Annotated in this window: 50 protein-coding genes and 3 tRNA genes (2 of these 53 only partly in view); 24 read left to right on the top strand and 29 right to left on the bottom strand. The window is 39.1% G+C overall.

Annotated features, from left to right (window positions below; genetic code table 11):
* The 4 genes in view from HJP15_RS09425 to HJP15_RS09410 are tightly spaced (at most 9 nt apart) and all read right to left on the bottom strand, a layout consistent with a single transcriptional unit that may run on beyond the window.
* Nucleotides 1-15, bottom strand: partial view of a nuclear transport factor 2 family protein gene (locus HJP15_RS09425; protein WP_170173596.1) — the 5' portion only. Its footprint begins 843 nt before the window's first position; the window shows 15 of its 858 coding nt (coding positions 1-15); it begins with the start codon at nucleotides 13-15; its stop codon lies off the left edge, out of view.
* On the bottom strand, nucleotides 12-1,112 hold the full coding sequence (locus tag HJP15_RS09420; RefSeq protein WP_170173595.1) for a nuclear transport factor 2 family protein: 1,101 nt from the start codon (nucleotides 1,110-1,112) through the stop codon (nucleotides 12-14). The genes HJP15_RS09425 and HJP15_RS09420 overlap by 4 nt, the downstream gene beginning before the upstream one ends.
* Before the next feature lie 9 nt (nucleotides 1,113-1,121).
* Complete coding sequence (locus HJP15_RS09415; RefSeq protein WP_169326328.1) at nucleotides 1,122-2,087, bottom strand: ester cyclase; 966 nt, start codon at nucleotides 2,085-2,087, stop codon at nucleotides 1,122-1,124.
* Nucleotides 2,088-2,096: 9 nt separating this feature from the next.
* Nucleotides 2,097-3,707: a sodium:solute symporter family transporter gene (locus HJP15_RS09410; protein WP_169326329.1), complete on the bottom strand. Its 1,611-nt coding sequence runs from the start codon at nucleotides 3,705-3,707 to the stop codon at nucleotides 2,097-2,099.
* 237 nt (nucleotides 3,708-3,944) lie between these two features.
* Here HJP15_RS09410 and HJP15_RS09405 point away from each other — a divergent pair, with 237 nt between their 5' ends.
* The gene (locus HJP15_RS09405) at nucleotides 3,945-4,958 is read left to right on the top strand and encodes a nuclear transport factor 2 family protein (protein ID WP_170173594.1); all 1,014 of its coding nucleotides are present in this window, start codon (nucleotides 3,945-3,947) and stop codon (nucleotides 4,956-4,958) included.
* A gap of 270 nt (nucleotides 4,959-5,228) precedes the next feature.
* Here HJP15_RS09405 and HJP15_RS09400 read toward each other — a convergent pair whose 3' ends face one another.
* From HJP15_RS09400 to hisD, 5 genes are read right to left on the bottom strand one after another with little or no spacing between them, the layout of a single operon-like run.
* Nucleotides 5,229-6,251, bottom strand: coding sequence for an ester cyclase (locus tag HJP15_RS09400; RefSeq protein ID WP_169326331.1), 1,023 nt, complete (start codon nucleotides 6,249-6,251; stop codon nucleotides 5,229-5,231).
* The gene (locus HJP15_RS09395) at nucleotides 6,248-7,018 is read right to left on the bottom strand and encodes an HpcH/HpaI aldolase family protein (protein ID WP_170173593.1); all 771 of its coding nucleotides are present in this window, start codon (nucleotides 7,016-7,018) and stop codon (nucleotides 6,248-6,250) included. The genes HJP15_RS09400 and HJP15_RS09395 overlap by 4 nt, the downstream gene beginning before the upstream one ends.
* On the bottom strand, nucleotides 7,015-7,716 hold the full coding sequence (locus HJP15_RS09390) for an alpha/beta fold hydrolase (protein ID WP_169326333.1): 702 nt from the start codon (nucleotides 7,714-7,716) through the stop codon (nucleotides 7,015-7,017). The genes HJP15_RS09395 and HJP15_RS09390 overlap by 4 nt, the downstream gene beginning before the upstream one ends.
* 14 nt (nucleotides 7,717-7,730) lie before the next feature.
* On the bottom strand, nucleotides 7,731-8,738 hold the full coding sequence (locus tag HJP15_RS09385) for a LacI family DNA-binding transcriptional regulator (RefSeq protein ID WP_169326334.1): 1,008 nt from the start codon (nucleotides 8,736-8,738) through the stop codon (nucleotides 7,731-7,733).
* A gap of 4 nt (nucleotides 8,739-8,742) precedes the next feature.
* Nucleotides 8,743-10,017, bottom strand: a complete 1,275-nt coding sequence (hisD, locus tag HJP15_RS09380; protein WP_169326335.1) for a histidinol dehydrogenase — start codon at nucleotides 10,015-10,017, stop codon at nucleotides 8,743-8,745.
* Between the two features lie 128 nt (nucleotides 10,018-10,145).
* Between hisD and HJP15_RS09375 the strand changes: the two genes are divergently transcribed.
* Nucleotides 10,146-10,886 (top strand): SDR family NAD(P)-dependent oxidoreductase, encoded by a 741-nt coding sequence (locus HJP15_RS09375; protein ID WP_170173592.1) that lies wholly within the window; start codon nucleotides 10,146-10,148, stop codon nucleotides 10,884-10,886.
* A 17-nt stretch (nucleotides 10,887-10,903) separates the two neighbouring features.
* Nucleotides 10,904-11,902 (top strand): cupin domain-containing protein, encoded by a 999-nt coding sequence (locus HJP15_RS09370; protein ID WP_170173591.1) that lies wholly within the window; start codon nucleotides 10,904-10,906, stop codon nucleotides 11,900-11,902.
* 498 nt (nucleotides 11,903-12,400) lie between these two features.
* Here HJP15_RS09370 and HJP15_RS09365 read toward each other — a convergent pair.
* The 5 genes from HJP15_RS09365 to HJP15_RS09345 form a co-directional block, all read right to left on the bottom strand.
* Nucleotides 12,401-12,477: transfer RNA gene (locus tag HJP15_RS09365), tRNA-Val, on the bottom strand.
* Nucleotides 12,468-12,743: a hypothetical protein gene (locus tag HJP15_RS09360; protein WP_170173590.1), complete on the bottom strand. Its 276-nt coding sequence runs from the start codon at nucleotides 12,741-12,743 to the stop codon at nucleotides 12,468-12,470. The genes HJP15_RS09365 and HJP15_RS09360 overlap by 10 nt, the downstream gene beginning before the upstream one ends.
* Nucleotides 12,717-12,793 (bottom strand) — tRNA-Val (locus HJP15_RS09355). The genes HJP15_RS09360 and HJP15_RS09355 overlap by 27 nt, the downstream gene beginning before the upstream one ends.
* 111 nt (nucleotides 12,794-12,904) lie before the next feature.
* Nucleotides 12,905-13,975 carry a DUF3080 family protein gene (locus HJP15_RS09350; protein WP_064435467.1) on the bottom strand — a complete coding sequence of 357 codons (1,071 nt, stop codon included), beginning with the start codon at nucleotides 13,973-13,975 and terminating at the stop codon, nucleotides 12,905-12,907.
* Nucleotides 13,953-15,308: an MATE family efflux transporter gene (locus HJP15_RS09345; RefSeq protein WP_170173589.1), complete on the bottom strand. Its 1,356-nt coding sequence runs from the start codon at nucleotides 15,306-15,308 to the stop codon at nucleotides 13,953-13,955. Before HJP15_RS09345 ends, HJP15_RS09350 begins: the two co-directional genes overlap by 23 nt.
* 163 nt (nucleotides 15,309-15,471) lie before the next feature.
* Here HJP15_RS09345 and HJP15_RS09340 point away from each other — a divergent pair, with 163 nt between their 5' ends.
* Nucleotides 15,472-16,098 carry a riboflavin synthase subunit alpha gene (locus HJP15_RS09340; RefSeq protein WP_169326339.1) on the top strand — a complete coding sequence of 209 codons (627 nt, stop codon included), beginning with the start codon at nucleotides 15,472-15,474 and terminating at the stop codon, nucleotides 16,096-16,098.
* Here HJP15_RS09340 and HJP15_RS09335 read toward each other — a convergent pair.
* The gene (locus HJP15_RS09335; RefSeq protein WP_054203596.1) at nucleotides 16,095-16,298 is read right to left on the bottom strand and encodes a CPXCG motif-containing cysteine-rich protein; all 204 of its coding nucleotides are present in this window, start codon (nucleotides 16,296-16,298) and stop codon (nucleotides 16,095-16,097) included. The genes HJP15_RS09340 and HJP15_RS09335 overlap by 4 nt on opposite strands.
* A gap of 187 nt (nucleotides 16,299-16,485) precedes the next feature.
* Complete coding sequence (locus HJP15_RS09330; RefSeq protein ID WP_054453429.1) at nucleotides 16,486-17,346, bottom strand: fructosamine kinase family protein; 861 nt, start codon at nucleotides 17,344-17,346, stop codon at nucleotides 16,486-16,488.
* A 130-nt stretch (nucleotides 17,347-17,476) separates the two neighbouring features.
* Here HJP15_RS09330 and HJP15_RS09325 point away from each other — a divergent pair, with 130 nt between their 5' ends.
* Complete coding sequence (locus HJP15_RS09325) at nucleotides 17,477-18,172, top strand: DUF445 domain-containing protein (protein ID WP_054453431.1); 696 nt, start codon at nucleotides 17,477-17,479, stop codon at nucleotides 18,170-18,172.
* Between the two features lie 77 nt (nucleotides 18,173-18,249).
* Here HJP15_RS09325 and HJP15_RS09320 read toward each other — a convergent pair whose 3' ends face one another.
* Nucleotides 18,250-18,615 (bottom strand): DUF3718 domain-containing protein, encoded by a 366-nt coding sequence (locus HJP15_RS09320; protein ID WP_170173588.1) that lies wholly within the window; start codon nucleotides 18,613-18,615, stop codon nucleotides 18,250-18,252.
* Between the two features lie 355 nt (nucleotides 18,616-18,970).
* Between HJP15_RS09320 and HJP15_RS09315 the strand changes: the two genes are divergently transcribed.
* The 3 genes from HJP15_RS09315 to HJP15_RS09305 all read left to right on the top strand — a co-directional run bounded on the left by HJP15_RS09315 (nucleotide 18,971) and on the right by HJP15_RS09305 (nucleotide 22,511).
* Nucleotides 18,971-19,756, top strand: a complete 786-nt coding sequence (locus tag HJP15_RS09315; protein ID WP_170173587.1) for a hypothetical protein — start codon at nucleotides 18,971-18,973, stop codon at nucleotides 19,754-19,756.
* 118 nt (nucleotides 19,757-19,874) lie between these two features.
* On the top strand, nucleotides 19,875-21,257 hold the full coding sequence (locus HJP15_RS09310; RefSeq protein WP_170173602.1) for an amidohydrolase: 1,383 nt from the start codon (nucleotides 19,875-19,877) through the stop codon (nucleotides 21,255-21,257).
* Nucleotides 21,258-21,269: 12 nt separating this feature from the next.
* Nucleotides 21,270-22,511: an amidohydrolase family protein gene (locus HJP15_RS09305; RefSeq protein WP_170173586.1), complete on the top strand. Its 1,242-nt coding sequence runs from the start codon at nucleotides 21,270-21,272 to the stop codon at nucleotides 22,509-22,511.
* A gap of 354 nt (nucleotides 22,512-22,865) precedes the next feature.
* Here HJP15_RS09305 and HJP15_RS09300 read toward each other — a convergent pair whose 3' ends face one another.
* Both HJP15_RS09300 and betT read right to left on the bottom strand, forming a co-directional pair.
* Nucleotides 22,866-23,282 (bottom strand): MgtC/SapB family protein, encoded by a 417-nt coding sequence (locus HJP15_RS09300; RefSeq protein WP_054203602.1) that lies wholly within the window; start codon nucleotides 23,280-23,282, stop codon nucleotides 22,866-22,868.
* A 323-nt stretch (nucleotides 23,283-23,605) separates the two neighbouring features.
* Nucleotides 23,606-25,588 carry a choline BCCT transporter BetT gene (betT, locus tag HJP15_RS09295; protein WP_082355617.1) on the bottom strand — a complete coding sequence of 661 codons (1,983 nt, stop codon included), beginning with the start codon at nucleotides 25,586-25,588 and terminating at the stop codon, nucleotides 23,606-23,608.
* A 163-nt stretch (nucleotides 25,589-25,751) separates the two neighbouring features.
* Here betT and HJP15_RS09290 point away from each other — a divergent pair, with 163 nt between their 5' ends.
* The gene (locus tag HJP15_RS09290; protein WP_054203604.1) at nucleotides 25,752-26,141 is read left to right on the top strand and encodes a hypothetical protein; all 390 of its coding nucleotides are present in this window, start codon (nucleotides 25,752-25,754) and stop codon (nucleotides 26,139-26,141) included.
* On the opposite strand, the gene fghA is transcribed toward HJP15_RS09290, so the two are convergent.
* Both fghA and HJP15_RS09280 read right to left on the bottom strand, forming a co-directional pair.
* Nucleotides 26,095-26,937, bottom strand: a complete 843-nt coding sequence (fghA, locus tag HJP15_RS09285) for an S-formylglutathione hydrolase (RefSeq protein WP_170173585.1) — start codon at nucleotides 26,935-26,937, stop codon at nucleotides 26,095-26,097. The two genes, HJP15_RS09290 and fghA, sit on opposite strands and share 47 nt — an antisense overlap.
* A gap of 50 nt (nucleotides 26,938-26,987) precedes the next feature.
* On the bottom strand, nucleotides 26,988-28,109 hold the full coding sequence (locus tag HJP15_RS09280) for an S-(hydroxymethyl)glutathione dehydrogenase/class III alcohol dehydrogenase (RefSeq protein ID WP_054203606.1): 1,122 nt from the start codon (nucleotides 28,107-28,109) through the stop codon (nucleotides 26,988-26,990).
* Nucleotides 28,110-28,215: 106 nt separating this feature from the next.
* Here HJP15_RS09280 and HJP15_RS09275 point away from each other — a divergent pair, with 106 nt between their 5' ends.
* Complete coding sequence (locus HJP15_RS09275) at nucleotides 28,216-29,091, top strand: LysR family transcriptional regulator (protein WP_170173584.1); 876 nt, start codon at nucleotides 28,216-28,218, stop codon at nucleotides 29,089-29,091.
* Here HJP15_RS09275 and HJP15_RS09270 read toward each other — a convergent pair.
* Nucleotides 29,088-30,779 (bottom strand): SulP family inorganic anion transporter, encoded by a 1,692-nt coding sequence (locus tag HJP15_RS09270; protein WP_054203607.1) that lies wholly within the window; start codon nucleotides 30,777-30,779, stop codon nucleotides 29,088-29,090. The two genes, HJP15_RS09275 and HJP15_RS09270, sit on opposite strands and share 4 nt — an antisense overlap.
* 147 nt (nucleotides 30,780-30,926) lie before the next feature.
* Here HJP15_RS09270 and HJP15_RS09265 point away from each other — a divergent pair, with 147 nt between their 5' ends.
* From HJP15_RS09265 to HJP15_RS09240, 6 genes are all read left to right on the top strand, one after another.
* Nucleotides 30,927-32,144 (top strand): lipoprotein-releasing ABC transporter permease subunit, encoded by a 1,218-nt coding sequence (locus tag HJP15_RS09265; RefSeq protein WP_170173583.1) that lies wholly within the window; start codon nucleotides 30,927-30,929, stop codon nucleotides 32,142-32,144.
* Complete coding sequence (gene lolD / locus HJP15_RS09260) at nucleotides 32,137-32,835, top strand: lipoprotein-releasing ABC transporter ATP-binding protein LolD (RefSeq protein WP_054203609.1); 699 nt, start codon at nucleotides 32,137-32,139, stop codon at nucleotides 32,833-32,835. Before HJP15_RS09265 ends, lolD begins: the two co-directional genes overlap by 8 nt.
* Nucleotides 32,825-34,069 carry a lipoprotein-releasing ABC transporter permease subunit gene (locus tag HJP15_RS09255; RefSeq protein WP_169327378.1) on the top strand — a complete coding sequence of 415 codons (1,245 nt, stop codon included), beginning with the start codon at nucleotides 32,825-32,827 and terminating at the stop codon, nucleotides 34,067-34,069. The genes lolD and HJP15_RS09255 overlap by 11 nt, the downstream gene beginning before the upstream one ends.
* 142 nt (nucleotides 34,070-34,211) lie before the next feature.
* A complete protein-coding gene (locus HJP15_RS09250; protein ID WP_054203611.1) occupies nucleotides 34,212-34,685 on the top strand; it encodes a YehS family protein in 474 nt (157 codons plus the stop codon).
* A 266-nt stretch (nucleotides 34,686-34,951) separates the two neighbouring features.
* Nucleotides 34,952-37,336 carry an ATP-binding protein gene (locus HJP15_RS09245; RefSeq protein ID WP_170173582.1) on the top strand — a complete coding sequence of 795 codons (2,385 nt, stop codon included), beginning with the start codon at nucleotides 34,952-34,954 and terminating at the stop codon, nucleotides 37,334-37,336.
* A 317-nt stretch (nucleotides 37,337-37,653) separates the two neighbouring features.
* Nucleotides 37,654-38,184, top strand: a complete 531-nt coding sequence (locus HJP15_RS09240) for a hypothetical protein (protein ID WP_170173581.1) — start codon at nucleotides 37,654-37,656, stop codon at nucleotides 38,182-38,184.
* 610 nt (nucleotides 38,185-38,794) lie between these two features.
* Here HJP15_RS09240 and HJP15_RS09235 read toward each other — a convergent pair.
* A complete protein-coding gene (locus tag HJP15_RS09235) occupies nucleotides 38,795-41,614 on the bottom strand; it encodes a bifunctional aconitate hydratase 2/2-methylisocitrate dehydratase (RefSeq protein WP_169326350.1) in 2,820 nt (939 codons plus the stop codon).
* A gap of 635 nt (nucleotides 41,615-42,249) precedes the next feature.
* Between HJP15_RS09235 and HJP15_RS09230 the strand changes: the two genes are divergently transcribed.
* The 5 genes from HJP15_RS09230 (at nucleotide 42,250) to bamJ (ending at nucleotide 44,730) form a co-directional block, all read left to right on the top strand.
* The gene (locus HJP15_RS09230; RefSeq protein WP_054203615.1) at nucleotides 42,250-42,798 is read left to right on the top strand and encodes an NAD(P)H nitroreductase; all 549 of its coding nucleotides are present in this window, start codon (nucleotides 42,250-42,252) and stop codon (nucleotides 42,796-42,798) included.
* A 200-nt stretch (nucleotides 42,799-42,998) separates the two neighbouring features.
* Nucleotides 42,999-43,376, top strand: a complete 378-nt coding sequence (locus tag HJP15_RS09225) for a hypothetical protein (RefSeq protein WP_054203683.1) — start codon at nucleotides 42,999-43,001, stop codon at nucleotides 43,374-43,376.
* A 105-nt stretch (nucleotides 43,377-43,481) separates the two neighbouring features.
* Nucleotides 43,482-43,572 (top strand) — tRNA-Ser (locus HJP15_RS09220).
* A gap of 49 nt (nucleotides 43,573-43,621) precedes the next feature.
* The gene (locus tag HJP15_RS09215; RefSeq protein WP_170173580.1) at nucleotides 43,622-44,008 is read left to right on the top strand and encodes a hypothetical protein; all 387 of its coding nucleotides are present in this window, start codon (nucleotides 43,622-43,624) and stop codon (nucleotides 44,006-44,008) included.
* Nucleotides 44,009-44,112: 104 nt separating this feature from the next.
* Complete coding sequence (gene bamJ / locus HJP15_RS09210) at nucleotides 44,113-44,730, top strand: BamJ family beta-barrel-assembly machinery protein (protein WP_054203617.1); 618 nt, start codon at nucleotides 44,113-44,115, stop codon at nucleotides 44,728-44,730.
* 377 nt (nucleotides 44,731-45,107) lie between these two features.
* Here the strand turns inward: bamJ and HJP15_RS09205 are convergent, their stop codons facing one another.
* Nucleotides 45,108-47,498, bottom strand: coding sequence for a TonB-dependent receptor (locus HJP15_RS09205; RefSeq protein WP_170173579.1), 2,391 nt, complete (start codon nucleotides 47,496-47,498; stop codon nucleotides 45,108-45,110).
* A gap of 149 nt (nucleotides 47,499-47,647) precedes the next feature.
* On the opposite strand from HJP15_RS09205, the gene HJP15_RS09200 reads away from it, so the two are divergent.
* The gene (locus HJP15_RS09200) at nucleotides 47,648-48,175 is read left to right on the top strand and encodes a YaeQ family protein (protein ID WP_054453443.1); all 528 of its coding nucleotides are present in this window, start codon (nucleotides 47,648-47,650) and stop codon (nucleotides 48,173-48,175) included.
* 31 nt (nucleotides 48,176-48,206) lie between these two features.
* Here HJP15_RS09200 and yfaE read toward each other — a convergent pair whose 3' ends face one another.
* From yfaE to ubiG, 5 genes are all read right to left on the bottom strand, one after another.
* On the bottom strand, nucleotides 48,207-48,479 hold the full coding sequence (gene yfaE, locus HJP15_RS09195) for a class I ribonucleotide reductase maintenance protein YfaE (RefSeq protein ID WP_054203620.1): 273 nt from the start codon (nucleotides 48,477-48,479) through the stop codon (nucleotides 48,207-48,209).
* Complete coding sequence (gene nrdB / locus HJP15_RS09190) at nucleotides 48,479-49,609, bottom strand: class Ia ribonucleoside-diphosphate reductase subunit beta (RefSeq protein ID WP_054203621.1); 1,131 nt, start codon at nucleotides 49,607-49,609, stop codon at nucleotides 48,479-48,481. The genes yfaE and nrdB overlap by 1 nt, the downstream gene beginning before the upstream one ends.
* A 69-nt stretch (nucleotides 49,610-49,678) precedes the next feature.
* The gene (gene nrdA / locus HJP15_RS09185) at nucleotides 49,679-51,961 is read right to left on the bottom strand and encodes a class 1a ribonucleoside-diphosphate reductase subunit alpha (RefSeq protein ID WP_054453446.1); all 2,283 of its coding nucleotides are present in this window, start codon (nucleotides 51,959-51,961) and stop codon (nucleotides 49,679-49,681) included.
* Nucleotides 51,962-52,341: 380 nt separating this feature from the next.
* Nucleotides 52,342-53,025, bottom strand: coding sequence for an HAD family hydrolase (locus tag HJP15_RS09180; RefSeq protein ID WP_054453449.1), 684 nt, complete (start codon nucleotides 53,023-53,025; stop codon nucleotides 52,342-52,344).
* Nucleotides 53,025-53,735 carry a bifunctional 2-polyprenyl-6-hydroxyphenol methylase/3-demethylubiquinol 3-O-methyltransferase UbiG gene (ubiG, locus tag HJP15_RS09175; RefSeq protein ID WP_054203624.1) on the bottom strand — a complete coding sequence of 237 codons (711 nt, stop codon included), beginning with the start codon at nucleotides 53,733-53,735 and terminating at the stop codon, nucleotides 53,025-53,027. Before ubiG ends, HJP15_RS09180 begins: the two co-directional genes overlap by 1 nt.
* 179 nt (nucleotides 53,736-53,914) lie before the next feature.
* Here ubiG and gyrA point away from each other — a divergent pair, with 179 nt between their 5' ends.
* Together gyrA and serC are read left to right on the top strand one after the other, a co-directional pair.
* A complete protein-coding gene (gyrA, locus tag HJP15_RS09170; protein WP_054203625.1) occupies nucleotides 53,915-56,611 on the top strand; it encodes a DNA topoisomerase (ATP-hydrolyzing) subunit A in 2,697 nt (898 codons plus the stop codon).
* Nucleotides 56,612-56,741: 130 nt separating this feature from the next.
* Nucleotides 56,742-57,671, top strand: partial view of a 3-phosphoserine/phosphohydroxythreonine transaminase gene (gene serC, locus HJP15_RS09165; protein WP_054203626.1) — the 5' portion only. 153 nt of this gene lie beyond the right edge of the window; the window shows 930 of its 1,083 coding nt (coding positions 1-930); its start codon is at nucleotides 56,742-56,744; the stop codon falls past the right edge of the window.

Below are 57,671 nucleotides of genomic sequence, written 5' to 3'. Positions count from 1 at the left end.
AATTGCATTGATCATGCATTTACCTCCTGATTCTGGCTATGTAGTAACTGCGTTTTAAATAAGTTTGTGTATAAGGCTATCTCATCAAAAACGGTCACCTCTTCAATGATCTTTTCGTTTTTGATACGTAAGTGTGATGCGCCTAAAAGAAAGTAAGGAAGATTTTTCAGCTTATTTAATTCACTACTTTGTGGATTAAAATGTCCAGCGAGTGACCAGCGTATAGCAATATCGTCGCCATCATTTTCAAATGGTGTAATAGCCAGATGATCAATCGTTAATTTTGCGTCAGGACAATTGGCAAAAAACTGTATAAATGTGCCATTCATTTGCGCAAGACCCCTGGCCATTCTGCCACTAGGCCATTGTTGTGTGGCATTTAAGCTATAAAACTCGTGTATTTTTGAAAATTGTTTTTGATTAAATAAAGTGTCGAGCCAGTTATGAGCAAAAGCTGCATGATCTCCTTTTAAAATAGGGGTGCTTGAAGTGCGGTGCTCAATTGCTTGTACACGAAAAAACTCATCTTCAAGCCATTGCATATGCTTTTCTGTACTTGGTATTTTGGCCATGTGTTTGGCTACATCGATAATATTTAAGCCAAGTTGCTTAACCAAAAAACCGTTATCGCGTACGAGCCACTCTTTCACAATTTGATTTTTATAACAGACGCAGTCAGCAATTGTTGTGACGCGACCTGTTTTATTTGTAGCAGGGCCAAATTCTGAGTTGCCAGTATTTGTCATTACACTACTAATCAAGTGCGATGAATAGTAGTGATCATTTTCTTCTTGTGAAAAAATGACATTTTCGCCAATTAGGCTCCTATCAGGGAATGCGGCAATGGTTTTAAGTGTGCCTTGAATAACATCTTCAATGTTTTCGCTGTATCCGCCAAGAGTAAAAACAGGACATATATCAGCGTAATAGCGATAGCATAATCCAATGTTTTTTTGCTCCCAAATACGATGCGTTATCCGTAATATATAATCAACAATATCAACAAATTCCTCATCAAAGCCGACAAGCGCTTGCTGCTTTTTAATTTGCGGATTTAATATACTAGATAAAGGCAGCCAGTATGGTTGGGTTATAGTGCTATTTGTGTTCATTAATACCTCTTAGTTAGCTGCAGCTATTTTATTTTTCATTTGCTCGAAAATATCAATACCCATTCCATTAAGTAAGTGAGGGATATCTATAGCCACCCAGTTTTCTTTTAAAACGCCGTTCTCGCAACGCCAAAAATCCATAACACGCGGGAAAAGCTTATTTCCTGATGCAGGCAAACCTAACCAGTCATTACCTGTGTGCGTACCATACATATGCGGCCAGCCGCCAGTAGCAACGAAGTTATTGTGGCTGATCAAACACAATGTTTTATTAATCCCACGATCAGGAAAGGCTTTCAAAAAGGGCGCTTGGTGATGCTCTCTGAAACCGCTAATTCCCCGTGTTGTCCCTATCGCTGCAGGACCATACCAAATGAAATCTGGGTGCCAATATTTTTCAAGGTTAATACTGTATAAATCTTTCCCGTCATATCGGCCAAGTTCGCTAAGCATATCAATCACAAGTTGTTGATTGGTATTGCTTAGTTCACTGTCTTTAGACGATTTTAGAACGCCATCAAGGGTCGAAGGTGGCATAATTAAACCGCTATACCCCAAGCTAGGTCGAAGTGGATTAACACCAACTTGATTCATTACATCTATTAAGTCTAAAAAAGTAAAAACATTTACAATTTGGTTGTTCTCAAGTTGAGCCATTTCGCTATAGCGAATAAAAATACTTTTGCCACTAGGAGGAATGCCGCAAAGTGGTTTTACAAATGTGCCGGTAAAATAACCCGTAGCACATACCCACTGCTGCTTGTTATATTCGCCTTGGATAGAAATAAATGGTTTTCGCTCAATATCAGGTAATGAGTTTTTAAGCACACCAAAGTAGTTATTTATAACATTTTTTTTTGAAGTAATAGGTGTAAATGGGTGGCTTACTTGCCACTGAACGTTATCAGCTAATAGCGCTTGATTTTGCAATTGTGCTGCACTGAAATTTTCAAAAAGTTGTTCTAAAATATTCATTTTTTCACCTTATACAAAATATTCAAATAACATTAGAGACGTGAAGGTCAATACAAAAAAACCAAGAAGCCAATAATTAATTGAATCGAACTTACCTGGGACTAAATACCAGCCATTTTCTTTCTCGGGGCGCTTTTCGTCTTTAAACACTTTTAGTTGACCTTTAATTGTGTACTCATTGTATTCCTGTTGAAAACCATCAATAGCGATACTTAAAGCTATGCTAAATACCACACAAGTGAGAGCACCAATTGCGCAGTACCAAGGCCATGCTATATCGGTATACAATGCACATAATGCGACAGTTACAAATGAGATCAAAGTGCCAATGAGTAGACCTTTTTCGGTTGCATGTTTAGAGAAAAAACCTAAAGCAAACATGCCAAGCTGAGCACCCACAAAATAAGAACCCACTTTAGTTAGAATTTCTAAAATTGAGCCTTCACTATAAAGATGGTACATAATTGCAGGCACAATGATGATGATTGCCCAACCAAGAGTGAATAAGCGAGTAGCCCCCAAGTAATGCGCATCATTTTTATCGGGGGCAAAGTATTTTTTGTAAAAATCGATAGTACTAATAGTCGAAAGTGAATTAAGCGCAGAGTCTAGGCTGGACATAGATGCAGCCATAACTGCAGCAGCTATAATTCCCATTAATCCAGGGAGGCCGTAATCCGCTGCAAACTGTAAAATAATGAGGTTGTCATTTTCAAATGTACGCCCACCATAGTAGCTATAAAACAACACACCCATAAAGATAAAAAATAAGTAAATAAAGAACGCAATAAAACCCATTAGTAAATACGACTTTTTGGCATCACCAATGTTTTTAGCTGCAAGAGTACGCTGCACCATCATTTGATTAGTGCCGTAAACGGTGATGTGATAAAGCGACATAGCCAATACCCCAGACCAAACCGTGGTAACTTGCGTAAAGTCGAATGAGAAATTAAGCGGGTCTAGTTTACCTTGTGTTTTTAGCTCACTAAGCGTTGAGCTAAATGAGCCATCCATCGATGTTATTAATGCATACATAATAATGCCGGCACCTATAAATAATATGGCGGATTGAATAACGTCAGTCCATATGACCGCCGTTATCCCTCCTAGCATGGTGTAAACTAGCGCAATGATAGTCACTAAAAATATGGCTGTAACTACGTTTATATCTACGATAAAAGCGAGGACTAAAGAGGTTGCATATAGCACAGCTGCTGAGCCCATTGTTTGTGAGATGAGCCAAATAGTAGAAATTAATATACGCGCCTTTTTACCAAATCGTCTTTCTTGGTATTCATAAATAGAGGCCACGCCAGCATTATAAAAAAATGGAAAAAATAAACATACAACGGCAACAATCACAAGAGGGTAGTTTAAATGTATTGCAATAACAGACAGGCCTTCTTTGTAGGCCCATGCAGGTGCACCTAAAAATGTCAGCGCACTGACATAAGTTGCTACCACAGATATACCGATAGCCCACCAAGGTGTTGTTTTTCTGCCAATATAAAAATCATTGGCACTACTTACTTTCTTACTTATTACAAACCCCAGTACTAGGTTTGCAAAAATGTAGCCTATGAGAATGCTCCAATTTAACACTCCAAAATCATTCATAATTAATCCTGTTAGATTAGGTATTACGGGCTGAATAGCCTATTTATACTTTTTATTTTGAATCATCATGAATCACTTTGACTTCGAAGTCAATTGTCATTAGTATTATTTTAAACCAATATATAACTCACTATTAACAGGCTTTTCATTACTTTTGAAATAACATACATTCTGAGAATAGGTATTTATTTTAGTTCAAGAGTATAAATTTGACTGCGCAAACATTAAGGCAACATCATGATAGACACAATTAATAATAAGCAATTTATTCGTCAATTTCATGCCGCACTGGAAAAAACACAAGGTAATGATTTAAATGATTTATTTAATAATTATATGGCTGATGACTACCGTTTCAAAGGCGTTCATCCTTTTAACGAACTAGACAATATTAATGGAGTAATTGAGCAAGTTTGGCAGCCTTTATTTCATTCTTTTAAAGCATTGCAACGCCGCGAAGATATTTTTATTGCAGGACAAAGCGAAGCCGATGGTGGTGAATGGGTGATGAGCATGGGGCATTTTATGGGGCTATTTGATCGTGATTGGCTCGGTATTGCACCTTCTCATAAACTAGTGACAATTCGCTACGCCGAATTTAACTGCGTTAAAGACGGTAAAATTATTCAAACTGGGTTTTTTGTTGATATTATAGGCGTAATGCTGCAGGTAGGTTTAAATCCATTACCGCTCTCTACAGGGCAATATTTTACCTATCCTGGGCCGCGCACTCATGACGGAGTACGTTTAGGCGCCGGTAGCGAAGAACAAAGCACACGGACAATGAACTTGGTTAATCAGATGATTGATAACCTTACTGCATTAAATCAAAGTGGTGTAAATAGTTGTCCCCCAGAAGTACTTGCTAAAACATGGGATAAAAATATGGTTTGGTATGGCCCAGCAGGGATTGGCGCAACGTACACAATTGAGCGATACCAGCAACAGCATATGTATCCTTTCAGAGAAGGGTTAACCGGTAAAGTATTTAATGGCCATACTTGCCGCTTTGCAGAAGATGAATATGCATGTTTTTTTGGTTGGCCTAATTTAACAAATACGGCAATCGGTGGTTTTTTAGGGTTGCCAGGAGCAAATACACCAGCAGATATGCGCGTTGTTGATGTGTATCATCGTGAAGGTGATAAGCTGGTGGAAAACTGGGTAATTATTGATTTACCTTACTGGTTAAAACAACAAGGTTTAGATATTTTGCAACGCACACAAAGTATCGCTAATCCATATATGTAATACCGAACGACTTAAATATTTAATCATTACCGCGGGCTAAATAAAGCGCTAACTGCGTTAGTCATTTATTATGTACTACTGCATGCATGAAGGAGGTAAAGCAATGCAGGAGTAATTGGCGAGAACAACGGCATGCCAAAATATCAACCTTGTTATCACTGTATTTATTTGTTGCTATAAATGGTTAGTAATTTAACACGGTTGGTATAATTAGACTGAAATAGAAACGCTGTAACTTACAGCGTTTTTTAGATGTGAACAGTCAATAGATTAAGGCGCAAAGTTTAAATAACGGGCTTTAGCGAGTTCTTTCATACGAGCGAATACATTTACATTAATTTGATGGTAAACATCAAGTATATCTATTAACACCCAGTTTTCACGAATAAGGTTGTTCTCTATGCGCCAAAAATCAAGGCTACGCATTGTTATTTTTTGATTGGCCGGTGCGATACCTAACCAGCCATCATGGCTAATAGTCATATTCATTCCTGGCCACGCAGTAAAACCAACGTAGTTTGAGTCGCCAAATAAATAGCCTTTACTTGCGTCACCAATTCGATTGGGGAGAGCATTTAAAAATGGGATTTGATGCCAATTTCTAAAGCCTTTAATACCGCGAGCAGTGCCTATTGTGCTTGGTCCATACCAGCTACAGTGAGGATGCCAAAACTGTTCAAGTTTCATTGCAGGTATACCGCCTTGAGCATAAAAGCCGAGGTGATGACACATATTGCCAACGACATTCAAGCTTCGCGTTGCTTGCGCTAGATTGTAAGGGGTGTTGATAAGTCCATCTTGCGTTGCAGGTCCTGGCACATGCCACTCTTTACCTAAACTTGGCGAAAGCGGCCAAACGTTAGCTTGAATCATAACTTCAGGAATATCCCAAATGACTTGAGTCTCGACTACTTTGTTATTTTTTATACGGTAAAATTCATGAAAACGCATACTGACTTGATGGCCTGTAGGAGGGATACCTAACCACGATTTTTCAAATGATCCGGTATAGTATCCGCAGCAACCAACCCAATCAGATTCGTTCAAAGAGCTACCTGCCATAACGATAGTGTCGCGACGTTCTAGTCCTATAAATGCATCGGCAAGTGGTGTATACACTTGCTCAATTAGTGCGTTTGGGTTTGCTAAGGTTTCGAACGGGTGGCAAAGTTGTATTAAAGCATCTTCTGCAAATAGATTGGTGACTTTTGTTTTTAGAGTATTTATATCAAAGTTATAAAGCGAGTCTGTAAATTCTTTAATTAGTTCTTTATTTTTATTATGAGTGCTCATGATTTTGTTATGCCTATTGTCTCTTCAAATTGACTACGTAATTGCTTAGCACCACTCAATAAAAAGCTGTGATCAGAGCCTAATAAATAAAAGCTTACACCAAGTGATTGCCAATGATTTAGCTCACTTAGGTTACCAACAAACATACCGCAACATTTATTATGCCTTGCTGCGGCATTTGCTATTTTAGTCACTGCGTCAATAACTGCAGAGGCGCTTGGGTTGGTTTCTCCCAGTGAAATAGTTAAGTCCATTCTGCCAATAAAAATACAATCAATTTCACTTATTTGACAAATAGCATTGATATTATCAAGAGCATCGGCATCTTCTATTTGCGCGATAATGCAGGTGGATGACTTGTTAGCTGCTAAGTTATCAGTTAACGCATGCGTGGTGTAACCGGCAAAGCGACTTGAGCCTGCGTAGCCCCTGCCGTTATTACCATAAAAGCAGTTTTTAATAATAGCGTTAGCTTGTTCAGGTGATTTAATATGAGGTAAAACTAGGCCATCAGCACCTATATCTAAGCCACTAAGTAAAGTAGCGTGATCGGTGTTGTTAACGCGAATAAGAGTTGGCATATTTTTAGTGCGCGCTGCCATAATACAACTATCTAAATCCCCCCTATCAAATGGTGCATGTTCTGCATCTAAGCACAATACATCAAGATCAGAATGAGCAAGGACCTCGGTATTATGATAGTGAGTGCTTTTTATAAATGTGCCTAAAAGAAGTTGTTTATTATTTAATTTTTGCTTTAAGTTCATTGCGCTGCTCCTAACCAATCTAATAGTAAAGTATTTAGCGTGTTGCTCCTTTCAAGAGGTACAAAATGCCCACACTGACCCAATAAAATTAGGTCGCTATTCGGGCAGGCGCTATGCATCATTTTTTGTACGTCGCTAGCGCACAGTGGATCTTGTTCACCACCAATAAAAAGTAACTTTTTATCAGTTTTTTCAATCACTTTTAATGTATCTTCCCGAGTGGCAAGTGCGTGCAGTTGCGCGCTAAAAGCGTTGAGCCCTAATTCATTTGCCATGTTTAAAACTAATTGGCTATCTGTATGCTTTGACTGATAGAAATAGTGAGGTAAAAAATCTTTATTTAGTACATCAGTCAAACTGGTTTGTTGTGCTTGATGTATTTGTTTAAGTCTAATTGCGAGACGTTCTGGTTTATCAGCCAAGCAGTTACTTGATATTAAACATAGTGAATCAATTAGCTCAGGATTTGATTTTAACAGTGCAAGCGCAATAATTCCGCCCATTGAAAAACCAATTATAGGTGCGGGTTTTTCGATCAGTTCTTTGGTAAATTCAACCATTTCTGCAATCGTTTCTTGTTCAGAAATAGGAATAATATGAGGTGTATATCCAGCTGTTTGAAGTGCATTTACTTGCATTTCAAACATACGATGATTACACAGTGTACCGGGTAAGATATAAACAGGATTTTTGGCCACAAAAATGCCTTAATTTAACGTTGTTTAATAGAGTTCCCCGTAATTAATGAGCCTGTAAAAACGCGTGCCTCAGCTGCTGCTTGTGGGTTTTCAATACGTTCCATTAAAATATCAACAGCGGCTTTAGTTAGCTGTTTCATGGGTTGTTGTATTGTGGTTATTTGATAGTTATACCACGCAGCTGCGCTGATACCATCAAACCCAACCACCGACACATCATCAGGGACGCTGAGGTTTAAGTTTTGTTTTATCTCATCAATTACACCAATCGCCATTACATCATTACTACAGATTATGGCATCGGGTAGGGGGTTTGTTTTTAACCATTGCGCCAGTGAGTTTCGAGCTGATTCATAGCCGTAATCGCCGTAAATGACCGGTGTATCTTGCACCTTTAGTGCTTGTAAATAACTCTCGGCAATTTCACGACGTTCGTTAGCTACATCAGAGTCATCTGGACCGGCAATAATTAGGTACGATTTATGGTTAGAGTTATGTAATAAATCAATTAACTGTTTAATGCCTTTCTCGTGATTACAACATACAGTGTTTGCACTCGATTCAGGCACATTACGGTTATACAGCACGATAGGCGTACTATGCTTAGCAAATAAATCCAAGCTTTTACTGTCAAAATGAGCGGCTAGAGCAATAACGCCATCTACTTGGAATGTCCAAATATTTTCAAGCAGTTCGTCGAGCTCGTCAGCATGATCAAGTGTAAAGAGCAGCACTCTTTTGTTATTCAGTGCTAATTCTTTATTAAGCTCAGAGAGTACCTCAGGGTAATTTAGATTTGCTCGCGATGAAAGAATGACCGCAACCATACCTGATTGTTTGGTGATCAACATACGAGCAATGGCATTGGGGCGGTAGCCCATTTCATTAGCCGTAGCGATTACTTTTTCACGGGTTTTTTTAGACACACTAAATCCTGGCCTAAATACACGTGATACCGCTGATTGTGATACACCCGCTTCGCGGGCGACATCATATGAGGTTACTCTTTTTTGCTGTGACAATGATTTATTTCCTATATCGTCTTAAACGAATGTCTGCTTGTTCTTTGTGGCCGGCGAACCCTTCTGCAGCGCATAAACGTGAACAATACTCTCCAACAACAACCGAAGCTTCTTCTGTTACTTGTTGGAAAGTGCATGTTTTTATGAATTTTCCTACCCATAGGCCACCAGTATAACGCGCAGCCTTTCCTGTGGGTAGTGTATGATTAGTGCCAATGCATTTATCACCATATGATACATTGGTTTGTGGACCTAAAAATAATGCGCCAAAATTTTGCATGTTTTCTTTAAAGTAGTCGGTATTCTTTGTCATTATTTGTACATGCTCAAATGCAAGATTGTTTGCTACCTGGATCATTTCTTCGTAAGTATCACATACAATTACTTCACCGTGATCTTGCCATGCTTTACCTGCAATATCTGCAGTAGGTAAAATAGTAAGCTGCTTTTTCACTTCTGCCATTGTATCTATGGCGAGCTGCTCAGAGTTTGTAAGTAATATAGCTGGAGAGGTTGGGCCATGCTCTGCTTGGCCCAGCAAATCCGCTGCACATAGTTCGCCATCAACACTGTCATCAGCAATAATTAGAGTTTCGGTTGGACCTGCAAATAAATCAATACCAACTCGGCCAAATAACTGACGTTTAGCCTCGGCCACAAAAGCATTACCAGGGCCTACAATCATATCTACTGGGGCAATAGTTTGTGTACCAATAGCCATCGCAGCAATTGCTTGTACACCGCCAAGGCAATAGATTTCATCAGCCCCAGCCATATCCATCGCTACTACAATTTCTGGTGATGGTTTGCCATTAAAAGGTGGCGCCATCGCGATAACACGTTTAACTCCTGCTACTTTAGCTGTCAAAACGCTCATGTGTGCTGAGGCTAGTAGCGGGTATTTTCCGCCAGGTACGTAGCAGCCAACGCTATCCATGGGAATGTGTTTATGACCAAGTGTTACACCTGGGAGGGTTTCTACTTCAACATCCTTCATCGAATCACGCTGAATTTGAGCAAAATTACGTACTTGGCTCTGTGCCCATTTAATATCTTCAATTAATTGATGATCGAGTTGCGCATAACATGCTTTGATTTCGTCACTAGAAAGCCTGAAAGACTTCGGAGTCCAATTGTCAAACTGTATAGAATACTCACGAATTGCATTATCACCCTCAGACTCAACACGAGAAAGTATATTTTCTACTATACCTCTTACTGATTGATTTTGTTTTTCTTTTGACTCTTTTTCTTGACCTTTTTTTAAATGCTTTATCATTTTTTAATCCTTATATAGTTATTTTTTGTATGTGGTTGATGAGACTTTCTGGTTAAATAATATCTTGCATCTGGGCTTACTCTAATTAATAATGACTTCGAATGCAATATAGATTTTAGGTGAAATAAATGGGATTTGATAAAACGCTATTACTTGGTAAAACTATTTTAATAACAGGAGCGGGGAAAGGTATTGGTAAAACATGTGTGAAAAAGTGCGTTGATGCTGGTGCGTATGTCATTGCTGTTGCACGCACAAAATACGATTTAGAGGTATTAAAGCAATATGCGCCATCACAAATAGAGATTTGGCCTTTTGATATTAATAGCGATATATTTTTTGAGCATTTACGAGGGCTTACTAAATTAGATGGTCTGTTAAATAATGCTGGTATTAATCGTGTTGCCCCAATGATTGAGCAAACAGACAACAACATCGATGATGTAATTTCAATGAATATCCGCAGTGTTTACCGTATTAGCCAAGCTGCACTACCTGCATTAATAAACAGTGGCGCTGGTGCGTTGGTGAATATGTCCTCTCAAATGGGTTTTGTCGGTTCACCTAATCGCACTTTGTACTGTATGAGCAAACATGCAGTTGAAGGTCTAAGCAAAGCACTCGCTGTCGAACTAGCCCCACAAAACGTACGTGTCAATACTGTGGCCCCCACATTTGTTGAAACATCCATGACAAAGCCAATGCTTGAAAACCCTGAATTCAAAAAATTTGTGTACGACATGATCCCAATGAAAAAAATAGCTCAAACAACTGATGTGGCTAATGCATGTGTATTTTTGCTAAGCGAATTATCGGCGATGATCACAGGAACAAGTATAAAAATTGATGGCGGCTGGACCGCACAGTAATTAATTAGGAGAGAATGATGAGTTTATTTTCAGAACGTTTAGTTAGATACGATGATTTAATTCCATGCAAAAATGCGTTTATTGATACGCGTTCGCCAGGTAGCGATCAAAAAGAAAACTTTACGATAATTGGACCAGGTGTTGCTGAAAATCCGAATCAGCATATTCATATTTCTATTGCACACGGTTTTAACATAGGTGGTGCTCGCCAGCCTGCAGGGTGTTTAAATTCACAACATAGTCACCTAACTGAAGAGATTTTTGTTGTACACAGTGGTTCGTGGGCCTTTTATACAGGTGTTGATGGTAATGACGCAAAAGTAACTTTAAATGAAGGTGACATTATTTCGATCCCAATGGATATTTTTAGAGGGTTTGAAAACGTTGGTGATGGCATCGGTTATTTATATGCGGTGTTGGGCAGTGATGATCCTGGTAGAGTGCTTTGGGCACCACAAGTTTTTGATATGGCAAAAGAGTTTGGTCTTATTTTATTAGAAAATGGCAGTTTGGTAGACACAACCTTAAATGAAAAAATCCCAGATAGTGTTCAACCAATGGCTAAAACAACTCCAGAACAAATTGCACAGCATAGAGTTATAACTGATGACGACCTTGCAAAAACAGTCATAAGAACATCTGAATTTAACTGGTGTAAAAACTCTTATTTGAGCCAATTTGAGGGGGTATTTGAAGCGCCTTTAGTGGGGAAACTTAATGCTGAATCCCTAATTAAAGCACAGCTCAATTGGAGTCATGGTTTTAATATTTCAGCATTAAAATTAATGCCTAATTCAAGTATTCCTTTGCATCAACGATTTGAAGAAGAGGTCATATTTGTTCAGCAAGGAAGTCTAAAAGTTGATCTAGTAAGTGAACAAATTATCCTAAACAAAGGGGATACTTTTTCAGTGCCCATCAATCAACTTAGAAAGTATAGCCATGAAAGTGGTGATGAATGCATCGTATATATAACCAGGCGAAATGATATCCCCAAAAACCCTAGCTTTAAATAATTGAGGAATATGACCACGGTTTTCAAAATTAGACACTGAAGTGGGTTCTAATTACCGTTCCTAATGCAGGGCCGTTAAGGGTGGGGAGTGCTTTTTCTTTTTAGAGTTTTAACATTTAGAATTGGTACGACCGAGTGGATTCGAACCACCGACACTTGGACCGAGTGATTAAGGGTTGGGAGTGCTTTTTCTTTTTAGAGTTTTAATATTTAGAATTGGTACGACTGAGTGGATTCGAACCACCGACCCTTGGACCGGGTGATCAAGAGTAGGGAGTGCTTTTTCTTTTTAGAGTTTTAATATTTAGAATTGGTACGACTGAGTGGATTCGAAACACCGGCCCTTGGATCGGGTGCTCAAGAGTAGGGAGTGCTTTTTCTTTTTAGAGTTTTAATATTTAGAATTGGTACGACCGAGTGGATTCGGACCACCGACCCTTGGACTGGGTGATTAAGAGTAGGGAATGCTTTTTCTTTTTAGAGTTTTAATATTTAGAATTGGTACGACTGAGTGGATTCGAACCACCGACCCCTACCATGTCAAGGTAGTGCTCTAACCAACTGAGCTACAGTCGTACAATTTTTTGAATTGCTTTACGTAAATTTGGTACGACCGAGTGAATTCTAGCTACTGACCCTTGGACTGGGTGTTCAAGAGTAGGTAGTGCTTTTTCTTTCGATTGTACTTTTATTTTATATTCACATAAATTTGGTACGACCGAGTGAATTCGAGCTACTAACCCTTGGACCGGGTGATCAAGAGTAGGGAGTGCTTTTTCTTTCGATTGTACTTTTATTTTAAATTCACTTAAATTTGGTACGACCGAGTGGATTCGAACCACCGACCCCTACCATGTCAAGGTAGTGCTCTAACCAACTGAGCTACGGTCGTATCATAAATTTAAGTTGTGTTAATTGCTTAACAACGGTCGCTAATATATAGCGTGTGCTTTAGTGAATCAAGCGGGAAACGTGTTTTTTAGTTCGTTTGCCGTTTTTTTACTCATATTGGGCTGATTTCACACGTTTTATAAAAATTTTGCCACCAAAATACATGGCTTTTAGCTGAATCCTTAAATGCTATGAGTAAATTACTAGGCTGGCTTGGGCTTAACAGGGCTGCTATTTGCGGTTGCATGCTTGTAGAGTTTAGCCAAAGGGCTTGGTATAGCGGCATTAAACGCTCTAACGCTCCTGATAGTTGTGCTTGGTAAGGTTGTAATTGCGCTAAGTAATATTTTTTGAATATGTTACTCACGATCTGCGCTTGGCGTTTATTCTTCAGTGGATTACATAGCATGGTTAGATCAACGTTTGCCAAATAGTCACTGGTACTATTATTTAACTGTGTTTGCTGACGTACGGCGCTTATCAGGGCTTGATTAAAGTTATATTGGTGCAATTGTGACAAAAGTGGGTAGAGCGCTTGGGTATCTATCTGTGCATATTGCTGTTGCTTAATTTGCTGTTTCAACGTTGCTAACTGATTTAGTGCAGCTTCAGTCTCGGTAAGGCCAGCTAGGTTAGTATCTAATGTATAACTGGTGAGTTGCCATGTCCGTTTTAATTCTGGATCGTTATAAAGCAATTGATTGAACTGCACTACTAACTGCTGCTTTTTATTATTTAACTCTCCTTTGATTGCAAGATAACTTTTTGAGCTAGGTTCTAGCTTCTCTAAACAAGCGGGTGCGAGTTGAATAAATTGAATTTGATAGATTAATTGACTGGCAGGCGTTGCAAGTTTACCCAATTGACTATTACGTTCAGCAATGAGGGTATTTAGTTTGCAATGAGAAAGCTGTGCCAGTTGTAATAGACTTAATTGCTGGGTTGTTAGCGCTTCTTGCTCATAATGAATAGGCGTTAACACTATATTGTTGAGTTCGGGAGCCTGACTTAGCGGTTGTTCTAATGTATTGGCTAGGCGTTGTTGGTATTGTAGATAAACATCGCTGGGCTTATCTGTGCAGGCACTGAGTAATAAGCAGCTTAACAATGTAAATAAGTAACCAAACAGCCAAGTTTGGTTACTGTGCTGATTATCTGTTTTAAGCGTTTTTAAGTGGCTCATGTTTGAATCTATTCGCAACGGTTAGCATTAATAAAATGGCGGCAACACTTAAGCCTACAATAATACCAATCCAAAAACCATGTGGGCCCATAGCTGGCACAATTAAATCTGTGCGTGCTAAAACGTAACCTAGAGCAAAGCCAACTAACCAATACGAAATAAATGTAATGTATGAGATAGGGGTGGTGTGTTTTAGGCCTCGTAATATGCCATTGGCGGCTACTTGTAGCGCATCGGGTAGCTGGTATATACACGCTAAAACCATGATTGAGGTGGCTAATGCAATTACACGGGCATCATCTGTGTATAAGTGGCTAATGATATCGCGGCCAAAAAATGTAAGAGTAGCAAGGAGTATGGCAATCATCACGGCTAAAATGTAGCTTGTGGAGATTGCTTTTTTGAGCTGTTCATAATGATGTTGCCCATATAAATTACCAATGCGAATACTGATAGCGATAGATAAACTCAAGGGCATCATGAATAAGAGTGTTGTTACACTTGCTGCAATTTGATGCCCCGCCACGGCGACAGCGCCTAAATGAGCTATAAATAATGGAATACAGGCAAATAAAGTAACTTCAAAAAAAGTAGCCAGTGATATCGGAATTCCCACCTTTGTAATCGTCCACATGGTAGTGAATTGTGGTTTTTGAAAGTTAGCCAGCAGTGTTTTAGCATCTACTTTTTTACTTAGTTGGCAGTAAATTACTTGTGCAATAGCCATGGCCGTAAACACGAGAGCCGTGGCTATCCCGCAACCAGCACCACCTAAAGCGGGCATGCCAAACTTGCCATGAATAAAAATATAATTGGCAGGTATGTTGATCGCAAGGCCAATAAGGCTGATATAAAAAGCGGGCTTAGTCATGCCCATTCCTTCGGTAATATTACGATAGACACTAAAAAATAAAAAACCGAATACTCCCCACTTAACAAAGTGAATATAGTCATTTGCCATGGTAGCAATAGCTGCACTTGTATCAAGTTTGAAGATAATAATATCGGCAAAATAAGCAATGGAGATACCCACTATGCTTAATACACCCGCAAGGTATAAACCTTGCTGAAAATAATGGCTAATACCGTTTTTATCATTGGCGCCACTAAACTGGGCAACAATACCTGTTAGAGCTAAAAGTATTCCCTGGAGCGCGAGCATGGCCGGATTCCAAATGCCGGTTGCAATTGATAATGCAGCAAGATCAGTTGGACTAACTTGTCCTGCCATGATGGTGTCAACCACTGACATTAAAACGAGCGTTACTTGTGCTAAAAATACTGGGATCGCAAGAGATATAAGGCGTTTAGCTTCCCAATTACAAAAAGTCATATTACATGCAAAATAAGATAAAGTGGTCTACAAGTGTAATCGATCCGTAATGAATAAAAAATTATAAACGATGAGTCTACTTTCAATAAAGTAAAAAATATTGGTTCAGGTACACTTAACACTGAAAATTACAATGGTCAGATTTGAAAAGGTGAATAGATTTATGTTTACAGGCATAGTGCAAACTCAAGCATTGGTAGTATCAAATAACCATGAACATGGTGTGTTACGATTAGTATTATCTGTACCGGTACAGTTTATTGATAAACTGGAACTGGGGGCGAGTATTGCAATTAATGGCTGTTGTTTAACCGCCGTTAAATTTTATTCATTAGATAATAGCAGTCTTGCCCATGTTTATTTTGATGTGATTGACGAGACGCTGAACCTGACTAATTTAGGTAAGCTAAAAATTGGTAGTACAGTTAATTACGAACGCTCAATGACATTCGGTACTGAGTTAGGCGGTCACATAGTCTCTGGGCATATACATTGCACAGCTAATATAAGTAACATTATTCACTCGCAAGATAATTGTAAAATGTATCTAACTTTACCTAAAAAGTGGCAAAAATACGTACTTTACAAAGGGTTTGTTGCAATTAATGGTGCTAGCTTAACGGTGGGGGAAACCGATGAAGATGGGTTTTGGTTGCACCTTATCCCAGAAACGCTTTCAATCACAAACCTTGGCAATGCAAAAAGCGGTGACGTGATAAACATTGAAGTTGACCAACAAACGTTTACGATCATTAATACCGTTGAAAACTATTTAGCTAATCAGCATTAAAAAATCTGTTCGTCATCACTGTCAATATGTAGCTCTATTTTGTTAATTGCGTAATCAATATGCATATTAAAATGAATAGGGTTACAGCAGGCGGTGCAGTCTTCAAAGTAATCTTGATCGCCATCACTTGCGTCAAGTGTTATGTGAATATGGTGGCCACAATGTGGGCAGCTGATCCGTTGTGATAGATGATTTTTCATAAATGCCTCAACCTAGCAATGCTTACATAAGTTACCAGAGCCAAGTTGATTAAAGTTGCATGTTAATATTTGGCCTAGGGTGGTTTGGGTATAAAGCCTTTCATTACTTGGTATGTTTAATTAAAGAGTAACTTAAATATAGACTGTATTACTGGTTTATGACATCAACGAAAGCATATAATTGCATTTATTTCATTAATTGTTCTATTTGTTGTTTTGCTTCAGTGAGATAGTGGCCCGCAAATACATTCGCATGATTTAATATAGGGTAAAGTTGATAAATTTTCTTGCGTTGCTCATAGCCAGAAGCCAATGGGTAATGTTTGTTATAGGCGATGTAAAAAGCTTCAGGAAGGGGCGCGAACAGTTCACTCATCGCAATATCTACTTCTCGGTCACCATAATAGCAGCTGGCGTTAAATACACTGGGAATACTATGGATAAACCCTAGGTTTCCTCGCCAAAAGTCACCGTGCAATAGTGACGGACTTACGATGTGGCTGTGAAGCATACTTTTGATTAACCCTACAAAATAATTGTGGTCAACAAGCTCTATACCTTTTTCATGTAAAAGCTGTAGTTGCCAGCCAATACGTTCTTCAGCAAAAAATACATCCCACTTTTTATGCCAGCGATTAGGCTGAGCAGTTGCACCAATAAAATTGTCATGATCAAAACCAAACATGGCTTGCTGATGTTTTAAATGTAAATGAGCTAAGTGTTGTCCCATAATATGCCAGTTAGTGTGAGGCTGTTGATCAAGCGTCAGCCATTCTAAGGCAATAAAGGAGTATTCAATATTTGACCCAGTTGTAATACAGTCTGGTACCATGAACATACTTTCTTTGGTCAGCAAGTTTAAATTGTAAGCGTCATTCTCAAAGCGTTCTAAATTATTTCGATGGGCTACTTTAACAAGAAATGAGTGTGTGCCATCGCTTATTTTAAATAGCATATCGCTGCTAGTGCTTTGAAGTTGACGCTTGTTGGTGTGCTTAAAGTCAAAATGCATGGCTTGGCTGATTTGTTCGTTAACCGTATTCCACATGAGATTGCTCACCTTTTGTACATATGTTTAAACTATGGCAAAAAGTAGTTAAATAAACAATCTCTTGAGAGTAAAATTCGTATTTAATAAATATACGTATATTGTTAAGTACTACTAAGAGGAAAAAATGATGAACAAAAGCCTTATCACTAATGTGATTGCGAGTGTTTTAGTGGTTATTGGTTATTTTTATGATCAAGCAATTGTGTTGTCTATAGGCTTGTTTGCTTTATCGGGGGCTGTAACTAATTTACTCGCTGTGCATATGTTGTTTGAAAAAGTCCCTTTTTTATATGGCTCAGGCGTTATTCAATTAAAATTTGCGGGCTTTAAGGTTGCGATAAAAAATCTTATTTTGACCGAGTTTTTTTCAGAGCAAAAGATAGCCCAATTGTTGGGTAATAAAAATATCAATGTTGATCTTCAACCTGTCATCAACGAGGTTGATTTAAACCCTGCGTTTGACAGCTTACTAGAAGTAATTGAGCAATCTCAGTTTGGCAGTATGTTAGCAATGTTTGGTGGCAGTGCTGCGGTAGAGCCTATGCGCGAAGCATTTATTGATAAAATGCGCGGTTCATTATTGAGTATGAGCGAAACTGATGATTTTAAAGCGTTGGTAAATAAAAAATTGACGCAATCAGGTATAGCGAGTGACTCGCTATATTCAACGGTCTCTGGCTTGGTCGATGATCGCTTAGATGAACTAACGCCAAAAATGGTTAAAGACATTATTCAAACCATGATCCGTGAGCATTTAGGTTGGTTGGTCGTGTGGGGGGGAGTATTTGGTGGAATGTTTGGTTTAATTGCCGCTCTACTTTAATGTAATTTAAACGTATTAAACATATGCAAATTTTTAAGCAGGCCAACAACTCGCCTGCTTAAATAAAGTAACGCATATTATTTTGAACCTGCAACAACCATAATTGTTTGTTGATCTAGTTTAGCTAAATCTTGTATTGATGTATTTGTTTCAGCTTTTAAATTTAAGAGTTTTGCTGTTCTATTAAAGCCATAAGTACCTGCAAAATTCTCCATGCTCATGTTGTTACAGCTTAGCTTATCAGTGGCTACTTTTTTACTTACGCGTAACTCTCTCATCGTCATTGAGAGCTTTATTGGTTTATTTGACGCTACAGCCATACAAATTTGTGTACCAGGGCTGTTATCCGCTGCAACAAATTGCGCAGCCTCAGTGTTAGTTGATGTAAGTGCTGCTGTGCCTAAAAGTAATGTAGTACATAATGTGGTTGTTAAAGTATTCATCATCATTCTCCAGTGTTTTTGATATAAGTTATCTTGTTGACGAGTTCATTATTGGCTAAATTTTTTAATAATGCTGTAAATGAAAATCGACAAAATGTAACACGGTATGTGGATGTGTTTATTAATATCTAAGCGCATGAAAATAAGATGTTTAATATGTGTTTTTTGACATATTTAACTAGAATTATTTTTTAACTTTTTTATTGATTTTGGTTGGTTTTCAATCTGTTTTCATTGGTTTTACACACCATTTACTTTAGAGTAAATGCACTTTATCGTGCTGTAATACTGACATATTTTAAAACCCTGTTATGATCGCCATGATTATAAAGATATCGGTCTATTAGGAGACACTGTGAGTAAAACATTGGCGAGTTATTACCAGCAAGCATATGCTTGTGAGCAGCATAATTTTAATCGTTGCTTTTATTGTGGCTGTGAAGCAACAGAGCGCGATCATTGCCCGCCATTGCATATGCTTCAAAGTATTATCGACTTAGGCGAAGAAGCTGACTTTATAAGTATTGCAGCGTGTTATGAGTGTCATGCAATATTACATAATGAACGTTTAATGACGATTGATGAGCGTTTTACTAAGCTAAAAAGTAAACTCGGCACTAAATACGCAAAGCCGTTGCGAGTGTATAACATGTGGCATGAAAATGAACTTGGCGATATGAGTGATGAATTTGCGCACAGTATTAAAGCCGGTATGAAGCTCGGTGCAGAAGCCGCAGAGCGTCTTGCGTTTGGCGGCTTCAGTTATGCCACAGAGGAAGCTAAAGTAACGGTACGTGAAAAAACCGCAGAGTTTGATGTTGAAGGCCTCGTTTTTTACGATTTCAAAGAAGCTTTAAATTACTGCATTAGCAACTTAAAAGTACAAAAAAGTGATTTTTATAAAATTTTGGTCGAAGATTACCAAGGTGACTTTAATAAAGCGCTGAGTCAGTACCGTCATCGTCACGATAAAGTCACAGCAGCAAAAGATGGTAATTGCTTAATTAAAGATTTTTCTAAATTACATAAACAAAATTCAGACTTTGTCACGCGAACCGTAAAGCACTTTATAACTAAAGATCCAAGCTTAACGACAGAAGGTGCATTGGAGAAACTGTATATCAACTATATTAAGAAATAATATTATTTAAACATTTAGTTGCTTACATTCATCTTATATAAATGAGGCTCTAGCTTATTTTTTGGCTTTATTGCGTGTATTTATATAAAGTAATAAAAAAACAAAAGAGACAAACATGATGCAAAAATTTGCTCCTTCATTGTTGGTTGTTGCTCTTGGTGTGGCGTTAGCCGGTTGCCAAGACAGCGGACCACAAGATGAAAAAGTTACAATTAATAAAAATCCTTATCCAAGTACATATCAAGCACTTAAATCAACAAGCACCTTAATTACTAATGCGACCGTATTAACTGGTACGGGTGAGCGTTTAGAAGAAGCTGATGTATTACTTATTGATGGGAAAGTACAACAAGTTGGTAAAGATTTAACAGTACAAGTTGATAATACAATTGATGCACAAGGCAAATGGGTTACACCAGGTCTTATTGATGTACATTCGCATTTAGGTGCGTACCCAAATCCATCGGTTGAATCACACCAAGATGGTAATGAAATGACCAGCCCAAATACAGCTGAGGTCTGGGTCGAACATTCTGTTTGGCCACAAGATCCAGGCTTTAATCGTGCGCGTGAAGGTGGTATTACGTCATTACAAATCCTGCCTGGTTCTGCCAACTTATTTGGCGGGCGTGGCGTTACTTTAAAAAATGTGCCAGCGCATACTATGCAAAGCATGAAGTTCCCAGATGCACCTTATGGTTTAAAAATGGCGTGTGGTGAAAACCCTAAACGCGTATATGGTCGCAAAGGCATTTTACCATCAACACGTATGGGAAATATGGCAGGCTACCGTACAGCCTGGATTGACGCTGCTGAATATAAGCGTGAGTGGGATAAATATGACAGTGATTACGCTGCGGGTAAAAACCCTGAAGTACCGCATCGTGATATTAAATTTGATACGTTACGTGGCGTGCTAGAAGGCGAAGTAATGATCCATAATCATTGTTACAAAGCCGAAGAAATGGCAATGATGATTGATCTTTCTAAAGAGTTTGGTTACCACGCAGGTACATTCCACCATGGTATTGAAGCATATAAAATTGCAGAAATGTTAGCTGATAATGGTTCGTGTGCAGCACTTTGGCCTGATTGGTGGGGCTTTAAAATGGAAGCTTACGACATGGTTCAAGAAAACGTTGCTATCGTTGATGCAGTGAAAAATTCATGCGCAGTAGTTCACTCAGATTCAGACACGACAATTCAGCGTTTAAACCAAGAAGCTGGCAAGGTGATGTTCCGCGCTAATGACAATGGTTTTAATATATCTGAAGAGCATGCGATTAAGTGGATCACTTCAAATGCCGCTAAATCATTAGGTATAGCTGATAAAACAGGCTCACTAGAAGCGGGTAAGCAAGGTGATGTGGTAATTTGGAATCAGAATCCTTTTAGTGTGTATGCAAAAGCTGAGCAAGTATTTGTAGATGGTGCAAAAGTATATGATCGCCATGACGATGCTTACCAAGCACAAAGCGATTTTATGTTAGGTCAAAAATAAGGAGTAACTAGAATGACAAAAATAACACATTCATTTGCGCTCTCGCTAGTTGCTGCTGGTTTATTAGCAAGTACTGGCGTTAACGCCGAGTCAGTGGCTATCATCAACGCAACTGTGCATACCTCAACAGAGCAAGGTATTTTACAAGGCGCGAGTATTATAATGGATGAGGGCAAAATTATTGCCATCAATCCAACAAAAGTTGAAGCAGATACCATCATTGATGCGAAAGGCCAAATTGTAACGGCCGGCTTTATCGGTAGCATGAACCAGCTAGGTTTAGTTGAAGTGGGCGCTGTGGCAGGCTCGCGTGATGCTGGTGATGATAAAGCAGGGATCGACTTTGACCCAAGCTTGGCTTTTAATCCACGCAGTAGCTTGATCCCTTACGCACGTAAAGGCGGTATAACACGTGATGTGATCACACCGCATGGTGGCGATAGCATCTTTGCAGGTTTAGCAAGCGTAGTTGATTTAAGTGGTGAATTTGATAGCGTTAAGCAAACACATGCAGCACTTGTGGTTAATCTAGGTGAGCAGCGTAAAGGCTCTCGTGCAATGTCGCTTAAAAACTTAATCGATAAGTTTGAAGCACATCAGCAAAAAACCAGCAAAAAAGATAAAAAAGACGACGCTAAACCAAGTACAGAAGATAAAGTGCTTACTAAAGTGTTAGCAGGTGAAATGCCATTACTTGTAAGTGCATCACGTGCGTCTGACATTCTTGAGCTGCTCAAAGTAAAACAGCAATTTAAACTTAACTTGGTGATCTCTGGCGCACAAGATGCTGTGGTAGTTAAAGCACAATTAGCTGAAGCAAACGTACCTGTTATTATCAGTGCAATGGATAACTTACCTGGCAGCTTTGATTCACTCCATGCGAATCTAAATAACGCAGGCGAGCTTGAAAACGCAGGTGTTAAAGTTATTTTTGCTATCGCAGGTGATGGCAGCCACAATGTTTATCAGCTTCGTTTTGATGCAGGCAACGCAGTTTCTTACGGGATGAGCCAACAAGGCGCATTACATGCCATCACAGCGAATGTTGCTGATGTGTTTGGTATCAATGCTGGCCGTGTTGCAGTGGGTAAAGCCGCTGATTTAGTAATGTGGAATAACGACCCATTTGAACTAAGCAGCCATGTTACAAAAATGTTTATCAATGGCGAAGAGGTAACAACCGAGTCTCGCCAAGATAAGTTACGTGACCGTTATATGGCAGAATCTGAGATGCCGCGCGCTTATACAAAATAATCTGTTTGTTCGTTTTATATAGAAAGGTCGCATTTGCGGCCTTTTTATTTTTTAGCCTAGAATTTAACTTGAAATAAGTTGCTCTATTTGTTGGTTAAACTTGTATTACGATGGATATTATCCGTCAGAAAAATCAGGCTTTCATAAAATGGCTATTCAATTACACTATTGACTGTATTTACTTTATAGGCGGTTCTTGCGTTTAACTAAACTTGTGAGCGTCTCTTTTTTCACAAAGAACACAACAATCAATAAATATTTATATTTTCCAAGCAAGTCTATACCAACTAAAAGATAAAATGCATTATTAAAATCTAAATAGATGGCAAATAATATCAACAAAAATAAACATTGTTACTTTAATCTTTTTACATAACGCAGGGTTATAAAGTTGATAATAGCCATTAGTAAGGCAATTTCGTAACGGCTAAATGCAACAGCTATACCAATTAACCCCATATTCCATATGCTTGCGGCGGTTGCTGTGCCGTAGGTCGAATTTTTATTTTTTAAAATGGCTCCACCGCCAATAAAGCCAATCCCGGTAATTATACCTTCGAGAACTTTAGACTCAGCTTCGGTTGAAGTAAGCACAGACATACCAACTAAAGCGTAACCACAAGATGCGACAGCAACAAGTGGAAAAGTGCGCAGGCCTGCACCATGATTTGAGCGCTCTCGGTCGAACGCCATAGGTAATGCCAGCATGTAGGCGATCCCCAAATGGATTAGGTTATCGATTATTTCATGCCATTGTAAGTTGAGTTCCATCTTTGATCCTGTCTAGCCTTAGCCCCTAATGAAGTAGGCAAAAAATGAACCAAATATAAAAATATTTATTATTAATGACTTAAGGTATTTTAATTATCTATTATGGATTTGAGCAAGGTAATATTTACAGACTAGCGAGGGGATATTACTTATTGGGTAGGACTGCTGTTGAATATAAAATAAAATCAAAAACCTATAAATGTTACAGGAACAAGCAAGCTTACTCCTGTGACATTTATACCAATCTACATAAATATTTTAACAATTTAACGAATTAAATAGACCCCATATCTACGCTTATTGGTATAAAGCACTATTAGAGGTTAGCGAAGAGTATGTAAAAAGTGCATATGTTTATGATATTGGTCGATAATATCATTGATCACAGCTTCTTTAGACCAGCCCATAACATCGTAATCTTGACCGCCTTCACGTAAATGAACCTCTGCTCGATAGTAATTATTATCACTGTCGTCATCTTCATCTTCATCTTGTGTATAAGATGGTTTTTCATATGATCGGCGTTTAACTTCGTATAAAAAGTCAATTTCCTCGCCAAGCAATACTTTTAAACTAACATGCCCGCGTTCAAGTTGCTCTAAGTCAATTTCAACATCAAGACTATGTGTTTTAAGCTCTTTAGAGACATTTTCCATTGCTGGTAACGCAATTGATTTAACGAAACGGTTTACATTGGCTTTGTTAGGAAAATCAACAATATTATTTAGTCGCTCTTGCCAACTTGCACCTTCGCTGCCAGGTAAAGTGGGGGCTATAGGGGCTATGTTCATTTGTAAACTTTCACGTTTAGCAATGTCTACCCGTAATGCTTTTATCAAGCCATACGTCGCTATTAGCAGTACAACCGCAAAGGGCAGGGCACTGGCTATAGTCATGGTTTGAAGAGCACCTAAACCGCCAACCATGAGCAAGACTGCAGCAACAACACCTTCGCCACCAGCCCAATAAATACGCTGCCACATAGGTGTGTTGTCTTTACCATTTGAACATAACATGTCGACTACCATTGAGCCTGAGTCAGACGATGTAACAAAAAATACAATAACCATACAAGTGGCAATGAATGATAAAATTCCTGACATTGGGAAGTTTTCTAAAAATGCAAAAATAGAAATCGCAACATCTTTTGAAACCGCTTCACCTAAACTGGCAACGCCTTGATTCATGATCAAATCAATGGCTGAGTTTCCAAAGAATGTCATCCACATAAGGGTAAAGCCAGTTGGAATAAAGAGTACACCCATAACAAATTCACGGATTGTACGACCACGGGAAACTCGGGCTATAAACAAGCCAACAAACGGTGCCCAAGACATCCACCAACCCCAATATAAAATAGTCCAGCCGCCCATCCATTCAGTTTTTTCGTAGGCAAATAAGTTAAAAGTATGACTGACTATATCTGAAGCATAAGATCCCACGTTTTGCACAAAAGCTTGTAATAAATAAACAGTAGGACCAAGTATTAATACAAATAGCAACATGATGACCGCAAGGCCCATGTTTAGCTCTGACAAACGGCGAATACCTTTATCAAGGCCGGTTGTGACAGAGACAATTGCCAAACCGGTGACTGCGGCAATAAGAATGACTTGGGTAACAATGCCTACAGGGACATCAAATAAGTAATTGAGTCCTGAGTTTACCTGTAATACGCCATAGCCTAAGGATGTTGCAACACCAAACACGGTACCTATAACGGCAAAAATATCAACAGCATGGCCGATCGGACCATATATTTTATCGCCAATAAGGGGGTACAGCGCAGAGCGCAGAGTTAATGGCAGGCCATGTCGGTAGCTAAAAAAAGCTAATATTAATGCGACAATCGCATAAATTCCCCATGCATGTAATCCCCAATGGAAGAAGGTGATTTTCATCGCTTCACGTGCAGCTTCAACAGTCGCAGCATCACCTGTAGGTGGATTCATATAGTGCATCACAGGTTCGGCTACGCCAAAAAACATCAGGCCTATCCCCATACCCGCACTAAAGAGCATAGAAAACCAAGTCATGTGGTTGTAGTCAGGTGTTGAATGATCAGGGCCAAGTTTAATGTTACCGTAACGCGACAAGCCTAAAAAAACGACAGTGATCAAAATAATGGCAACGGTAAGTACATAGAACCAACTGGCATTTTGCACAATGACACTTTGTAAGCCGTTAAAAAAGACATCAGCACTTTGCGGGGCTAATGCAGTAAATAGCACGAGCATAATAATCAGCGCGGAGGCTGTGTAAAATACAGGTGGATTGAGTTTGGATTTTTCTTCTGTGGTGGACATTGATATTCCCCGGAATTATTGAGTGTACATAGAAATAAAATTTCGACGAAAGTATAGCATATTCAATTAATTAATTCCTCTTACAGTTTTTAACAGTGTTTTTACTTAATTCGTTTATAGTCATGTCAGATGGAGTTTAAATTTATAGAAGGTTGTTTGTATTATGTTAAGACTTATTTTTAGTGCCTTGGTATTATGCCAATTACTAACAGGCTGTACAGTGGCGGGTGTATTAATTGATGGTACCGCTTATTCTAAAGCTGATGAGAATTATGATGCTGATCTTGCGCAATCGGGGCCGCATACCGAACCCAAAACATTTATTGTTGATGGTGATGTAAACACCCTTTCTTTTTCTGAGTTAGGGTTTCAAATAGACAGTGCTGTAGTGGGGTTTATTAAAGATCAAATTAAACCGCAGACATCGAATGTTTGCAGGCGTATTTCTCGAACAATTAAAGAATGCCAAGACGTTACAATTGAAAAACCCCATGTGAATAAAAAAATCAGCTACGCAAATGACTATGATGAAATGATAAGTGTTCGTCAATAAAGCTGCTTATAAAATAGTAGCTATGATCATAGCCTGCCTGCATATGTAGTGTAAGCGGAAAGTTTATCTGTTTAGCAACGGCTGTTAGGTTTTCTGGCTTAAGTTGATCGATTAAAAAGCTATCGGCATCACCTTGATCAACACGCATGGGTAAAAAGTCATCGCTGCTCGTATTTTTCATAAGTTCACAGCTGTCGTAATTAGCCCACTTCATTTGATCATCACCTAAATACAAGCTAAAAGCTTTATGTCCCCAAGGGCAATTAATTGGGTTTGTAATTGGGCTAAATGCTGACACACTGGTGTAACTTTTTGGATTACGTAGTGCAATGACCATTGCACCATGACCACCCATAGAATGACCACTAATGGCTTTTTTAGTCGTCACGGGGAAGTGCTGCTCAACAAGCGCTGGCAATTCATGAACAATATAATCGTACATGTTGTAGTGCGTGTTATAGGGAGCCTGTGTCGCATTTAGGTAAAAGCCTGCACCTTGGCCAAAATCATAGCTGTCTTGGTCGGGGACATTATCACCGCGAGGGCTAGTATCAGGTGCAACGATTGCTATGCCAAGCTCTGCCGCTTTTTTAAGTGCACCGGCTTTTTGCATAAAGTTTTCGTCAGTACACGTTAAGCCTGATAACCAATATAACACAGGCACTTTATTGGTTTGGCTGGCCCCTGGTGGCAAAAAAATGGCAAAACGCATTTGGCAATGAGTGCTGGTGGAAATATGGCTGTACTGTTTATGCCAGCCACCATTTACTTTTGTAGCGCTTAAATTATCTAACATAACTCTCTCTTTGTTAACGGCTGCACCGCAGTGCGATGCAGCCAATTAATTTAGTAATGAATAACAGTTCGAATGCTTTTACCTTCATGCATTAAATCAAACGCTTCATTTATGTCTTCAAGGCCCATGGTATGAGTGATAAAGTCATTTAGCGCAAACTCACCGGCCATGTAACGTTCAACAATGTCGGGCAGTTGTGAACGACCTTTTACGCCACCAAATGCGCTACCACGCCATACGCGGCCAGTGACTAGTTGGAATGGGCGAGTTGAAATTTCTTGACCTGCACCAGCAACACCAATGATCACCGACTCCCCCCAGCCTTTATGGCAGCACTCAAGGGCTGAGCGCATAACATCAACGTTACCAATGCACTCAAATGAGTAATCAACACCGCCGTCGGTCATTTCAACAATTACGTCTTGAATTGGTTTGTCATAATCTTTTGGATTGATTAAATCTGTAGCACCTAACTTGGTGGCAAGATCAAATTTACTGGTGTTGATGTCGACACCGATGATACGAGAAGCACCAGCCATTTTTGCACCAATAATGGCAGATAGACCAATCCCACCTAAACCAAATATCGCAACCGTGTCGCCAGCTTGTACTTTTGCAGTATTTGTAACTGCGCCCATGCCCGTTGTTACACCACAACCGAGTAAGCATATTTCTTCAAGCGATGCTGCTTTATTCACTTTAGCCAAAGAGATTTCAGGAAGTACGGTGTATTCAGAAAACGTAGAGCAACCCATATAATGATAGATTGGCTGACCGTCTTTATAAAAACGTGTGGTGCCATCAGGCATTAAGCCTTTACCTTGGGTTTCACGCACAGCTGAACATAAATTTGTTTTACCTGACGTGCACATTTTACACTCACCACATTCAGCAGTGTATAAAGGAATAACATGATCGCCTACCGATACACTTGTAACTCCTTCGCCAATTGCATAAACCACACCAGCGCCTTCATGGCCTAGAATAGCTGGGAAAATCCCTTCAGGATCAGCACCAGACAAAGTAAATGCATCAGTATGGCATACACCTGTTGCGGTAATTTTTACCATTACTTCGCCTTTTTTAGGCATCATTACATCCACTTCTTCAACTGACAGTGGTTGATTCGGGCCCCAAGCGATAGCTGCTTTAGATTTTATAAATTCAGACATAGTGACTCTCTTATATACAGTGCTTAAAAACAATAACGCTATTTTATTTGTTTCTCAAACAATGTTAATCTTCATTTTAATAAAACACTTTTACAGTATGGTAATAATGAGTCGTTGGTTAGGTATAGATGAGTTTATCGCAGTGGGTGAAGAGGGAAGTTTTACTCGTGCTAGCGTAGTATTAGGGGTTTCCGTTGCACATATTAGTCGACAAGTAACGCAATTAGAGCAACGCTTAAATACGCAATTGTTAACGCGTACGACGCGCAAAGTGGTACTGACCAAAGAAGGCGAAGCATTTTTACATCAAACTAAGCATTTACAACACGCAATGGACGATGCAACAGCGCTATTGGCAGAGCAACAAAGTACGCCAAAAGGTAAAATTAAACTCACAGCGCCTGTAATGTATGGCGAAACATTTGTAATGCCGGCGGTGCATACGTTTATGCAGCAGTATCCAGATTTAGAAGTGGTGATGTCACTGAGTAATGAGCAAGAAAATTTACTTGAAGGTGGGTTTGATTTAGCTATTCGCCTTGGTCATTTAAAAGACTCTAGTTTAAAAGCACGGCGCTTAAGTGCGCGTCATTTTGTGATCTGTTGTTCAAAAGCGTATTTAGAACGCTTCGGAGAGCCTCATACATTAGCGGAATTACAACAACATCAATGCTTAGTGGGTAATAGCAGTTATTGGCGAGTATGTGAACAAGGGCGTGATAAGCATATTAAAATAGCAGGGCGGTTACAGTGTAATAGTGGCTGGGCATTGGCGGACGCAGCAAAAAAAGGCCTTGGTATTGTTCAATTACCTAATTATTACATTGAAAAGGATTTAGCTGAGGGGAATTTAGTGCCTATCCTAACGAATAACCAACCAAAGCCTGAAGGTGTATGGGGCGTATACCCTCCACGGCAGTTTGTTGCGACTAATGTGAAAGCGCTGCTCGATCATTTAGTAGCAGCGCTTAGCTTAGTTTAATTTATAACAGTAGAGATATCCTGCTCAACACTTTGCATACTCACAAGTGCCTTATTGAGGGCTTCGCTTCGACTGATACAAAAAGCATTTGTAGGCAGCTTATCTTTTATTTGTAGTCGTTTTAGTTGTTCACTGGTATCACGATTTGGTGAGTAAATGAAAACGTCACAATTGGCATCTAACGCATCTTGAATTGCATTTTCAATGGCTAAAGACACGGTAACATCAAGCATCTGTACATCAGACAAATCAAGCACCATGGCTTCATATTCACTAATGTGACGATGTTGGCGTGCAATTGCTTTTGATACGCTAAATATCATCGGGCCTGATAAGTAGAAAAACAGCAGTTTTCCTTGAGCTCGTTCTAGAAGTTCACGCTCTTCAACGGCAAGAGGTACATCATCGTCATCGGCGTCACTAATCGCTTTTACATGTTTGGCTTGTTCTCGGCTAAGTCGTTCGATCACAATAATATTTGAAATAAATACGCCAAGACCTACCGCCACAATTAAATCGACAAATACGGTGAGCAGCATCACACCGTACATAATGGCCATTTGTAAAATACTCAGTTTGTGGGCGCGTTGAATGAAGCTCCAATCAAGAATATTAAAGCCTACATACACTGCAATACCAGCAAGTACGGCCATAGGGATCGGTTCAGTTAAACTGCCAGCCACAAACACGACAGCCATTAAGATCACAGCCCGAAGGATCCCAGCCAGAGGGGATCGCGCGCCAACTTGCACATTGACTACGGTGCCCATTGTTGCACCTGCACCAGGAAGTGCGCCAAAAAAACCAGCAACCATATTAGCAATACCTTGGCCACGCAGCTCTTTGTCTGAGTCATGTTCGGTACGGGTTAAACTATCGCCAATGACGGCGGTTAATAGGGTATCGATACAACCAAGAGTACCTAATACAAGCGCATCAATAACCATTTCAGTAAAAAGATCGGCGGTAAAAGTTGGAAATACAATACTGGGTAAGCCACTTGGAATGACACCAATACGGCGAATGTCGTCGGTAGAGAAGACTAAGATAGAGACTATAGTTACCACTACAAGGGCAACAAGTTGGGCAGGCACATACTGTCGAAATTTTTGCGGTAGGTAAAATAAAATACCGAGTGTACATAACCCTAAAAATAATTCGGAGAAATGCAAATCCATAACTAAATCAGGCAGTGCGCCCAAAGTACCCAGTACGCCGCCACCTGGGGAGGAGTGACCAAGTAATGGCGCTAACTGTAAGATAATAAGTATTACCCCAATACCAGACATAAAACCTGAAATAACGCTATAGGGCATCAGCGTAATATATTTGCCAAGCTTTAAAGTGCCGAGCATTATTTGAAAAGCGCCTGCCATCATTACAACGGTAAAGCCCATTGCGAGGCCTTGCTCAGGATAACTGGCGAGCATAGTGGTTAAAACGGCGGTCATTATTACGGTCATTGGACCGGTCGGTTCAGATATTAATGAAGTAGAACCACCAAAAAGGGCGGCAAATAAACCAACGAGGATTGCGCCCCACATACCAGCTTCAGCACCAGCACCCGAGGCAACACCAAAGGCCAGCGCTAGAGGCAATGAAATAATCGCAGTAGTCACACCACCAAATAAATCACCTTTTAAATTTACGTGTTTAAATCGCTTTAAAGACAAAACGGGGTTCCTCATCTTGTAATTTGGCGTATTTTAACTTAAAAACGCATTATCAAGTATCAGATTTTTAATTATTTTTTTACACTTTTGACGATACCCAAATAAATACAGTTTATGCTAGTATGGCGGCATAATTGGCATTAGATGCGATCATAAATAATTATGTTTCAACCTGTTAGCCTGTTTATCGGGCTGAGATATAGTCGTTCCTCTAAGGGGAATGCTTTTATCTCTTTTATTTCATTTTTCTCAATTGCTGGTATTGCAATTGGTTTAATGGCGCTTTTTACCGTCAGCTCAGTGATGAATGGCTTTGAAGATAACCTAAAGAGCAATATGTTGGGATTGATCCCTCATGTAGAAATCTCATCAAGTGGGCACACTCAAACTAATATGATCCAGCTACAAAAAGACGTTGTTGTGTCTGATTTTGTTAAGCAGGCGAGCTTGTATCGTCATGGCGAAGCTATTTTACAAACAAACCGTGATTTGCACGGTGTGCTGTTACAAGGCTTGTACGATGAAAATGCATCGCTTTATAAAATCAGCGATAAAGTCATTCAGGGTAATTGGCAAGTCGTAATGGCGACGCGTTATAATATTGCTATTAGCCGTTATTTAACGCGCAAACTAGGCATTGGCTTAGGTGATAAAGTACGTGTAATTATGCCAAATGCATCAACCTACACGCCATTAGGGCGTGTGCCAAGCCAACGTTTATTTACCGTTGCAGCGATTTATGAAACTGGTTCTGAAATCGATATGGGCCTTGCATTTACAAGTGGAGAATCATTGCAACGGGTATTAAAACTCCCTGACAGCAGCGCGCCTAACTTAAGCATATCGCTAAACGACCCCTTTGAATTGGATGCATTTATTGCATCGTCAAATGCGCTTTTAAGTCAATATAAGGTGACAGACTGGCGACAATCGCAGGGCACCTTATTTGCGGCCGTCGCTATGGAAAAGCGCGTTATGTCGATGTTATTGGCGCTAATAGTATTAGTGGCTGTATTTAATATTGTTTCGGCTTTAACTATGATGGTCAGTGAAAAACAAAGTGAAGTTGCAATATTACAGACTTTAGGACTGACGCCTTCTCAAGTACAGCAAGTCTTTATGATCCAAGGCCTTTACAATGGTTTAATTGGCACAGGGATTGGCGCTGCATTCGGGTTACTATTAAGTGCATATATTAATGAAGCATTAGCTTTAATAGGTTTGAATTTATTAACAGGCATTGCTTTACCCGTAAAATTTGACGTAATGAATTTATCCCTCATTGCCATTGGTAGTATTACCATGAGCTTTTTAGCCACTTTATACCCGGCGCGTAAAGCTGCCAATGTTAGTCCTGCAGAGGTATTGCGATATGAATGATTTAGTTATTCAATGTGAGAAGTTAAGTAAAATATATCAAGATGGTGCGAGTGAAGTTGCAGTATTGAAAGGAGTGGATTTATCTCTTCAGCAGGGGGAAATGCTCGCTATTGTGGGCAGCTCAGGGTCTGGAAAAAGTACGCTTTTGCATATACTGGGTACTTTAGATGCGCAAACTAGTGGAGTGGCTAAAATTAAAGGTCAACAAGTCGCTAAACTTTCACGTGCTGAACAGGCTAAGTTTCGTAATGAGCATTTAGGTTTTATCTATCAATTTCATCATTTATTGATGGAGTTTAATGCCGTTGAAAATGTAGCGATGCCATTATTGATTAAAGGCCTTAGCGCGAAAAAGGCAAATTTAAAGGCATTGGCTATGTTAGATAAAGTCGGTTTATCGCATCGTAGTAGCCATAAACCGTCGATGTTGTCTGGCGGCGAACGTCAACGTGTAGCCATTGCTCGCGCGCTTGTAACAGAGCCTGCATTAGTATTAGCAGATGAACCAACGGGCAACTTGGACAAACAAAATGCGATTAAAATTTACGATTTGATCAAAGAACTTAATAGCAGTTTGAATACCAGTTTTGTAGTAGTGACACACGATTTAGAATTGGCTGATAAATTGGGTAAAATTGCTTATCTTGATGATGGAAAATTAGCAATCAAAGAGGCAAGTCATGTTGCTTAGTGCTTATTTGAGCAAGCGTTTTAGAGCAAGCTCAGGCGGTAAAGACGAAAAGAACGGGTTTGTTAGTTTTATTGCTAAAGCATCAACAGTCGGTATTTTACTTGGTGTTGCAGTTCTAATTATTGCGCTTTCAGTGATCAACGGATTTGAACAACAATTAGTGCATCGTCTTTTGAGTGTTGTTCCGCAAGTTGAATATGTTGCACCGAATCGTCCTATCGATAATTGGCCTGATAAAGTACAAAAGCTTACTCAGCAGCGAGATGTGGTTGGGGCCGCGCCTTTTATTAGCGTTAACGGTATGGCGCAGTACAAAAGTGAACTAAAAGCGGTTGAAGTGCGTGGCATAGATCCTACATTAGAGAGCAAAGTGTCGGCGGTTAATCAATACACGAAAGGTAAATTAGTTAGCCAGTTAGGTTTTGATGAGGTTATTTTAGGTCAACAAATCGTTAAACAGCTCGGTGTAACGCAGGGGGAGTTAATAACGTTATTGATCCCGCAAGTTAACCAAACGAGTAACGACATTTTAGCACCGAAAAGAGTTACTTTGACGCTGGCTGGGATAATTGAAATGGGCGGCCCAATCGATAGCTCCGCTGCATTTATTCACCTTGAAAAAGCACAAAGGGTATTAGGTTATGACTCACAGCAAGTCACTGGGTTGCGTTTAGCTGTAGCGGATGTCTATTATGCACATCAAATTGCGTTGCGAGTTGGCCAAACAATAGATGATTATGTGTATATTTCTAGCTGGTTTAGAACGCAGGGTAGTTTATATCAAGATATACAAATGGTTAGAACCATCGTTTATATTGTGGTGTTTTTAATTATCGCTGTCGCGAGTTTTAATATTGTCTCATCGTTAGTCATGGAAGTGCGAGAAAAACAAGCTAATATTGCTATATTAAAGACCATGGGTGCGAAAGACAGTACGATACTAGCGACCTTTATCCTTCAAGGTTTAAGCCAAGCGTTTATTGGGGTTATTTTAGGCTCTTTTATTGGTGTGATTGTCGCGTTAAATATTAGCGAGTTGTTTACTTTACTTAGTCAATTTGCTGGCAGCAACCCATTAGAAGGGGTCTATTTTATTGAATTTTTACCCAGTAAGTTAGTATGGCAAGATATTGTTGTAACGGTTATTGTTACATTTGTACTTGCGGTGTTAGCAACGATCTATCCTGCTTGGCAAGCTACCCGTGTAGACCCTGCGAAGGTACTAGGAAACTAGATCGAATACTTTAAATGGCCACATACTTTTATAAAATAATAATCAATAGTGGGATAAAGCTATCTCTGTTAGACTGTGTGGCTATTTAATAAACCAGCAAAAAATTGCTTGGTTACCAATACCTTTACTCTTGGAATTTACTTTGACTAATAATGATATCTTACGCCGCATTCGCTATACCTTTGATTTATCTGATACTAAAATGATTGAGATTTTTGCCGCGGCAGATTGTCAAGTAACGAAGGAACAAGTTGTTGCGTGGTTATGTAAAGAAGGGGATGAAGGCTATATTGAGATTACTGATACTGAGTTTGCGACTTACTTAAATGGCCTTATTAATACTAAACGTGGTAAACGTGAAGGTGAGCAGCCAGTGCCTGAGAATAAGCTCAATAACAATATGATCTTAATGAAATTACGCATAGCGTTAAACATGAAAGCTGAAGACGTTATTGATGCACTCGCCGTTACTGATTTTATTCTAAGCAAGCATGAGCTAAGTGCTTTTTCTCGTAAAGCAGATAACAAACACTTCCGTGTGTGTAACGATCAAATATTACGTAACTTCTTAACAGGCGTGCAGCAAAAAATCCGCCCAGAATCTACTGGTAACTAATCAGTATTTTTAACAAGTAACCTGAATCTAGGTTACTTGTATACTCAAATTACCTTAATATGCAGGATCGGTTTTGTAACACGATGTTGGCTTAATGTAATTTAACCTGAATCTCACGCCGTTTTTTACATTAATTTTTGTGATAAATCGTAGCTTTTGCTCTGCCTATAAATCATAAAAGCTAATAATGCTTTTTACCTGTAAATATTCGTATATTTCTTTTAGCTCGTCTAGACTTACAACTTCATTCATCGTTAACCCATCATATGCAACTAAAGACTCGTTTGATCACCGTATTATTAATCAGCTCGTTATTGCCGCTATTAGTGGTTTTTGTTTTAGTGAGTATACAAGGCACTGAGCAAGCAGAACGTTTAAGTATCGTTGCAGCCCAAGCAAAAGTAAGTAACGCCGCAGGGATATTTGATCGATATTTTATCGAAAGAAAAGCTGAAATATCAATGTTAGCAAAAGATTCACGAATAAAGTCTATGCAATTTGTCAACATGCGCGATTATTTGATCAGTGAAAAAAAACAAGGTAGTGGCTCCTATGAAAAATTCATTGTAGGTGAAATTGATGGCAGTTTTTACAACACTGAAGGGGGAAATAGTTTTCAAAATCTAAAACGTACTTTTGATGATTCAATCGCGAACTCCAAACCTCGTTCAATTAAAAAAAGAGACTACTGGTTGACGACCGTTGGTGAAAATACAGCTAATGATCCTGTTATTTTTGTATCAGAACCCATGATCTCCTATACAACGGGAGTAAGACAAATTGTAATAAGCTCATCAATTTTAAATGACGAGAAACAAGTTGTTGGCTTGATCGGTGGCAGTATTGGTTGGAACGAAATCGAGCGTTTGATACAAGCAGTTCAAACACAGGTTATGAATTCTTTTGATGATGGCGTACGTTTTATGCTTGTATCAAATAGCGGTATTTATATGTACCACTGGGAAGCTGATAAAATAATTCAACTTTTGAAAAAAAATGAGCGCTGGGTCTTAAATAATATTGGTGAAAAGGTCAGTGTTAAGTTAAGGGTTACACAAGAGCCAAACGAAGAGATGAACCATATTGGGGTTCGTATGGTGGCTGGACACTCAGGGTTTGCAGAAATATTTAATAGTAAAACTGAAGAAAAAGAGCATATTTTCTTCTCGCCAATATCTTCAGCTGGTTATAGCATTGCTGTAGTGATCCCAAACAAACTTATATTTTCCAGAATAAAAGAGTTACAAAAAACTCTCTGGATAATTTTTTCTATTGTTTTGGTGGCAGCCTTATTTATAGCCATTCGCTTATCTGTTCGTCTGTATGCGCCAATTCATAACTTAACTCAGGCTTCACATGCTTTATCTTTAGGTGACTATAGCGTGAAGATCGCCTCATCAGGTAAAGATGAACTCGGTGAACTATCACGTGTTTTTATTAGCATGCGTGATGAGCTTTCAATGAGAGAAGGACAACTTGAAAAACGCGTAGAAGAACGTACAAAAGCATTTGAAATTGCAACGGGAAAAGCCAGTGATGCGTTAACAGCCAAAAGTCGCTTTTTAGCCAATATGAGTCATGAAATCAGAACGCCTCTCAACGGTGTTTTAGGTACTTTGCAGTTATTACAAACAGCTCCTGGACTGAAAGAAGATGAGATGCTGTTAGTAAATACAGGGGTAACTTCAGCAACACATTTATTGTCGCTAATTAATGACATACTGGATATTTCTAAATTAGAGCAAGGAAAATTAAAAGCCGATAATTCAGTGTTTACATTACAACAGTTACAAGATGAAGTTTTCGCAATAGTTCAGCCCTTAGCTATAAAAAAGTCAATTATTATACAATGGCATAGCGATAACCACACACTTAGTGTTTACTCAGATAAAACACGCTTGAAACAGATATTGGTAAATTTAATCGGTAATAGTATTAAATTCTCACAATTAGGAAATGTGAATGTGACGATTTATACACAAAAAGAAGGTGCTGATTTAACATTGCAGTGTGTAGTGAAAGATAGTGGGATCGGGATTAAAGACGATCAACTCGCTGATATTTTTGAGCCATTTAGTCAAGCTGATAATAGTACAACACGTGTTTATGGTGGTTCAGGGTTAGGTTTAAGTTTATGTAAAGAGCTTGTAGAAATGCTTGGCGGTAAAATTACGATTCATTCAGAATTTGGTAAGGGAACTGAGGTCATTTTTAGTATTTTAACCGTTGAAAAAAATGAAAACAAAATTGAGAACACAGATCCAATGCTGGATTTTTCAAATGTGTCAGCCACAGTACTCGTTGTAGAAGATAATATGGTCAATCAATTGGTGATTAAAGCAATGCTTCTAAAGTTAAATCTAGATGTAGTAATAGCAAATGATGGCTTAATCGCTTTAGATATTCTACAGCAGCAAGATTTTGATATTGTTTTGATGGATATGCATATGCCTAATCTTGATGGAGTAAGTGCAACAAAAATTATCCGTGAAAATAAAAAATGGAAAAATCTTCCTATCATTGCGATAACGGCGAATGTAATGCAAGAAGATGTCAACGCATGTTTTCAAGCTGGAATGGATGATTACTTAAGTAAACCAATTGAGTTTAATTTACTCGCTTCATTATTATCACGCTGGTTGAAAACTTAGTTTTTAGTTCAGTTCCCGCCAGTCATTACATTGGTTTGATCACCATAGAAGCTTCTGAACCTTATTTCTCGTAACGAAGGTAAAGAGTGCGATTCACAAGCATAGCGATTAGGTCGATAAAACTTCACGAGACTCACTCAAACAAGATATTGATTGTATCAAAATAGGAACTCAGCTATGGTCTGTGTATAACCGAATTAATCTAAATGAGTAATCCATAAATTTATTCAGCATGGATGAGTAAATGTTTAAAGTCAGTTAAGAGACTAATACTTGTAGATACTTAACTTTCAAAAACAATGCGTAAAGGACAATAAATGATTAAGTATATTTTAATAATAGCAGCTGCATTTGGTGCTTATAAATTTTTCTTCTCTTCTGAAGGGCTAATTAAATCAAATATGAGTGAGATCCACTCAAGTGAGTATAAGTTTAAGATTACATTTCCTGACAAGCCAAGAGAAAAATCTGAAATCATTGATCTCCCTAATTACGGAAAATTCAAAACAGTGAGTTATTTTGTGCGTAAGCCTGAACTTGTTTGCGGTATTGTAATATCTGATTACTTAGATGCAGATGAAGTGAAAGGGGATATTTATGACCAAATAGATGTTGCCAAAAGAAATCTGCTCAACAGATATGGCAGTAGCATCAATAGTGAAGAGTTTATCTCTGTTGGGGGGGTAAGTGGCTATCAATTCGATGTGACGACAAAAGATAGTAAGTTGTTGAGAATGCAAATTTTTAAGTATATGAGTAATTCATACAACCTTAGTTGTCAGTACGAAAACTCGGATGATCATAAGGGGCAAATGAATGAGTTTATGGACTCATTTGAACTAATTTAATTTATCTTACTGACATAAATTATTTAAAAATATAGCCGCTTAACAGAGTAAAGTATAAATATACTAACAATGATTTTTGGTGTTTTTCAGCTTAATTATCATACATTACTTAATGCAGCGATTACGAAGGTCGCTTTGCTGTTTTAGCGGTAGGTTTCATCGGGAATGGTATATTTATACCCAAGCTACCTCAATATGAAGAATATTATTTTTCTTTAACCCTTTAACTCTTTTACGAGAACTTTGCTACAGCAGTACGTGATTTTCTACTATATTTTCAGCGCTATTTACTTCATTAGCGGCATATTCAACATTAAGAGAATGATATGCTTGAGCACCTTTACGGAACAAATGTTCAAGAAGCAAATTAGTAAAAAACTGAGGACAGAGAGATAAAGTACTTTGATAAACCAAAGACCGTCCATAATTATGCGTTTAATTGCTTCATCTAGGGAAATTTCTTATTTCTCATTTTTTGGAGGGGGTTATAAACTTAAATAGAAATTTATGAATTTGCTCTGTGCAATGTCTGGTAAATGATATTTCTTATCGATTGCTCGTAACATTAAAAAAGCGCGTTTAAAACGCGCTTTTTAATTACTAAACTAAATTAGCTAGCGTCAACTACTTTGACAGGCACAGATTTTTCAGCACTGAATTTAGTGATCATTGCTTCTTCAACCGGTGTGAACGATGTTAGGTCAATGCCTTCAACCGCAGACTTATATTCTTCGATTGTAGGGAAACGGCCTAATACGCTTGCAAGTACTACAAGTGGTGTAGAACCAAGCAGTGATTCACCTTTTTTATCTGATGTATCAGCTACAACACGACCTTGAAACAGACGTGTTGATGTGGCGATTACAGTGTCACCAGGTTCAGCTTTTTCTTGGTTACCCATGCATAAGTTACAGCCTGGGCGTTCTAAGTATAAGATATTTTCATACTTAGTACGTGCCGCAGTTTTTGGTTTCGCATCGTCAAATTCAAAACCAGCGTACTTAGCCAAGATTGCCCAATCGCCTTCAGCTTTTAGCTCATCAACGATGTTGTATGTTGGTGGTGCAACAACTAATGGTGCATTAAAGACGATTGAACCGTTTTTCTTTTCAAGGTTGCGTAACATGTGAGCGATGATTTTCATATCGCCTTTATGAACCATACACGAACCAACAAACGCCAAATCAACTGGCTTGTCAGTGTAGTATGAAACAGGGCGAATAACGTCATGAGTATAACGCTTAGATACATCGTCGTTGTTTACGTCTGGATCGGCAATCATTGGCTCAACGATTTCATTTAGATCAACCACTACTTCAGCGTAGTATTTAGCTACATCATCAGGTGCAAGCGCAGGGTTTGTGCCGCTGTTGATCTCTTCGATACGTGTGTTAGCTAAGTCGATAAGACCTTGAAGTGTCTGTGCTTTATTATCCATACCTTTGTTGATCATGATTTGGATACGGCTCTTAGCCAACTCAATAGACTTGATCAACGTTTCGTCGTTAGAAATACAGATTGATGCTTTCGCTTTCATTTCTGCAGTCCAATCCGTGAAAGTAAACGCTTGGTCAGCCATTAGAGTACCAATGTGTACTTCAATAACACGGCCTTGGAATACGTTTTCACCGCCAAATTGCTTAAGCATTTGCGCTTGAGTTGCGTGAACAACGTCACGGAAATCCATGTGCTTAGCCATGCTGCCTTTAAAGGTTACTTTAACAGACTCTGGAATTGGCATTGCCGCTTCACCCGTTGCAAGTGCTAATGCCACAGTACCTGAGTCAGCCCCAAACGCTACGCCTTTAGACATACGGGTATGTGAGTCACCACCAATGATAATAGCGCGGTCATCAATTGTGATGTCGTTTAATACTTTGTGGATTACGTCAGTCATTGCATGATAAACGCCTTGCGGATCACGAGCTGTGATCAGGCCAAATTTATTCATGAACGCCATTAATTTAGGAATATTTGCTTGTGCTTTGCTATCCCATACTGATGCTGTATGACAACCTGATTGATATGCACCGTCGAGAATAGGAGAAATAACAGAGGCTGCCATTGCTTCTAGTTCTTGCGCCGTCATTGGGCCAGTTGTATCTTGTGAACCAACAATGTTTACATTAACACGTACATCAGAACCCGCGTGTAGCGGTGAGTCAGACAATACGCCTACGGCATTACGGTTGAAGATTTTTTCAACGGCTGTTAAGCCTTGACCTTCATGCGATATTTCTTTAGCAGGTGCATATACAAGCGGTATATCAATACCTAAAGTTTCTGCTGCAAATGTTTGTAGTTTCTTACCAAATACCACGGCATAAGAGCCGCCAGCTTTCATAAATTCAATTTTTTGAGCACTGAATGCAGAAGACACATCAGCAAGCTCTTTATCGCCGTTGTATAATTTCTTCTCTTTGGTATTAATCGTTAAAACTGTACCAGTAGCAACAGAATACGCTTCTTCAAGAACTGCGTCGCCGTTAGCATCTGTTACTGTGTTACCGTTAGCATCTACCTTCTTAACCCAGTTTTTAAGGTCAAGACCGATACCACCAGTTACATCAACGGTTGTTAGGAAGATTGGTGAAATACCGTTAGTTCCTGCAACCACTGGTGCAATGTTGATGAACGGAACGTATGGACTTGCTTGTTTACCTGCCCAAAGTGCGACGTTATTAACGCCAGACATACGTGATGAACCCACGCCCATGGTGCCTTTTTCAGCAATTAGCATTACTTTTGCATTTGGGTGTTTTTTCTGTAACTCACCGATTTCTTGCTGTGCTTCTGGTGTGATCATGCATTTGCCGTGTAATTCACGGTCGGCACGTGAGTGCGCTTGATTACCAGGAGATAATAAATCAGTTGAAATATCACCTTCACCAGCGATGTAGGTTACAACATCGATTTTTTCTGCAATTTCTGGCAGCTTAGTGAAAAATTCAGCTTGTGCGTAGCTTTCTAATAACTCTTTAGCAACAGGGTGGCCTGCTTTATATGCTGCTTCTAAGCGAGCAGTATCTGCATCGTATAAGAACACTTGTGTTTTAAGTACGTCAGTCGCTTGTGCTGCAATTTCTGCGTTATCAGCAAATGCTAGATCAAGTAGCATTTCAATTGAAGGGCCGCCTTTCATATGTGAAAGAAGCTCAAAAGCATATTCAGTAGTGATTTCTGTTACAGCTTCGTCACCAAGAATAATTTCTTTTAAAAACTGTGCTTTAACGCCCGCAGCACTCGTTGTTCCTGGTAATGTATTATAGATAAAGAAATGCAGAGAATCCTCACGATGCTCGTTGTTCGTATCTTTTATTTGAGTGATGATTTCAGATAGTAGCTCTGCACTATCAATTGGTTTTGGGTTTAATCCAAGTTCCGTTTTACGGGTTTGGATTTCTTCCATATATTTTGTATACAAACTCATAGAAAACTCTCGGTATTTTACTTGATATGAAGTTAAGCATTTTAACTGATTTACAGTGACTAGTAATGCCCAAATGAAAAAAGCTTTGTGCCCAACTATAATTATAGCTGGTTTTACGTTGACGGTATCTATACACAAGGTAGGATTTTATCGTACTTGCACCATAATTTGTATATATGAAATGAATATTCACTATTAATCTTGTGAATGTATGATGGTTGTAGCGCATACTCGTCTAACTGTAAAAATTAAACAATGGAGGATTTTTGTTGTTCAATGTCTTCTGAACAGTTGATGCATAATGTACGTATGTGTTTAAACATCTAAATAATGATTATTTCAGCTAAAATAGGATAAAAGCTGTGATTTACGAGTTCGGAAGTTTCAGGTTAGTGCAATCACATATGAGATAAGAAGTTCTATTATGTCTCCTGATTAAATTTATATCGCTCTCGGCTTTTTTCATCAGCGATCCAGACTGTAATATCATTGAGTTTAATCAACCAGTAAGTGTTCAGATGTCGCTTTGTGTCATTTTATTTTATCAACGAAGTATCTCAAAGTATTGGCTCAGATCACTTTCTCAGCGTTCACTATCAATGGTATGCTCTTTTCTTTTAAATAAGAGATTTGCTATGGATGCTATTGAACTTTTATTAACCCGCCAATCAGATCCTCGATTGATTGCCCCAGGCCCTAATGATGATCAACTTAGTATTATTAAACAGGCGGCGTTGCGAGTGCCAGATCATGGCTGTATTGCACCATGGCAATTTATTGTTGTTGAGGGGGAAGGGCGTGAACGTTTGGGTGAGATCTATCATCAAAGTGCTATTGCAGAGCAACAAGATGAAAAAGTGATTAATCGTGCGAAAGAATTACCGCTGCGTGCCCCGATGATTATTATCGCTATTGCAAAATACCAAGCTCACCCAAAAGTTCCACGCGTAGAGCAAGTTCAAAGTGCTGGGTGTGCGGTGTTAGCTATGCAACAAGCAGCTTTCGCTCAAGGTTTAGGTGGTGTGTGGCGCACGGGTTATTTTGCACAGAGTGATGCAGTTAAAGGTGCTTTAAGCTTAACTCGTGAAGATGAAATTGTCGGGTATCTTTATTTAGGGACACCAGCGGTTGATTGTAAAAAATCTGTCCGTCATAGCCCTGAACACTTTTTTACAAATTTATAATCATTTTCACAAATGAATGAACTTTTCTCTAAAAATCTGGTCACATCATATTAAGTTTAAACGTGTTACTCTGCTTTAGCTGTAAGAAGTGCATGGATGCATTAATTGAACTATTTCTTCTGCAGTATGTTTTTTAATCTGTTGTTTTTTGTTAGTGTATGGATAGTCTTATAAAAATAACGATAAAGAAGACGAGAATGATGGGAAATTTATTTCTACGTGAAAAAGAGAAATGGTTAACGTGGTCCTTATGGGGCTTGGTTGGCGCAGCGCTGACTCTTTATATCGCAATGAGTACAAAAACACCGTATTTAGTGGCCTTTTCAGCGATGAGTATTCTTGTTTTACTGACTTGGTGGATGCAACGCAGTAAACGATTTGATTTTGGTCGAGCATTTAAAGTGTGTTTGTACGTAGTGATGTTAAGTGTATTACCGGCATTTATTTTGGTGATTATGCCAAGCGGTGACCTAAACAGATTTGATTTGATATTCCAAGTTATTAGCTTTGTTAGCTTAAGTTTATTAGCGTGTTCATTATGCTCACTAATTGCTCGTCGACCTAAGCAATATTATTGAACTGTCTTAAAATGAGTTAAAAAACCTATAATATCAATTATTTTAGGTTTTTTGCATTTTAGGGGTTTACAAAAAGAGTCATTCCCACTATTATCCGCGCCGTACGGAGAGATGGCAGAGTGGTCGAATGCACCGGTCTTGAAAACCGGCATGGGTTTATAGCCCATCTAGGGTTCAAATCCCTATCTCTCCACCATATTTAAAAAGCCGCCTTATGGGCGGCTTTTTGCTATCTGGAGTTTATGATGTCTCAACAAAACCAATTAAACACGTTGCAACGGGTGGTCAAACATGTCCTGTTATGGACTGTATTTGCTTATTGCTATCACAGTGCCATCAACTTGCTCGTCAAAATGGCTATTGATGCCCAACCTGATGCTGTTTTACTTACGTCGTTTGTTTATTGTTTAGGTTTCAATATTCTCAGTGGACATTTGATCACAAAATATGACAAACATTGGCCTGTGATTGGTGCATTTTTTATTGGGGTCGTTGGTGTTGTTGTAGTACCTGCGGTATTAGTTGGTACGCATGCATTATTGAGTAGACCATTGCTTGCTGGTATTTTAATCAGCCTGCCAGTATTTACTTTTGCAATGGGCCTAATTAAGCAAAAACTCAATAAAAACTAAGCTTAAAGAAGCCCAAAAGGGCTTTTTTTTATGATAGCATAGACGCGTCTTTTAACTGATACCAGCGCATGATAGGTTGGTATAAACAAAACGTGAAACACATTATGTCAGATAATTTTACTACAGATGCTGAAAAAGCAAGTTACGGTATTGGCTTACAAATGGGTGAGCAACTTAAAGCTAATCCATTCGAAGGTTTAAACTTAAATTCAGTATTTGAAGGCATGAAAGATGCGTATGCTGGTAGCGACTTCCAAGTCGAGATCCCTGAGATCCAAGCTGCATTCGAAAAAATCAATACAGAAATTCAAGCACGTCGTGAAGAAGAGTCAAAAGTACTCTCTGCTGAAGGCATTTCATTTTTAGAAGAAAATGCAAAACGTTCTGAAATCACAGTAACTGAGTCTGGTTTACAGTATGAAGTATTAACTGCTGGTGAAGGCGCTAAGCCAACGGCAGAATCAACTGTACGTACTCATTACCATGGTACATTAATCAACGGTACTGTTTTTGATAGCTCTTATGAGCGTGGTCAACCTGCTGAGTTCCCTGTAGGTGGCGTGATCAAAGGTTGGACTGAAGCATTACAAATGATGGGCACTGGCTCAAAATGGCGTTTATATGTTCCTCATGAGCTTGCTTATGGTGAACGTGGTGCTGGCGCTGCAATTGCTCCTTTCTCAACGCTTATTTTTGATGTTGAGTTAATCGAAATTCTTTAATTAGACATTTTGATATTAAAAAGCCGCGCTAATATTTATTAGCGCGGCTTTTTGTTGTTACAAAGTAATATTATACTAATCTGCATAAACATTTGAACAATTTAACGAAGTAAATCACGCTATAACGGCGTTAAAAATTTTTAATTTAGAACCACTGGATATAAAAATTTTTGCTTAGGAAGAACCCTTTGGGCAGCGCATGTTTGGCATTTATACTGCGTTATCGCCTATTTATGGGGAACAACCCACACCATAGGCGCTGCCTTGCCTAAATGCCAAACATACTGCTGCAAAATTAATCACGAAAGGTCAACACGTCCTCGTTATAACGCAATTTACTTGTCATTAAATAGACCCCATATCGACCCAGATTGGTATTAAAAGTAACCACGTACACCAATTCTAAAATTACGACCAGGTAGAGGGGCTTTATCCTTGATAAAAGAGCTGTGAACAAAGCCTAATTCATCTGTAATATTATCTATATTGATATAAAATTGTGTATCAACAGGGCCAACGGTTAATTGGTAATTTGCTTGTGCATCAAATAATGTATAGCTATCAGTTGCAGTTTCATAAGCGGTAATGTCATTTTGTTCAAAATAATGTGTGCCGGTTAAGCTAAACTGCCAATCATTAAGATTATATTGTAACTCAGAGCCTAACTTGTTCGCAGGTATACGCGGTAAGTTATTATCGTCAGAAGATAGCTTGGCCGTTGTAGAATCACCAAAAAGCTTGATCATCGCATTTGAATTTATTTTGTAATGCGCATCAAATTCTAGACCATATAATTGTGCATCTTTGCTTACAAATTGATATACAGTCATGTCACCTTCGTGACCTTCTTCTGCAGCTTCTAAACCGTGCTCTTCATCGAAGACTAGACCCGTATTTTGCTGATAATAGAAATTTTCAATATCGTTATAAAAAAAGTTAACGGTATAACCAAAATCACCACTAAAGCGTCTAAAACTTAAATCAATATTAGTTGATGTTTCTTGCTTTATATCCTCTGGCTCAAAGTGAATCTCACCTTCTTCAATTTCATAGCCTAGGCCAAGTTCATAGGTGCCGGTGGCAATATGAACACCATTTGAAAGTAATTCAGCAGAAAGCGGTGCTCGTTCAGAATGAGATAAGCTTAGTGCGATACTTTGTCCTGGCGTATACTGCCAAATACCACCTGCAGAGACGCTTAAATTAGTGAAACTTTTACTGTATAGCTGTGTTTGTGCGTTTGACTCATCATGGTCATGGTCATGGTCATGGTCATGGTCATGGTCTGCGATTGCGCTATCAATAGTGTAATCTTCTAAGCGTGCACCAAACTCAATAGTAACATCACCAATTTGCTGCTCTTCTAAAATAAAGATTGCATGACTGGTTGTTTTACTGGCTGGAGTAAATGCTTCTTCGCCATTAGCGTCATAGTCAGAATCGCTAAAGTGATAACCTACCATACCGTGCCAATTAGCAAACTTATGCTCAATGTTTAATCGTGCTTCTGTAGTTTCGTTACTAAAAATAGTACCAATAGCACCATCTTCAATTTCAGCATGACGATAGTCAGTATAACCAACACGTAAGTTAATTGTTTCTATCCAATTATTATGCAACGCATAGCTCATAAGACCTTGCCAGCGAGCTTGCTCTACACGTGCATAAACTGGCGTTTCTTCACCTTCTTCGTGGTCATGGCCGAGCTCATGATCGTGTTCGTGTTCATGGTGTTCATGTGCAGGGATACCGTAGTCAGTATCAATACGTCCGTAAGCCAAACCAAGAGTAAAATGTTCACCCACATAACTGGTACCAAAATTAACGGTTTGACTATCAATAAATGTGTTTTCTACAGATGTTGCGGTTTCATGTTCTTCTTCTTCATGGCCGTCATGATCTTCGTGCTCTTCTTCGGGTAAATCAAAACGCGGCGTTTGATAATCATCACCAGTACGTTTTGTACCATCAAAATGAAAATTAAAGTTGTTGTGACCTGTTTCCAGTTTTGCTGCATACGTATTAGCATTTGAAACCGTGTCATGGGTGTATTCAACAGCACCAGTTAGCTGTTCAATGTTATCAGTCGGAATTCGGTTATCAACAACATTTACCACGCCGCCGATCGCACCTGACCCATAGAGTAGGGTTGCAGGTCCACGTAAAACTTCAATTTGTTCTGCAGCTAAACTATCGTTTGAGGTCGCGTGATCAGGACCAATGCGTGACGCATCACTACTGTCTAATCCGTTTTGTGTGATCTTAACGCGCGGGCCATCTAAACCACGGATAATTGGACTTGATGATACCGGACCAAAATAACTGGCATTTACGCCAGGAATTCCCTTGAGAGTTTCACCTAGGGTTGGTTTAGCTTTGTTACGTAATTCATCACCAGCAAGTACGCTCACTGGCGAAATCATTTCTAAGCTGTTTTTATGCAAAGCTGACGCATATACGACCATCGTTTCAACAGACGTTGGGGTGAGTGTAATATTTAGAGCCGAGCTAGCTTCATTTACTGCAATACGTGCATCAATGTAATTACTTTTACTTATGTGTAATTGACTATTGGCATCAACATTAATACTGAATTGACCATTGTCATCAGTTTTAATTGATTGTGTTTTCCCGTGTATATGTACATCGGCCTGACTAATTGGTTGATTATTAGTATCTAATACTTGGCCTTTGATAATGCCAGCATGAGCGGAAAATGAACTAAGGGCAGTGATTATTGCAGTGGAAATTAATGAATGTCGGATCATGGGTACTACATCGTGATGATTATGTTGTGATATAATATAACACCAACAATAAAGAGGATCAATAATGTTATACCATAACTTTTAATAATCCGCTTAAATTTTTATATCCGCTATACTTACTTTTAAGTAGCCGATCATAGGTATTTGCAATGAGTGATAAAACCCGCGTTTTTAAAGCTCGGTTTACTATTGCTGATTTGCGCCAGCAACGGAACCACCAAGAAGTGTTCACTACGGCTTTAGTTAAGAATGAGAGCTTAGAGCATTTTATTTTAAAGCTACTTGGTTACTGTCTGCTATCTTATGATAAAGATGCGGTGATAAATAAGCAATTTGATAAACTAACGCCAGACGTTAGTATTAAAGCCTTAGACGAGCATTATAAGACATGGCTAAGTGTTGATAAGCCCGATGCAGAGCAGCTAATTAAAATAGCCAAAAATGTTGATGAGCTTCTTATATTGACCGCCGCCAATACTGATTGGCTAGCGGATGTTCAGACACGATTGAGTTTCTTTTCAAACAGCCATATTATTGAAATTGATCAGCAGTTTATTGATGATATACGGGCTGGCTTAACGAGAAACTTAAGCTGGGATGTTATAATAGATGACACAAGTTTGATGATTAGCGATAAAGATCATTGCTATGAAACGAATAAATTTGATTGGCACTAAAACGTACCAATGTTTATATCTCGTCTTTTAATCATTTAAAACTCAGGGTAATACTGCCATTTGGTTTACAACAACACAGTAATACTTCGCCTTCTCTGACAAACGCTAAAGGCTCTTGGTTATAATTAACAGTTCCATCAATAAGCGTTGCCCTACAGGCACCACAATAGCCTTCGCGGCACTGATAGGGCACAGTTAATTTGTTTTGTTCTAAACAGTCTAAAAGAGAAGGGCAGCCAGTATTAAAATCAAAACACTGGCTGTCATCTGCAAGGTGAACCTTTGCAGTTTTTTGTACAGACATTAGAGATCAAAATCACCAAAGTCAGACGCATCTACTTGCGAGTCAATTTGGCCAACAAGATATGAGCTTATTTCGGCTTCCTGTGGGGCAACCTGTACATTATCAGAAACAAGCCATGAGCTGATCCAAGGAATTGGATTGCTGTTACTCGGAAATTGTGCAGGTAGGCCAACTGCAATCATACGTGCATTGGTAATGTATTCTACGTATTGACAAAGAATATCTTTATTTAAACCAATCATGGATCCATCTTTAAATAAATACTCAGCCCATTCTTTTTCTTGCTCAGCAGCATCAACAAACATTTGAATTGCTTCTTCACGACACTGTGCGGCTACAATAGCCATTTCAGGGTCATCTTTGCCATCTTGCATAATATTAAGAATATGTTGTGTACCAGATAAATGCAGTGCTTCATCACGGGCAATAAGTTTTATTATTTTTGCATTACCTTCCATTAGCTCTCGCTCAGCAAATGCAAATGAGCAAGCAAAGCTAACATAAAAGCGGATCGCTTCTAAAATATTCACTGACATCATGGCAAGGTACAAAAGTTTTTTAAGCTCAAATAAACTGATATTAACGGTTTCACCGTTAAGCACATGCTTACCTTCACCATATAAGTTGTATACGGCAACTTTATTAATTAACTCGTCGTAATATTTAGTTACCGCATCAGCACGTTCACTAATTTTTTCATTACTGACGATATCGTCAAAAATAAGTTCAGGGGCTTGGGTTACATTACGAATAATATGTGTATATGAACGGCTATGAATTGTTTCACTGAATGCCCATGTTTCAATCCAAGTTTCAAGCTCAGGAATAGACACAATCGGCAGTAATGCAACATTAGGCGATCGACCTTGTACACTATCAAGCAAAGTTTGGTATTTTAAATTACTTAAAAATATATGTTTTTCGTGATCTGGCAAGGCTTGGAAATCTAAGCGGTCTTTGCTTACATCAACTTCTTCTGGGCGCCAAAAAAACGAAAGTTGTTTTTCAATTAATTTTTCGAAAATAGGGTACTTCTGTTGATCATAACGCGATACGTTAACGGTTTGGCCGAAAAACATCGGTTCTTGTAGTTGGTTATTATGGTTTCGGCTAAAAGTAGTATAAGACATAAGATCACTCAAAAAACGAACAGGATAAAGCGGGCGTAAAGCCCGCTTCAAATTTATATTTATAATCGATTAGATTTTACATGCGCCGCCTGCACAATCATCATCTTCCACTTCTGGTGTTTCGTCTTGCATATCAGAAGCACCATCACGTGTATTATGGTAGTAAAGTGTTTTAACCCCTAGTTTATATGCACCTAGTAAGTCTTGTAGTAACACCTTCATAGGTACTTTACCCCCTTCAAACTTATTTGGATCATAATTAGTGTTTGCAGAAATTGTTTGGTCAACAAATTTTTGCATAATACCAACAAGTTCTAAATAACCTTTGTTTGATGGGATATCCCATAATAACTCGTAGCTATCTTTTAGGCGCTCATACTCAGGCACAACTTGCTTTAAAATACCATCTTTACTGGCTTTTACACTGATATGCCCGCGAGGAGGCTCAATACCATTCGTTGCGTTTGAAATCTGTGATGATGTCTCTGACGGCATCAACGCAGATAACGTTGAGTTACGCATACCATACTCTTTAATATTGGCACGCAATGTGTCCCAATCTAGATGCAATGGCTCATCACAGATTTTATCTAAATCACGCTTATACGTATCTGTTGGCATAATACCTTGTGAATACGTTGTTTCGTTAAATTTAGGGCAAGCACCGCGTTCTTTTGCAAGTTCATTTGATGCTTTCATTAGGTAGTACTGAATTGCTTCAAATGTTTTGTGCGTTAATGCGTTAGCACTGCCATCAGAGTAACGCTTACCATTTTTAGCAAGATAGTAAGCGTAGTTGATTACGCCTATACCTAATGTGCGACGACCCATGGTTGCATTTTTTGCAGCGGGGACAGGGTAGTCTTGAAAATCAAGCAGATTATCAAGGGCACGTACAGCCAGCTCTGCAAGTTCTTCAAGCTCATCCAGTGACTCAATCGCACCTAAGTTAAATGCTGACAAAGTACATAAAGCAATCTCGCCTTCTTCATCATTTACATTGTTAAGCGGCTTAGTTGGTAACGCTATTTCTAAACATAAGTTAGATTGACGAATAGGCGCAACTTTAGCAATGAACGGGCTGTGCGTATTGCAGTGATCTACATTTTGTAAGTAAATACGGCCTGTACTTGCACGCTCTTGTGCAAACATTGAAAACAGTTCAATGGCTTTAATACGTTTTTTACGAATTGAGTCATCTTGTTCGTACTGCACATATAATTTATCAAATTCATCTTGATCTTCAAAAAATGCATTATATAAACCAGGCACGTCTGATGGGCTAAAGAGCGTGATGTAATCGTCTTTAATTAAACGCGAGTACATAAGTTTATTAAACTGAACACCGTAGTCAAGGTGACGTACACGGTTATCATCAACACCACGGTTGTTTTTAAGTACTAATAAATTTTCAACTTCTAAATGCCAAAGCGGGTAGAATAAAGTGGCTGCACCACCACGCACACCACCTTGCGAGCAGCTTTTAACGGCTGTTTGGAAGTGCTTATAAAAAGGAATACAACCGGTGTGGTAGGCTTCGCCATTGCGAATAGGGCTACCAAGTGCACGAATGCTACCAGCATTAATACCAATGCCTGCACGTTGCGATACGTATTTTACAATCGCGGATGATGTTGCATTGATAGAATCTAAGCTATCACCACACTCAATAAGTACACATGAACTAAATTGACGTGTCGGCGTACGTACACCGGCCATTATTGGTGTTGGTAATGAAATTTTAAATAATGAAACTGCGTCGTAAAAACGTTTAATGTAATCTAAACGTGTTTCTTTTGGGTAATCTGAAAACAGACTGGCGGCTACTAAAATGTATAAAAACTGCGCGCTCTCATAGATTTCGCCTGTAACGCGGTTTTGGACTAAATACTTACCTTCAAGTTGTTTAACCGCAGCGTAGCTGAAGTTTAAATCACGTCCATGATCAAGGTACTCGTCCAATGCATCAATTTCTTGTTCTGTGTAATCAGCCAGTAAGTGAGCGTCGTAGCGCTTGTCTTCAACTAGCTTAACAATGTGATCATATAAACGAGGTGGTTCAAATTGACCATATGCTTTTTTACGTAGGTGGAATACAGCTAAACGTGCAGCTAAGTACTGATAATCAGGAGACTCTTTAGAGATCTGATCGGCTGCCGCTTTAATGATGGTTTCATGAATGTCTTCGGTACGAATACCGTCATAAAATTGAATATGTGATTTTAATTCAACTTGCGAGACAGAGACATTTTTTAGACCCTCGGCGGCCCAAGCAATAACGCGATGGATCTTATCTAAATCAAGTGACTCTTTGCGGCCGTCACGTTTGCTTACAGATAGCTGTTGGTTCATAATTTTGCCTGTATTCCTTGAGGAAATATTTTCTAAAAAAATTTTTATTGTGTTAATGCTACTTTAACGAGAATTTAATTGTATAAGTCTTAGCCACAACATCTGGTGCTTATCAAATTCTAGGTCACAAGATAGAGTGGTCTGCGATCTTTTGCAAGGTACATAAATACCCTTGATTGTGGATAAGGTTGGGATAACATGATTGTGTTAGTGGGCATTAACCTTTGACCTTCTGATTAAAATGAAATTTATAAAAATCAACTCCAGATTGAGTAAATTATCTCATTTTAAAAATAAATTTCTGCTGCTTTTTTTATCAGCAATCAATGCACAAAAATTAACACAATCACAATATGTAGTGGTTAAAAATTAGCTAGGCACTATATATGGTTAAAAGCATCAATAGGGGAGTACCAATTAAAATCAGCTTGCCAGCCTATTGCATCAGCTACACTAGGGATATATCCCCATAATGCCGTAGCGCTGTGCATGTTTGCAGCTTTGGCTGCGACAATGTCACGCTGTGCATCACCTATGTATAAACACCGAGTTGGTTCAACACCTAATAAATTAGCGGTGTGTAGTAGCGGCAATGGGGAAGGCTTGGCTACTGCTAACGTGTCACCACTGACAACCGCTTGCGCGCCTTTTAATTCAGTAATCGCTGAAACTAATGGGGTGGTCAAAAAGCCAGGTTTATTGGTCATTATTCCCCATTTAATGTTTTTTTGCTCAAGAGCAATTAATAAAGACGCTATACCAGAAAAACAGTGGCTATGCGTTGCAATATTATTTGCGTAAGCATTTAACAATTGCTGGCGTAAATCACCTTGCTTTGGGTGAGCATGCCACTGCTGGCCGAACCCGGCTTCCAGCAGCGCCATGGCACCATTAGAAGCTGCAGGACGATAGATGTCAGCCGAAACCTGTGGTTGATCATGATCAACGAGTACGCTATTAAGCGCTGCGCCTAGATCATCTGCGGTGTCCAGTAGTGTGCCATCTAAATCAAAAATAAAGGCATCATAGCTAATAACTGGCGTTGCTGTTTTAGAGTCAGCCATTACGCCAGTTTCTCAAAGTGCAAAATATAATTAACGCTGACATCGGTATTTAAGCTGTATTGCTTTGATAGCGGGTTATAGCTAAGGCCAGCGCTGGCACGTACTTTTAATCCAGCTTGCTCTGCCCATGCAATAAGTTGTGCAGGTTTAATAAATTTTTTGTGGTCGTGAGTTCCCTCTGGCACCATTTTTAATAACTTTTCTGCGCCAACAATGGCAAACAAATATGCTTTTGGGGTTTTATTTAAGGTTGAAAAAAATACATCCGCACCCGGTTTGGCTAGTTTGGCAACGGCATGGATAATAGAAGCGGGATCAGGTACATGTTCTAACATTTCCATGCAGGTAATAGTATCAAAGCGAGCAGGGTACTGCGCTGCATACTCTTCTGCTGGTATTTTTATATACTCAACATTTACACCTGTTTCTAAACTGTGCAATTTAGCCACGGTTAATGGTTCTTGACCCATATCAATACCGGTCACGTGTGCGCCCATTCGCGCCATACTTTCACTTAAAATTCCACCACCACAGCCTACGTCGAGTGTTTCTTTGTCAAACAAACCATGGGCTTTGTCGGCTATGAAGTCTAATCGTAACGGGTTGATCTCATGAAGAGGTTTAAATTCTCCATCTCGGTCCCACCATCGTTCGGCAATGGCTTCAAATTTTGCAATTTCTGCGTTATCTACATTTTGATGTTCGGTCATAAAAAGCTTCCTCGTCAATCTGAGGCCATTATATAGGGGGAAATTAATAAATCGCAAAGATTTAGCGCCTGTAAATATAAATAAATTGTGGTAGCATGACTTGGTAATAATAACTAAATACCCGCAAGCGCCCAGTATGTGGCACTTTAGGGGTAAATACTGAAGGAATGTGATATCAAATGACTGATTTCGCCAATGAAATTCTGCCAGTCAATATTGAAGACGAGTTAAAAAACTCCTATTTAGATTACGCGATGAGCGTAATTGTAGGACGAGCATTACCAGACGTACGTGACGGTTTAAAACCTGTTCACCGCCGCGTTTTGTTTGCTATGAACGAGCTTAATAATGATTGGAATAAGCCTTACAAAAAATCAGCCCGTGTGGTTGGTGACGTAATTGGTAAATACCATCCCCATGGCGACAGCGCTGTGTATGACACGATCGTACGTATGGCACAGCCATTCTCATTACGTTATATGCTAGTAGACGGCCAAGGTAACTTTGGTTCAGTTGATGGTGACTCAGCAGCAGCAATGCGTTATACGGAAGTCCGTATGGCGAAAATGTCTCATGAGCTTTTGGCCGATCTTGAAAAAGAAACGGTTGATTTTGTACCTAACTACGACGGTACAGAGCAAATTCCTGACGTATTGCCTACGAAAGTTCCTAACTTATTAGTAAACGGTTCATCGGGTATTGCGGTAGGTATGGCAACAAACATTCCGCCTCATAACTTAACTGAAGTTGTGAATGGTTGTTTAGCCCTTATTCAAAACCCTGATTTAACAATCCTTGAGTTAATGGATTATATTCCGGGGCCAGATTTCCCAACTGCGGCAATTATTAATGGTAAAAAAGGCATTGAACAAGCCTATTTAACCGGTCGTGGTAAAGTGTACATGCGTGCACGTGCAGAAATCGAAGTCGACGAAAAAACTCATCGTGAAACGATTATCGTTCACGAAATCCCTTATCAAGTAAACAAAGCGCGTTTAATCGAAAAGATTGCAGAGCTGGTTAAAGATAAGAAGATTGAAGGTATTAGTGCATTACGTGATGAATCAGATAAAGACGGTATGCGTATCGTTATCGAGATCAAACGTGGTGATGTAGGTGAAGTGATTCTAAACAACCTTTATGCACAAACTCAGTTACAAACTGTGTTTGGTATGAACATGGTTGCCTTAATTAATAATCAACCTAAGTGTTTCAATTTAAAAGAAATGCTTGAAGAGTTTATTATTCACCGTCGTGAAGTTGTAACGCGCCGCACCGTATTTGATTTACGTAAAGCTCGCGATCGTGCACACATGCTCGAAGGTTTAGCGATTGCACTTGCAAACATTGACCCAATTATCGAACTTATTCGTAACTCGCCAACCCCAGCTGAAGCAAAAATTGCCTTAGCCGCGCGTCCGTGGGAATTAGGTAATGTTAAAGCCATGCTTGAAAAAGCGGGTGAAGCAAATGTAGCGCGTCCTGATTGGTTAGCTGATGACTTAGGCATTCGTGATGGTCAGTATTATATTTCTGAGCAACAAGCCCAAGCTATCCTTGATTTGCGTTTACATAAGCTAACAGGTCTTGAGCACGAAAAGATTCTAAGCGAATACCAAACGTTATTAGATTTAATTGCTGAGCTTTTATATATTCTTGCTACACCAGAGCGCTTAATGGAAGTTATCCGCGATGAGCTAGTTGAAATTAAAGCGCAATATGGTGATGAACGTCGTACGGAAATCAATGCCGCAGCGCATGATATCAGTTTAGAAGACTTGATCACTGAAGAAGACGTAGTAGTTACACTTTCTCACGAAGGTTACGTTAAGTATCAACCATTATCTGATTACGAAGCACAGCGTCGTGGTGGTAAAGGTAAGTCAGCAACGAAGATGAAAGATGAAGATTTCATCGAACGTTTATTAGTTGCAAATACGCACGATACGATTCTGTGTTTCTCAACAGCTGGTCGCTTATATTGGCTTAAAGTGTATCAATTACCGCTTGCTAGCCGAGCTGCCCGCGGTAAGCCAATTGTAAACTTACTGCCGCTTGAGGCTGACGAACGTATCACAGCAATCTTACCGGTGCGTGAATATGCAGAAGATAAATACATCTTTATGGCAACTGCATTTGGTACAGTTAAGAAAACACCACTGACAGCGTATAGCCGTCAACGTGCTAGCGGTATTATTGCGGTTAACTTAAATGATGGTGATAGCTTAATTGGTGTAGACATCACTGATGGAAGCAACGAGATCATGCTATTCACTGATGCTGGTAAAGTTGTTCGCTTTAAAGAAGCTGAAGAATCTCCAGTATTAGATGAAAATGGTAACCCAGTACTTGATGAAAATGGTAAGCCAGAAATCAAGTTCAAAGGTGTACGCCAGATGGGTCGTACAGCAACGGGTGTTCGTGGTATTAAAATGCCTGAAGGTCAACGTGTTGTCTCATTAATTGTACCTAAGACAGATGGTGCTATCTTAACAGTAACTGAAAACGGTTATGGTAAGCGTACTTTACTTGAAGATTATCCATCGAAGAGTCGTGCGACTCAAGGTGTGGTATCAATCAAAGTAAGTGAGCGTAATGGTGCTGTTGTTGGTGCAGTTCAAGTTGATGATAACGATGAAATCATGATTATATCTAATCGTGGAACCTTAGTACGAACTCGCGTTAACGAAGTTTCTACAGTTGGGCGTAATACCCAAGGTGTTATTTTGATAAGAACTATTGACGAAGAGCAAGTAGTTGGTTTACAACGTATCGAAGAAATTGAAATCGATGAGCTTGAAGCTATCGAAGGCGAAAGCGTTGAAGTAGTCGAGATTGTTAATGATGACGCTGGGGATAACCCTCCAGCAGAATAGCATTAATAAATAAAAGCGGCTTTGGCCGCTTTTTTTTATTGTTAAAATAAAACTGAGCAATAATATTAATCCCCAGATACGGGGATAAATATACACTCTTATTGTTAAATTACTGGAATGAGGAAAGGTAATGAGTAAATATAATTTTTGTGCGGGGCCTGCAATGTTGCCGCCAGAAGTAATGGCAAAAGCACAAAAAGAATTTGTTGATTGGCAAGATTTAGGTGTGTCGGTGATGGAGATAAGCCACCGAAGTAAAGAGTTTTTAGCGCTCACAGCAAAATGTGAAGCAAGTCTACGCCGTTTGATGGATATTAGTGACGAGTTTGAAATATTATTTATGCACGGTGGTGGTCGCGGTCAATTTGCTGCAGTACCGTTAAATTTGCACCTCGATGACAAAGCCGCCGTGTATTGTGAAAACGGCGTATGGTCAAAAGGCGCAGTAACTGAGGCATTAAAATTTACCCAAGTGACAGAGCTTGATGTACGTAATGATAGTGATGAGCAATTTTCAATCAAGCCAGTGAGCGAATGGCAATTCCCCGCGGATCCGTCATACATTCATTATTGCCCTAATGAAACCATTGATGGTATTGAAGTATTTGACGTACCAAGTCATCCTACTGCACCCATAATCGCAGATATGTCATCAACGATCTTATCTCGTGAATTTGACGTCAATAAGTTTGATTTAATCTATGCTGGCGCGCAAAAGAATATTGGTCCATCAGGCTTAGCCATTGTCATCATCCGTAAAACCTTGTTAGAGCGCCAAGGCTTAGCTAAACCTGGTGTATTTGATTACGCGCTAGAGGTTAAGCAAGGCAGTATGTATAACACACCACCAACATTTGCATGGTATTTAGCAGCGGAAGTGTTCGAATGGCTTGAGCAAAATGGTGGCGTTAAAGCCATGGAACAGCAAAACATTGCAAAAGCCGAATTACTTTATGGTTTTATTGACGAGTCGCCATTTTATAACAATAAAGTGGCAAAACACTGTCGTTCACGCATGAATGTACCATTTTGGTTAAACGATGAAAGCTTGAATCAGCAA

Source organism: Pseudoalteromonas sp. NEC-BIFX-2020_002 (assembly GCF_013002825.1).
Taxonomy (GTDB): Bacteria; Pseudomonadota; Gammaproteobacteria; order Enterobacterales; family Alteromonadaceae; genus Pseudoalteromonas; species Pseudoalteromonas neustonica.
Note: the sequence above shows the minus strand (reverse complement) of the source record. Positions and strands in the feature narration are given on the sequence as shown.

Bases quoted from the DNA above. Each gene is read 5' to 3' on its own strand.
- HJP15_RS09420 (WP_170173595.1), bottom strand. From the start codon at position 1,112: ATGAACACAAATAGCACTATAACCCAACCATACTGGCTGCCTTTATCT.
- HJP15_RS09415 (WP_169326328.1), bottom strand. From the start codon at position 2,087: ATGAATATTTTAGAACAACTTTTTGAAAATTTCAGTGCAGCACAATTG.
- HJP15_RS09410 (WP_169326329.1), bottom strand. From the start codon at position 3,707: ATGAATGATTTTGGAGTGTTAAATTGGAGCATTCTCATAGGCTACATT.
- HJP15_RS09405 (WP_170173594.1), top strand. From the start codon at position 3,945: ATGATAGACACAATTAATAATAAGCAATTTATTCGTCAATTTCATGCC.
- HJP15_RS09400 (WP_169326331.1), bottom strand. From the start codon at position 6,251: ATGAGCACTCATAATAAAAATAAAGAACTAATTAAAGAATTTACAGAC.
- HJP15_RS09395 (WP_170173593.1), bottom strand. From the start codon at position 7,018: ATGAACTTAAAGCAAAAATTAAATAATAAACAACTTCTTTTAGGCACA.
- hisD (WP_169326335.1), bottom strand. From the start codon at position 10,017: ATGATAAAGCATTTAAAAAAAGGTCAAGAAAAAGAGTCAAAAGAAAAA.
- HJP15_RS09375 (WP_170173592.1), top strand. From the start codon at position 10,146: ATGGGATTTGATAAAACGCTATTACTTGGTAAAACTATTTTAATAACA.
- HJP15_RS09370 (WP_170173591.1), top strand. From the start codon at position 10,904: ATGAGTTTATTTTCAGAACGTTTAGTTAGATACGATGATTTAATTCCA.
- HJP15_RS09350 (WP_064435467.1), bottom strand. From the start codon at position 13,975: ATGAGCCACTTAAAAACGCTTAAAACAGATAATCAGCACAGTAACCAA.
- HJP15_RS09345 (WP_170173589.1), bottom strand. From the start codon at position 15,308: ATGACTTTTTGTAATTGGGAAGCTAAACGCCTTATATCTCTTGCGATC.
- HJP15_RS09340 (WP_169326339.1), top strand. From the start codon at position 15,472: ATGTTTACAGGCATAGTGCAAACTCAAGCATTGGTAGTATCAAATAAC.
- HJP15_RS09335 (WP_054203596.1), bottom strand. From the start codon at position 16,298: ATGAAAAATCATCTATCACAACGGATCAGCTGCCCACATTGTGGCCAC.
- HJP15_RS09330 (WP_054453429.1), bottom strand. From the start codon at position 17,346: ATGTGGAATACGGTTAACGAACAAATCAGCCAAGCCATGCATTTTGAC.
- HJP15_RS09325 (WP_054453431.1), top strand. From the start codon at position 17,477: ATGAACAAAAGCCTTATCACTAATGTGATTGCGAGTGTTTTAGTGGTT.
- HJP15_RS09320 (WP_170173588.1), bottom strand. From the start codon at position 18,615: ATGAATACTTTAACAACCACATTATGTACTACATTACTTTTAGGCACA.
- HJP15_RS09310 (WP_170173602.1), top strand. From the start codon at position 19,875: ATGCAAAAATTTGCTCCTTCATTGTTGGTTGTTGCTCTTGGTGTGGCG.
- HJP15_RS09305 (WP_170173586.1), top strand. From the start codon at position 21,270: ATGACAAAAATAACACATTCATTTGCGCTCTCGCTAGTTGCTGCTGGT.
- HJP15_RS09300 (WP_054203602.1), bottom strand. From the start codon at position 23,282: ATGGAACTCAACTTACAATGGCATGAAATAATCGATAACCTAATCCAT.
- betT (WP_082355617.1), bottom strand. From the start codon at position 25,588: ATGTCCACCACAGAAGAAAAATCCAAACTCAATCCACCTGTATTTTAC.
- HJP15_RS09290 (WP_054203604.1), top strand. From the start codon at position 25,752: ATGTTAAGACTTATTTTTAGTGCCTTGGTATTATGCCAATTACTAACA.
- fghA (WP_170173585.1), bottom strand. From the start codon at position 26,937: ATGTTAGATAATTTAAGCGCTACAAAAGTAAATGGTGGCTGGCATAAA.
- HJP15_RS09280 (WP_054203606.1), bottom strand. From the start codon at position 28,109: ATGTCTGAATTTATAAAATCTAAAGCAGCTATCGCTTGGGGCCCGAAT.
- HJP15_RS09275 (WP_170173584.1), top strand. From the start codon at position 28,216: ATGAGTCGTTGGTTAGGTATAGATGAGTTTATCGCAGTGGGTGAAGAG.
- HJP15_RS09270 (WP_054203607.1), bottom strand. From the start codon at position 30,779: ATGAGGAACCCCGTTTTGTCTTTAAAGCGATTTAAACACGTAAATTTA.
- HJP15_RS09265 (WP_170173583.1), top strand. From the start codon at position 30,927: ATGTTTCAACCTGTTAGCCTGTTTATCGGGCTGAGATATAGTCGTTCC.
- lolD (WP_054203609.1), top strand. From the start codon at position 32,137: ATGAATGATTTAGTTATTCAATGTGAGAAGTTAAGTAAAATATATCAA.
- HJP15_RS09255 (WP_169327378.1), top strand. From the start codon at position 32,825: ATGTTGCTTAGTGCTTATTTGAGCAAGCGTTTTAGAGCAAGCTCAGGC.
- HJP15_RS09245 (WP_170173582.1), top strand. From the start codon at position 34,952: ATGCAACTAAAGACTCGTTTGATCACCGTATTATTAATCAGCTCGTTA.
- HJP15_RS09240 (WP_170173581.1), top strand. From the start codon at position 37,654: ATGATTAAGTATATTTTAATAATAGCAGCTGCATTTGGTGCTTATAAA.
- HJP15_RS09235 (WP_169326350.1), bottom strand. From the start codon at position 41,614: ATGAGTTTGTATACAAAATATATGGAAGAAATCCAAACCCGTAAAACG.
- HJP15_RS09230 (WP_054203615.1), top strand. From the start codon at position 42,250: ATGGATGCTATTGAACTTTTATTAACCCGCCAATCAGATCCTCGATTG.
- HJP15_RS09225 (WP_054203683.1), top strand. From the start codon at position 42,999: ATGGGAAATTTATTTCTACGTGAAAAAGAGAAATGGTTAACGTGGTCC.
- HJP15_RS09215 (WP_170173580.1), top strand. From the start codon at position 43,622: ATGTCTCAACAAAACCAATTAAACACGTTGCAACGGGTGGTCAAACAT.
- bamJ (WP_054203617.1), top strand. From the start codon at position 44,113: ATGTCAGATAATTTTACTACAGATGCTGAAAAAGCAAGTTACGGTATT.
- HJP15_RS09205 (WP_170173579.1), bottom strand. From the start codon at position 47,498: ATGATCCGACATTCATTAATTTCCACTGCAATAATCACTGCCCTTAGT.
- HJP15_RS09200 (WP_054453443.1), top strand. From the start codon at position 47,648: ATGAGTGATAAAACCCGCGTTTTTAAAGCTCGGTTTACTATTGCTGAT.
- yfaE (WP_054203620.1), bottom strand. From the start codon at position 48,479: ATGTCTGTACAAAAAACTGCAAAGGTTCACCTTGCAGATGACAGCCAG.
- nrdB (WP_054203621.1), bottom strand. From the start codon at position 49,609: ATGTCTTATACTACTTTTAGCCGAAACCATAATAACCAACTACAAGAA.
- nrdA (WP_054453446.1), bottom strand. From the start codon at position 51,961: ATGAACCAACAGCTATCTGTAAGCAAACGTGACGGCCGCAAAGAGTCA.
- HJP15_RS09180 (WP_054453449.1), bottom strand. From the start codon at position 53,025: ATGGCTGACTCTAAAACAGCAACGCCAGTTATTAGCTATGATGCCTTT.
- ubiG (WP_054203624.1), bottom strand. From the start codon at position 53,735: ATGACCGAACATCAAAATGTAGATAACGCAGAAATTGCAAAATTTGAA.
- gyrA (WP_054203625.1), top strand. From the start codon at position 53,915: ATGACTGATTTCGCCAATGAAATTCTGCCAGTCAATATTGAAGACGAG.